This window comes from Streptomyces sp. CA-210063, from assembly GCF_024612015.1.
Taxonomy (GTDB): domain Bacteria; phylum Actinomycetota; class Actinomycetes; order Streptomycetales; family Streptomycetaceae; genus Streptomyces.
This window is the reverse complement of sequence record NZ_CP102512.1, coordinates 975,591-1,033,261: the sequence shown is the minus strand read 5'-3', so window position 1 is coordinate 1,033,261 and position 57,671 is coordinate 975,591. Positions and strand designations below refer to the sequence as shown.

The following is a 57,671-nucleotide window of genomic DNA, read 5'->3' as shown; positions in this document are numbered from 1 at the left end:
GCGGCGGAGTGACGGCCCCGGGGATCAATCGGACCGTGGTTGGCGCTGGGAATGATAAGGGCGGCGGCCGCTGGTCGCGCCGCCGGTCGAAGCGTTGCCGTCCACCGCGCCGCCCGCTGACGGGACGGCCGCCTCGGTCACGACCGCCCACCCGACGTGGTCGGTGTGCAGATGGGTGAGCACCACGGTGTCGACTTCAGCCGGGTCGATGCCGGCGGCGGCGAGCGACTCGGGGAGCACACCGGGCACGGGTGCCCATGAGCCGGCCGGGCTGTCCGCCGGACCGATCCCGGCGTCCACGACGGTGAGGCCCTTGTCGCCGCGGATCGCGTACGCGCGGAACTGGAGCCGCCAGCGGCCCTCGGCGTCGACCGCGCCCGGGTCGTAGCGGTCGGCCTCGGCCCACTGCGCGGCCGTGGCCTCGGGGAAGGCCTCGGCGCGCGGGGAGAAGAACGGGCCCTCGCCGTCCGCGAGGGCGATGATCTCGGTCGAGCCGATCCGGAGGCGGGGAACGCTGAGGGACATGGCCGCGATCCTTCCATGCCTTCCGCGCGGGTGATGACTCGTGTGGCGGAGTGAGGGGGCGCACCTTTCTGAGCGACGTCTCTAATTTGGGATATTATCTCGAATATGGGAAGTGCTGAAGAAGCCGTACTGGCCCCCGTGGACCTCCGTCTGGCCGCCCGCCTGGCCGAGCTTCGGGCCCAACACGGTTGGTCGCTCGGGGAGTTGGCGGACCGCAGTGGTGTGAGTCGCTCGACCCTCTCCCGGGCCGAGCGTGCGGAGACCAGCCCCACGGCCGCGCTTTTGAACCGCCTCTGCCATGTGTACGGCCGGACCATGTCCCAGCTGCTCAGCGAGGTCGAGTCCGAGCCCGTCTCCGTCGTCCGCGCGGGGGAGCAGGCCGTCTGGGAGGACAAGGCCTCCGGATTCGTACGGCGGTCCGTGTCGCCGCCGGCGGCCGGGATGCGCGGCGAACTGGTCGAGGGGCGGCTCACGGCGGGCGCGGACATCGCGTACGACGGGCCGTCCGTGCCCGGTCTCGAACAGCACATCTGGGTCCTGGAGGGCACCCTCCACGTCACCGACCGGGACGTCGAGCACCGGTTGGCCGCCGGGGACTGTCTGCGGATGCGGGTGTGGGGGGCGACGCGGTTCCGGAGCCCAGGGCCCGAGGAAGTGCGGTACGTACTGGTGGTGGTGAAGCCGTGAGTGAAGCCGTGAGTGAATCTGTGACTGATGCGGAGACTGACTCGGATGCTGTGGTCGAGTCCGCGGCTGAGCGCGCTGCCGCCGAGCAGGTCGCGTCCGGGATCGTGATCTCCCGGCTCGATGGTCCCAAACTCCTCTCCCTGGTCGCTGAGTTGGCGGATCTGCTGACCGACACCGTGAACAGCGGGGCCTCGATCGGGTTCCTCGCTCCGCTGGATCGGGCGGCGGCCGTCGCCTGGTGGAAGGAGCGCGTCGAGGCGGTGCCGGCCGGTGCGCTCGCCGTGTGGGTGGCGCGTGAGGGGGACCGGGTGGTCGGCACGGTCAGCCTCGTCTTTCCGGACAAGCCCAACAGCCGCCACCGGGCGGAACTCGTCAAGCTGATGGTCCACCAGGATGCCCGTGGACAGGGCCTCGGCCTGGCGCTCCTCGCGACGGCCGAGCGGGCGGCCGTCGGCGCGGGCGTCACCCTGCTCCACCTCGACACCGAGACCGACAGCCCCGCCGAGTACCTCTATGGCAAGGCCGGATGGACCCGGATCGGGACGATCCCCGACTACGCAGCCGACCCGTACGGCACGCTGCGGCCGACGTCGATCTACTACAAGAAGCTGGGAGACGGGACCACGCGGTGATTGTCAGTGGTCAGCGCTACGGTGCGTCTCATGCCGGATGCCGAAGACGTACGACGTGTCGCCCTCTCCCTGCCCGACACCACGGAGAAGGTCGCCTGGAACATGCCCACCTTCCGGGTGGCGGGGAAGATGTTCGCGACCCTGCCGGAGGACGAGACGTCCATGGCCGTGCGCTGCCCCAAGGAGGAGCGCGACGAACTGGTCCTCGCCGAGCCCGACAAGTTCTGGATCGCCGACCACGAGGCGGGCTTCGCGTGGGTGAGGGTGCGGCTGTCCGCCCTGGAGGACGAGCCGGAGTTGCGCGACATCCTCGCCGACTCCTGGCGCCAGGCGGCCCCGACCGGACTCCTTGACTCCTACCCGGAGTTGGGGCTCCCGGCCGCCGACTGACGCGGCTCGGCTTCCTCGGGGCCACCGCCGTCGACCACCTCGCCCTGAAACCCCCTGATCCGCTACCGGAATTCATTCGCAGTGCATCGGCCTTCAGGCCGGTGGTGAAGCGAATCTGACAGGGGCGACGCGGAGCGTCGCAGACTCAGGTCCGGCGGCGCCGGCCACTGCGGTTCTTCGCCTGCGGCGTGGAGCGTCGCGAGGGCTTCTCCCGGCAGGGCCGGGCGGTGTTCACACCGGCCGGTTCTGCTGGGTGACTGTCGATGGCGTCGAAGACCAGGTCGGCGCCCTGCTCCTCCCCGCGCTTTTTGCGGCGCGCGGAGAAGAGGCTGAAGAAGGCCCAAAAGGAACTGTCCCGCAAGCAGAAGGGATCAAAGAACCGGGCCAAGGCCCGCCTCACGGTCGCCCGCGCCCACGCCGAAGTCGCTGACGCACGCCGTGAGTTCCACCACCAGCTCTCCACGAAGCTGATCTCCGAGAACCAAGGGATCGCCGTGGAGGACCTGTCGGTGGCGGGACTGGCCCGCACGAAGCTGGCCAAGTCCGTGCACGACGCCGGATGGTCATCGTTCCTCAGCATGCTGGCGTACAAAGCGGAACGGTACGGCCGCACCCTGGTCAAGATCGACCGGTTCACACCGACCACCCAGACCTGCTCCACCTGCGGCGCCGTGGACGGACCCAAACCCCTGAACGTGCGGGAATGGACCTGTACCGCCTGCGGCGCCGTCCACGACCGGGACACCAATGCCGCGATCAACGTGAAGGCGGCTGCCGGACTGGCGGTATCGGCCTGCGGAGCGCCGGTAAGACCAGGAGCAATCCCGGCACAGCGCGAAGAAACAGGAAGGCACGGATTCCCCACCGAACCTCGTGCCGCGTAGCGGTACAGCAACGATCGAGAAGGCCAGAATCCTCGGGCTTCAGCCCGAGGTGCGAGTCAACACAGGAACTCCGCGATCCGCTCCCGCAACGAGGCCGCGTCCAACCCGTGCGCGGCCACGTGCTCCTCGACCCGCCCGTACCGCCGCAACTCCCGCCGGCCCACCCCCAGCCCGAGCACCCGGTGCGGCACATCGGCGAGCGCGTCGTTCGCGGCGGCCGTCGAGGTGCCCGCCAGATACGGCTCGACGAGGACGACATCCGCGCCCGCCGACTCGGTGGCCCGGCGCAGTGCTGCCGCGTCGAAAGGGCGCACGGTGGTCGCGTACAGCACGGTCACATCGAGCCCCTCCGTCGCCGCGAGGACGGAGTCGAGCATCGGTCCGACGGCGACGACGACCCCGCGGTGCCCCTCGCGCACGGTGAGGAACCGCTGAGCGTCCACCGCGAGCGCCCGCCCGTTGGACTGCACGGACAGCCGTACGTACACCCTGTCGTCCTTGCCCCGGCCCGCGCCGACCGCGTGCCGGAGCAGGGTCTCGGCCTCGTCGGGATGGCCCGGTACATGCACGGTCCAGCCGTCGAGCGTGTCGAGCAGGGCCACGTCGCCGGGTGCCATGTGGGTGTAGCCGCCGGCGGGCCAGTCGAAGGAGGCGGCGGCGCTGACCAGCACCGCGCCCACGTCCTGGTGCCCGAGATCCAGCTTCACCTGTTCGAAGGGCCGCTCCACCAGGAAGCTCGCGAAGGTGTGTACCACGGGCCGTATCCCGGCCAGGGCCAGGCCCGCACCCGCGCCGATCAGCAGTTGCTCGCGGATGCCGACGTTGATCACCCGGTCCGGATGCCTGCGCGACGCCTCCGTGAAGCCGTCTGCGCCGATCTCGGCGAGGACCACCGCGACCCGGGGATCGTCGTCGAGCAGTCGGGAGACGACGGGGGCGAAACGGTCACGCATGGTGTCCATGAGGTCGATTTCCTTTCGGGGGAGGCGGGACAGGGTCCGAGGAGGCGAGCGGCTGTGGGAGCTCAGGCGTTCTTCGGCTCGACGCGGGCCACCACGACCCGTGGCCGCCCCGGATGCGGCGCGGTGAAGGCGGTGTGCAGCGCCTCGTGGTCCCGTCCGTCCACGGTCTCGGCGGACCAGCCCGCCGCCTCGAACCGTGCGGCGATCCCGCCCGGCAGGGCATGGCTGGCGGAGGAGTTGTCGATCACGACCGTATGCAGCCGGTCGAGCCCGGCCGGTCCGGCGTACGCGATCGCCTCGTGATTGCTGCCCTCGTCCAGCTCCGCGTCCCCGATCAGCACCCACACCGCCGGGCCGACCCGCCCCTGGGCCCGCAGCCCGAGCGCCGTCCCGACCGCGATCGGCAGCCCGTGCCCGAGCGACCCGCTGCCGATCTCGGCGCCCGGCACCAGCACCCGGTCCGGATGGTGGCCGAGCGGCGAGTCGTACGAGCCGAAGCCCGGCAGCCAGCCGACCGGCAGGAAGCCCTTGGCCGCCAGCACCGCGTAGTACGCCATCGGCCCGTGCCCCTTGGACAACAGGAACCGGTCCCGCTCCGGGTCCGCCATCCGCCCCGGCCCCATCCGCAGCACCCGGTCGTAGAGCACCCACAGCACGTCCAGCGTGGAAGTGGCCGCCGGCCCGTGCTTCTCGTCGCCCGTCAGCAGCCCCATCAGCAGGGGCAGATCCGCGAACCCGTACGTACGCTCCGCTGTCGTCGTCATACCGACGACGTTGCAACCTCAACCGAACTTCAGGTCAAGCGGCGGCGGAGGATGCCCGGCGCCCCCGCCGATAACGGGTGCGCGACCACCGGCCCGAGTGCGGTATTGTTTCCGTGCGCGTTCAACCAGGGGAAACCCCAGGTCAGACGGGCAACGGGACGTGGCGCAGCTTGGTAGCGCACTTGACTGGGGGTCAAGGGGTCGCAGGTTCAAATCCTGTCGTCCCGACTCGAAGGAGTCGCAGCTCAGGGGCTGTTTCGGAGCAATCCGAGACAGCCCTTTGGTCATTCTTGGGGAATCTCAGCGCACCCGCAGGACGTCGAGCGCTGTGAGGGCCACGTGCAGTTCGGTGCGTTGCTCGCCGGATTCGAGGTCGCAGTCGAGGATCCGCTCGATGGTGCGCAGGCGTTGGTAGACGGTCTCGCGGGACAGGCCGCCGGAGCGGGCGGCCACGGTCTTGTTGCCTGCCGCGTCCAGGTAGTGGCGCAAGGTGGTCAGCAGGTCCGTGCCGTGGCGGGCATCGTGGTCGGCGAGTCGGCCGAGCCGGCGTTCGGCGTAGTCCTGGATCCGGGTGTCTTCGCGGAGTGCGAAGAGGAGACGGCGCAGGCCGATGTCGGATCGTTCGTGGTAGGAGCGTCCCGTCGGGAGCGGCCGGCCGGGCTCGGTCGCCTCGGCGACGCGGGTCGCGTCGCGGAAGGAGCGAGCGACGCCGGTGAGGTCGGTCGCCTCACTGCCCGCACTCACCGTCGTCCCCGGCACCAGGTCGAGTGCGGTGCGGCTCAGATCTTCGACGACGGGTCGCCACGGCTGGTCCGGGCGCAGGGACAGGAGGATGCCGAGGCGGGGCGGTCCGAGGAGGCCGAGGAGGGCCTGTGTTCCCTTCTTCCTCAGCTCCTCGGAGAGGAGTTCCTCCGCCTTCGCCGTCTCGTCCTCGTGAGGGACGTCCACGAGCACGGCGACGAAGCGGGAGTCCTGCGTGGGCAGTCCCAGCGCGGCGACCCGGGCGTCGGCGTCCGCGGGCGAGCCGTGGCGCTGTTCGACGAGGTCGCGCAGGACGCCGCGGTGTGCGGCGCGTTCCCACGGGGTGGGGTGGGTGAGGCGGGCGATGGTGAGGGCCATCGCGGTTCTCTCCAGGACCGTCACGTCTTCGGAGCCGAACGGTCCGAACCGGCCGAACGGGCCGAAGGGCGAGGGAGCGGCCGGCCCGGGTGACGCGGGGAGCATGGCCACCCTGCCCCAGCGTTCACCCTGGTACTCCACGGGGGCCACGAGCCAGCCCTCGGGACCGGAGACGGAGGTGTGGTGGACGGGCCGCGTCGCCCGGGACCGCTGTTCCCAGTCGGTGAGCGCCGCCCCGACCGTGTCGCCGGAGGGCTCGCAGATGAGTGCCTGGTGGACCAGGTTCTCCAGTACGACGGTGTGGCCGCTCATCTCGGCGGCGGCACGTACGACGTCCTGGGGTCCGGCGCCGCGCAGGGTGAGGGCGCTGAATGCCTCGTGGACGCGCTGGGTCCGCCGCATCACCTCGGCCTGGTTGCCGAGGATGAGGGCGTGGACGACCTGGGTGACCTCCAGGAAGTTGACGTCCTTGGCCAGGGTGACGAGGGGGAGGCCGCGGGCCTGGCAGGCGTGGACCAGAGCCTCGGGCGGGCGGTGGTAGCGGCGGACCAGTTCGATGACCAGGGCCGCCGCGCCGACGTCGGCGAGTTCGTCGACGTAACGACGGACGCCGGCGGGGCTTTCGGGCAGGGGCATGCCGGTGGTCAGGACGAGTTCGCCGCCCTTGAGGAAGGAGGCGGGATCGGTCAGCTCGGTGATGTGGACCCAGCGGACGGGGCGGTCGAGCCGGGCCGTGCCGGTGACGACCTGGGGCTGCCCCGCGGCCAGGACGGGGAGGGTCAGGGCGTCGCCCACGGTGAGCGGACGGCCGACGGCATCCAGGTCCGCTCCCGGAACGGAGGTGTCAGGGCCGTCGGCGTCGGGCCCTGGAGCCGTGTGGTGGTTCTCGCTCACGGTGCCTCCCTGGGGGTCCCTGCTCGCTGACCCCGAGCGTTCGGGGAGTGCCCCGTCACTGTGACAAGCCTCGCTGACCTGCGCAAGAGCCCTGAGAGCGCGCCTGCGAGGAAGACGGGAGGGGAAGCGGGCCCGGCGCGCCTGACACAACGTCCGGATACCGCGTCGCGGCCGGACAGATCGCGCGTTGGCGCCGCCCCGGCCCGCGGACATGCTCAGGGAGACCGGAGCAGACCGCCGAACCCGCCGGGAGACGAACATGACCGCACTGTCGCCGCACCTTCGCCAGGCCACGCCCGTGGTGGCGGTCCGGGGCGAGGGCGTCCACCTCTACGGCGAGGACGGCCGCCGCTACCTCGACTTCACCGCCGGCATCGGCGTCACCAGCACCGGGCACTGCCACCCCAAGGTCGTGGCGGCCGCCCAGGAGCAGGTGGGCACGCTCGTCCACGGCCAGTACACGACCGTCATGCACCAGCCGCTGCGGCGCCTCGTCGAGAAGCTCGGCGAGGTGCTGCCGACCGGCCTGGACAGCCTGTTCTTCACCAACTCCGGCAGCGAGGCCGTCGAGGCCGCGCTGCGGCTGGCCCGCCAGGCCACCGGCCGCCCGAACGTCATCGTCTGCCACGGCGGCTTCCACGGCCGCACGGTCGCCGCCGCCTCCATGACGACGTCCGGCACCCGCTTCCGGTCCGGCTTCTCCCCGCTGATGAGCGGCGTCGTCGTCACCCCCTTCCCGACGGCCTACCGCTACGGCTGGGACGAGGAGACCGCGACCCGCTTCGCCCTGAAGGAGCTGGACTACACCCTCCAGACGATCTCCTCGCCCGCCGACACGGCCGCGATCATCGTCGAGCCGGTGCTGGGGGAGGGCGGCTACGTGCCCGCCACCCGCGCGTTCATGGAGGGGCTGCGGGAGCGGGCCGACCGCCACGGCTTCCTGCTGATCCTGGACGAGGTGCAGACCGGCGTCGGCCGCACCGGCCGCTTCTGGGGCCACGACCACTTCGGCGTCACCCCGGACATCCTCGTCACCGCCAAGGGCCTGGCCAGCGGCTTCCCGCTGTCCGGCATCGCCGCCTCCGAGGAGCTGATGACCAAGGCATGGCCCGGCTCGCAGGGCGGTACGTACGGCGCCAACGCCGTCGCCTGCGCGGCTGCCTGCGCCACCCTCGACGTCGTACGCGACGAGAAGCTCGTGGAGAACGCCGAGGCCATGGGCGAGCGGCTGCGCCAGGGTCTGGAGGCGGTGGCCGACCGCACGCAGGGCATCGGCGACGTGCGGGGCCTCGGGCTGATGCTGGCCACCGAGTTCGTCACCGAGGACGGCAGCCCCGACCCCGAGACCGCCGCCCGCGTGCAGCGCGCCGCCGTCGACGAGGGCCTGCTCCTGCTGCTGTGCGGGGCCTGGAACCAGGTCGTACGCATGATCCCGGCGCTCGTCATCGACGAGACCGCGGTGGACGAGGGCCTCCAGGCGTGGGCGACCGCGGTGGAGGCCGGCACATCGGGAGCGGCACGGCGATGACGGACACCACCACGGCCCTGGAGCCGCTGGTCGCGCGGCTCCACGAGAGCGCTCCCGGCCTGCGGGTGGAGACCGGCCCGGGCTCCACCGGTCCCTACGCCTACGACGCCTCCAACTACCGGGTCCCGCCGCGGGCCGTGGTGTTCCCCCGCAGCGCCGACGACGTGGTCGCGGTGGTGCGGGCCTGCCGGGAGGCGGGCGTCCCCATCACCGCGCGCGGCGGCGGCACCAGCATGGCGGGCAACGCCGTCGGACCGGGCGTCGTCCTGGACTTCTCCCGGTACATGAACCGGATCCTGGACATCGACCCGGTCGCGAGCACCGCACGTGTCGAGGCCGGCGTGATCCTGGACGCGCTGCGCGGCGCGACCGCCCCGCACGGGCTCACCTTCGGCCCCGACCCCTCCTCGCACAGCCGCTGCACCCTCGGCGGCATGATCGGCAACGACGCGTGCGGCAACCGGTCGGTGCGGCACGGGCGTACCAGCGGCCACATCGAGGCGCTGGAGATCGTGACGGCCGACGGGGTGCGGGCCGTCGCCGACCGCAGCGGCCTGCGCGCCGCCGACCCGGCCGACGAGGACGCCGCCCAGCGTGTCGCCCGCCTGGAAGCGGACGTACGCCGCCTGATCGACGCCAACCTGGCGCCGATCCGCACCGAACTGGGCCGCATCCCGCGCCAGGTCTCCGGCTACCAGCTGCACCGTCTGCTGCCCGAGCACGGCTTCGACATGGCCCGCGCCCTGGTCGGCACCGAGGGCTCCTGTGCGGTCGTCACCGCCGCGACGGTCCGCCTGGTGGCGACCGCACCGGCTTCCACGCTGCTGACGCTCGGCTACGACGATGTCGTGGACGCCGCCGAGGACGTCCCCGAGATCCTGCGCTGGAACCCCACCGCCGTGGAGGGCATGGACGAGGCGATCGTCGCCACCATGCGCGCCCGGCGCGGCCCGGACTCCGTGACCGGACTGCCCGAGGGGCGGGCCTGGCTCTACGTCGAACTCGACGGCGACGACCGGACGGCGGTCGACGCCCGCGCCGCCGAACTGCTGGACGTGCTCAAGGCACAGGGCCGGACGACCGGCGGACGGGTCGTGCGGACCCCGGCCGAGCGGCGCTCCCTGTGGCGGGTCCGCGAGGACGGGGCCGGGCTCGCCGCCCGCTTGGTGGACGGGGGAGAGTCCTGGCCCGGCTGGGAGGACGCGGCGGTCGCGCCCGAGAACCTGGCCGCCTACCTGCGGGACTTCCGCAAGCTGCTCGCCTCCCACGGCCTGACCGGTGTGCTGTACGGGCACTTCGGCGCGGGCTGTGTCCATGTGCGCATCGACTTCGACCTCGCCACGGACACCGGCCGGGCTGCGACCCGCCGCTTCCTGGCCGAAGCCGCGGCCCTGGTCGTCGAGCACGGCGGCTCGCTGTCGGGCGAGCACGGTGACGGGCGGGCGCGCGGTGAGCTGCTGGCGGTCATGTACAGCCACCGGATGATCCGGGCGTTCGCCGCCTTCAAGGAGATCTTCGACCCCGAGGGGCTGCTCAACCCCGGCGTCATCGTGGCCCCGGCCCCGCTCGATGCCGACCTGGCACTGCGTGAACTCCCGCTCCTCGAAACGACGTTCACCTTCCCGCACGACGAGGAGGGCTTCGCCGGCGCCGTACGCCGCTGCGTCGGAGTCGGCCGCTGTCGCAGTGACACGGGCGGTGTGATGTGTCCCAGCTACCGGGCCACGGGCGAGGAGAACGACTCCACCCGGGGCCGGGCCCGCCTGCTCCAGGAGATGGTGCGGGGCGGCACGGTCCAGGACGGCTGGCGCTCGACGGAGGTGCGCGACGCCGTCGACCTGTGCCTGTCCTGCAAGGCGTGCTCCAGCGACTGCCCGGTCGGCGTCGACATGGCCACGTACAAGGCGGAGTTCCTGCACCAGCACTACAAGGGCAGGCTCCGGCCCCGTTCCCACTACTCACTGGGCTGGCTGCCGCTGACCTCCGCCCTCGCAGGATTCGCCGCCCGACCTCTCAACGCCCTGCTACGCGGACCGGTCGGCAAGCTGCTCGCCCGCCTCGGCGGCGTGACCACCGAGCGCCGGATCCCGGCTTTCGCCTCCCGTCGCGCCCGGCGCGAGGTCCTGCGGGCGGCGAAGACGGACGCACCGGCGAAGGCCCTGCTCTTCGTCGACAGCTTCACCCGCGCCTTCCGCCCCGAGGTGGCGGGTGCCGCGAGTCGCGTGCTCGCCGACGCCGGCATTCCCTGCACGGCGGAGGACGGTCTGTGCTGCGGCCTGACCTGGGTCAGCACCGGGCAGTTGTCCACCGCGCGCCGCGTCATGGCCCGTACGGTCGCCCACCTGGACAACGGCGACGACCGGCCCATCGTCGTGGCCGAACCCAGCTGCGCCGCCGCCCTCAAACGCGATGTGCCCGAACTGCTCGGCACCGACGCCGCCCAGCGCGTCGCGGCCCGCGTCCACACCCTCACCGGCGCCCTGACCGACCTGGCCGCGCCGGACTGGACCCCGCCGGAGCTGCCGGACAACGTCGTCCTGCAGACCCACTGCCACGAGTACGCCACCTTCAAGGGCCGTCACCCCCGCGATCTGCTCGGCCGCCTCGGCGTACGGAAGGTCGACGAGGCGGAGGGCTGCTGCGGACTCGCCGGGAACTTCGGCTTCGAGGAGCAGCACTACGACACCTCGATGGCCGTCGCCGACCTGGCCCTGAAGCCACGCCTCGACGCCGTCGACCAGGCCGCGGCGACGGTCGTGGTGGCCGACGGCTTCAGCTGCGCCACCCAGATCGACCATCTCGCCGGTGACCGGGGCATCCGCGCCCTGCACCTGGCGGAACTCCTCGACCCCGCTGCCGATCAAGCCGCTCAACCAGGAGGAACCCCATGACCGACACACCCACGCAGTTGTTCATCGGCGGGGCCTGGGTGGACGCCGCGGACGGCGCCACCATGCCCGTCGACGACCCCGCGACCGGTGAGATCCTCTGCCATGTCGCCGACGCCGGCGCCAAGGACGCCCAGCGCGCGGAGGAGGCGGCCGTCCAGGCGCAGGAGGAGTGGGCCCGTACGGCGCCCCGCGCCCGGAGTGAGATCCTGCGCCGGGCATACGAGATCATCCTCGACCGTACCGACGAACTCGCCCACTTGATGACGTCCGAGATGGGCAAGCCGCTGGCCGAGGCCAGGGGAGAGGTGGCGTACGCGGCCGAGTTCTTCCGCTGGTTCTCCGAGGAGGCCGTCCGTATCGAGGGCGGCAACGGCGTCCTGCCCGACGGCCGCAACCGCATGCTGCTCTCCCGCCGCCCGGTCGGCCCCTGTCTGCTGATCACCCCGTGGAACTTCCCGCTGGCCATGGGCACCCGCAAGATCGGCCCGGCGATCGCCGCGGGCTGCACGATGGTGCTCAAGCCGGCCCCGCAGACCCCGCTGTCCAGCCTGGCTCTCGCCGCGATCCTCAAGGAGGCCGGGCTGCCGGACGGCGTGCTGAACGTCGTCACCACCTCCCGTGCGGGGGAGGTGTGTGAACCGCTCCTGCGCGGCGGGCGGATTCGCAAGCTCTCCTTCACCGGCTCCACGCAGGTCGGGCGGCTGCTGCTCGCCCAGAGCGCGGAGGCGGTGGTCCGGACCTCGATGGAGCTGGGCGGGAACGCGCCGTTCATCGTCTTCGAGGACGCCGACCTGGACAAGGCGGTCGACGGCGCGATGGTCGCCAAGATGCGCAACATGGGCGAGGCGTGCACGGCGGCCAACCGGTTCTTTGTCCACACCTCCGTGGTGGAGGAGTTCGGGCGGCGTCTGGCCGAGCGCATGGGCGCGCTGGTCGTGGGCCCCGGCACCCGGGACGGCGTCGACGTCGGCCCGCTGATCGACAGGGTCGGACGGGCCAAGGTCGAGGAACTCGTGGCCGACGCGGTGGAGCGCGGCGCGCGGGTGCTCGTCGGCGGCCGTACACCCGAGGGGCCGGGCTGCTTCTACCCGCCGACCGTGCTCACGGACGTCGCCTCCGACAGCCGCCTGATGGACACGGAGATCTTCGGCCCCGTCGCGGCGATCCTCACCTTCGACGACGCGGACGAGGTCGTGCGCCGGGCCAACGACACCCCCTGGGGCCTCGTCGGCTACGTCTTCACCGAGGGCCTGGACCGTGCCCTGAGCGTCAGCGAACGCCTGGAGGTCGGCATGGTCGGCCTCAACACCGGTCTCGTCTCCAACCCGGCCGCCCCGTTCGGCGGCGTCAAGCAGTCCGGACTGGGCCGCGAGGGCGGCCGGGTCGGGATCGACGAGTTCCTGGAGTACCAGTACCTCGTGGTGCCCGTGCGATGACGGCGGCGGTCCTGCCCTGACATACGCCCCATCGCGCACCGCGCGGGCCACCCCGTGTCCGGCCGAACCGTCCTCCCGGGCAGGCACGGGGAGTGCCGCACGCAGGCGGTCCGGGCGGGCACGGGGAGTGCCGCACGCATGCGGTCCGGGTGGCCGGAGCCGCCGCCCTCAGCGCAGGTGGCGCGCGGTGATCTCCGCCGCCGTCTCGCTCACCAGCTGTCCCAGCTCGGCGAGCCGGCCGGGCTCGAAGCGGGAGTCCGGCAGCGAGACGGCCACCGCGGCCAGCGGGACGCCGTCACCGTCCAGGACGGGGGCCGCGATGGCGCAGACACCCTGGAGGTACTGGTTGTGGTTCACGGCGTATCCACGTTCTTTGACCCGGTCGAGCTCCGTGCGCAGCTCGACCGGGTCGGTGATGGTCTCCTCGCCGTAACCCTCGAACGTGCCCGTCGCGAACTCGTCGACCTCGCGACTCGGGAGATGGGCGAGGATCGCGTGCCCGGTGGCCGTGGCGTGCAGGGGTGAGGTGTCGCCGATGGTGTGGAAGGTCCGTACGGGGTGGTCGCAGTCGACGCGGTCGACGACGACCATGCTGTGCAGTGCGTCGGGCACCGACAGGTGGATGGTCTCGTTCACGGTGTCCCGGAGTCGGATCATGGGTTCGCGGGCGGCGGCGAACAGGCTGGAGCCCTGGAGGGCGGCGGGTCGTACGGCCAGGACGCGGGCGCCGATCTCCCAGCGGGTGGTGTCCTTGCGGTTCGCGCGCAGCCAGCCCGCCTCGTTGAGTGTGACCAGGGTGCGCTGCACGGTCGACTTCGGCATGCCGAAGAGCTTCGTCAGCTCACCCACGGTGACCGGCTGATGTTGGGCGACCGCTTCCAGGATGCGCAGTGACCTGGTGACACTCTTCATTTCCATCCGGTGCCCCCGTCAGGCGCGTGGCTTCGTCGTGCTCACCTCTTGACTCCCTTTTCGGAGCCGCGTGGTGCAAGATCCGTGCCGGATTCTAGCATGGTGTTCCACAATATGGCACGGCTGGCCAACGGGCTGGGAGCCCCTTGCGGGCCACTGCCTTCCCCTCAGGCGCCCAGCAGGCGCCCGGTGATCTCCGCGGCCGTGCCGGCGGCGAGGTCGCCCCACTCGGGCACCCGGTCCTCGTCGTACCGGGAGTCGGGCATCGAGATGGCCACGGCGGCCAGCGGTGTCCCGCTCTCGTCGAGCACGGGTGCGGCGAGGGCGCACACGCCCGGCCGGTACTGGTTCCGGTTGATCGCGTAGCCGTCGGCGCGGATCCGGTCCAGGTCGGCGCGCAGTTCGTCGGGGTCGGCGGGGGTCGTGTCGCTGAAGCGCTCCAGTCCCCGCGTGATGAGTTCCTCGACGTCCCGCTTCGGAAGGTGGGCGAGGATCGCACGTCCGGCGGCGGTGGCGTGCAGGGGTGAGGTGTCGCCGATGGTGTGGAAGGTCCGTACGGGGTGGTCGCAGTCGACGCGGTCCACCACGACCACACACTGCAGTGCGTCGGGCACCGACAGGTGGATGGTCTCGTTCACGGTGTCCCGGAGTCGGATCATGGGTTCGCGGGCGGCGGCGAACAGGCTGGAGCCCTGGAGGGCGGCGGGTCGAACGGCCAGGACGCGGGCGCCGATCTCCCAGCGGGTGGTGTCCTTGCGGTTCGCGCGCAGCCAGCCCGCCTCGGCCAGTGTGACCAGGGTGCGCTGCACGGTCGACTTCGGGAGACCGAAGAGCTTCGTCAACTCCCCGACGGTGACCGGCTGATGCTGGGCGACCGCCTCCAGGATCCGCAGAGACCTGGTGACGCTCTTCATTTCCATCCGGTTTCCCCCTGTTAATCCTCGGAATTTCCGATGAACACCCTCTTGACTCGCCTCCGAGCCACTGTCATTCTCTGTGCCAGATTCTAGCACAGCGTTCCACAATGTGGCACGGCCCAGCGGGAAGATCCCGGAGACGCGGGCCGGCACCGCGATACACGGTGGCTGTGAGCCGTGGGCCCGCAGGAGGGCCCGGCCCCCGTTCAAACCACCTCGAATCGACCAGCCTCGCGTCGGGCGCCCAGCATGCGCCTCGGCGATACGAAAGGAAAGTCCTGTGTCAGCTGCCAGGAAGCGCGTCGCCGTCGTCGGCGTCGGAACGATGGGCAGCCAGGCCGCCTGGCGGCTGGCGGCCCGGGGCGCCGAGGTCGTCGGGTACGACCGGTTCGCCCCCGGCCACGACCGCGGTGCCGCCGGCGGCGAGACCCGGATCTTCCGCAGTGCGCACTTCGAGGACTCCCGGTACGTCCCGCTGCTCCAGCACGCCGACGGCCTGTGGGAGCGGCTTCAGCAGGAGACCGGCCGTGAGCTGCGCCGACTGACCGGGTGTCTGCTGATGGGGCCGACCGGGCACCAGCAGATGGCCACCGTCCTGGAGTCCATCGCGGAGCACGGCCTCGACCACGAGGTGCTTGACGCCGAGCTTCTGGCGAAACGATTCTCCCACTATCGGATCGAGGACGGCGACGTGGCCGTGCTCGACCGCCGCGCCGGTTTCATCCGCCCGGAGCTGACCATCCAGACCGCCGCCCGCCGCGCCGAGCAGCTGGGTGCCGTCATCCACCGCTACAGCACGGTCCGCGAGATCGTCCCCGTCGCGGGCGGCGTCGAGATCCGCACCGACTCCGGCAGCGAGCGCTTCGACACCGTCGTCGTCACTCCCGGCCCCTGGGTCAACGACTTGCTTCCCGACCTGCCGTGGGAGGTGGACGTCCGCCGCCTCGTCAGTGCCTGGTACGTGCCCACCACCCCCGACGCCTGGTTCGGCGAGGAGCGCCCTGCGTTCATCCGTACCGCGCCCACCCACTGCTACGGCCTGCCCTCCCCGGACGGCGTCTCCGTCAAGCTCGGCCTGTCCCGCGCCCTGCACCGGCCCGCGGGCGACCCCAACCAGCTGGATCGGACCGTACAGCCCGAAGAGCTGGACATCTTCTCCGAGTTGATCGCGCGTTACCTGCCGGACCTGCACCCGGACCCGACCCGGCTCTCCGTCTATATGGAGGGCTACACCGAAAGCAGCCGCCCCCTGGTCGGCCCCCTGCCCGGCGCCGAGAACGTCATCCTGCTCGCCGGCTTCTCCGGCCACGGCTTCAAGCTCTCGCCCGCCTTCGGCGACATCGCCGCCGACCTCGCGCTGGACGGCACCTCGCCCCAGCCCATCGACTTCCTCTCCACCGTCGGCCGTACGGAGGCATGACCATGAACGACGCCACCCTCTTGGTCGGTTCCCTGCACGCGCAGTCCGGCACCAAGGCCCGCGGCACCGTCAGGGCCGACCTCGGCACCCTCACCGTCGACATTCCGCTGACCCTGGTCAACGGCTCCCGCCCCGGACCCCGGGTCGTCATCACCGCCGGTGTGCACGGCGGCGAGTTCACGCCCATCGACGCGGTCGTACGACTGGCGGACAGGCTGGACCCCGCCGAGGTGCACGGCCAGGTGATCATCTGCCCCGTCGCCAACCCTCCCGCCGTGTACCAGGGCCGCCTCAACGTCTCCCCGGTCGACGGCGTGAACCTCAACCGCGTCTTCCCCGGCGATCCGGCCGGCGGCCCCACCGAACGGCTGGCCGCCTGGCTCTTCACCCACCTGGTCGACGCCGCCGACGTCTACGTCGACCTGCACTGCGGCGGCATCGACCAGGTCCTGCGGGACTTCGTCGGCTACCGCCTCACCGGTGACCCGGACCTCGACAAGGCCACGGCCGAACTGGCAGGCTCCTTCGGTATCGAGGACGTCGTCCTCGGACCGAAGGCCGACGGCGGCAACAGCCACGCGGCCGCCGCCCGCCGGGGCATCTCGGCGGTCCTCGTCGAGGTGGGCTCACTCGGGCAGCGGGACGAGCCCACGGCCCTGCGCCGCGTCGACGGACTCCTCACGGCACTGCGCCACCTGGGCGTCCTCGACCAGGACGGCTCCGCCCCGGCGCCGATCCGCGAGTGGGTCTGGTCCGCCGGTGTCACCGCCGAGGCCACCGGCCTGTGGTACCCGGAGTTCTCCTTCGACGCCGACGTCATCGGCGAAGTGGCTCAGGGCGACATCCTCGGCCGCATCGTCGACCCGGCCGACGGCACGGAGCACACGGTCCACGCCCCGGCCGGCGGACGGATCTTCTACGGCATGCACGGCCTCACCGTCGCCCCCGGCGCCGAGCTCGCCGCCCTCGCCGTGCCGTGGGACCCCGACACGGCCGCGCGCCCCGACACCCTCCGGACCCCTGGCGCGGGCCACGGATCCGACGAGGCGGCCCCCCGCCCGTAGCACCCCGACCCCTGCTCGTAGCGCGCCCCACCCCCCTGCTCGTAGCGCGCCCCACCCCCCCTGCTCGCAGCGCGCCCCACACCCCCCTGCTCGTAGCGCCCCACCCCCTGCCCCCCTTCCCAGCAGCACCACCCAGGAGGCACACCATGAGAGACGCCCGGATCGACCGTCGGCTCTTCCTGCGCGGAGTCGGCGGAGCCACGGCGGGTCTCGCCGCCGCGTCCGCCCTCAGCGCCTGCGGCACCGGCACCAGCCGGTCCGTCGCCGACGGCAGTGGCAAGAACTCCAAGACGCTCGTCGTCCGCAACAGCGGTGGCACCTACGGAGACGCCAACCAGAAGGCGGTCTACGACGCGTTCACCAAGGAGACCGGCGTCCAGATCAAGGTGGTGAACATCGCGTACGCCCAGCTGCTCGCCCAGATCAAGCAGGGCCGCCCGCAGTTCGACCTGATCGACACCTCCATGGCCGACATCGTGCGCTTCAAGGACGAGGACGCCACCGAGGAACTCGACTACGACCGGCTGAAGAGCACCAAGAACACGGGCATCGCCGACTCCCTGATGACGACCCACGGCGTCGGCAAGAACTACTGGGCCAGCGTCATGGCGTACCGCACCGACGCCTTCGACGGGAAGAAGCCCGAGAGCTGGGCGGACTTCTGGGACACCAAGGCGTTCTCCGGCAGCCGCGCCCTCCAGGCCCGCGACGCCGACCTGCCCGAGCTGGAGTTCGCCCTCCTCGCCGACGGTGTGCCCCTGGACAAGCTGTATCCCCTCGACGTGGACCGGGCCTTCAGGTCCCTCGACAGCATCAAGGGATCCGTCCGTAAGTACTGGGACACCGGTGCCCTCCCCGGCCTGCTGCTGGGCCGCGAGGAGGTCGTCGCCACCAGTGTCTGGCACGGCCGTCTCGACGCCCTGATCAAGGGCGGCTCACCGATGGCGTACCAGTGGAACGGCGCCCGCCGGCAGAGCAACGGCTTCTGCGTCCCCAAGGGCGCGGCGAACCCCGACGCCGCCTACCAGCTGATCGACTTCGCGCTGCGGCCCGACATCCAGGCCGCCTACGCCGAGGTGTACCCGATGGCGCCGGTCGTGCCCGCCGCCTACAAGAAGCTGTCCTCGGCCGCCGCCGGCAACCTGGCCAGCTCGCCCGAGCACCTGAAGTCCGGGTTCGACCTGGACGTCGAGTGGTGGATCAAGAACGAGGAAGCCGTGTCCAAGCGCTGGCAGGAGTGGGTCAATGCCTGAGCTGCACCTGAAGTCCCAGCCCCAGTCCTCCCCGGCGGTCTCCCCGCCGCCGGGGACCGGCACCGGAAAACCCCTCTCCGTCACGGACCTGCGCAAGACGTACAGCGGCGTCACCGCCGTCGACTCGGTCTCCATGGAGATCGCGGGCGGCGAGTTCGTCACCTTCCTGGGGTCCTCCGGCTCCGGCAAGACCACCACCCTGATGATGATCGCCGGGTTCTGCGAACCCGACTCCGGCAGCATCGTCGTCGGTGGCCGTGACGTGACCCGGCTCGCCCCGCAGAAGCGCGGCCTCGGCTTCGTCTTCCAGCAGTATCTGCTGTTCCCGCACATGACGGTGTGGGAGAACGTCGCCTTCCCGCTGCAACTGCGCGACATCCCCAAGGCGGAGCTGCGTCGCCGCGTCGGCGAGACGCTGGAGATGGCCGGACTGTCCGCCCTGGCCCGGCGCCGGCCGCGCGAGCTGTCCGGTGGCCAGCAGCAGCGCGTCGCGCTGTGCCGGGCCCTGGTCTACCGGCCCCCGGTGATCCTCATGGACGAGCCGCTGGGCGCCCTCGACAAGAAGCTGCGCGACCAGCTCCAGACCGAGATCAAGCGCATCCAGCAGGAACTCGGGCTGACCGTCATCTATGTGACGCACGATCAGGAGGAGGCGCTGGTCCTGTCCGACCGGATCGCGGTGATGCGGGACGGGCGGATCGATCAGTTCGACACCCCGCGCGAGCTCTTCGAGCGCCCGCGCACCCCGTTCGTCGCCGACTTCCTCGGCGCGGCCAACTTCCTGTCCGGCACCGTGCAGCAGCAGACGTCCGAGCAGACCCTCGTGCGGCTCGACACGGGAGGGCTGCTCAAGGCCCGCCCGCAGTCGGGAGCGGAGGGAGCACGGGTACGGGCCGCGGTGCAGCCCGGCCGGCTCGGGCTGTGCGCACCCGGCGACGGGTTCTGTACCGGGACCGTGGAGACGGTCACCTACGTCGGCACCCTCGTCCGTGTCACCGTCCGCCCGGCGGGCGACGCCGACACGGGCCTCGTACGGCTGGAACTCCCGGCCGGACGCGCCCCCGTCCTCGGCGAGCAGGTCAGCCTGACGGCCCACCCCGACGACGTCAGCCTCTTCGCGGTGGAAGGAGGCGGGTGAGCATGGCCGGATCCCTCCTCGCCCCCGCGCCCCCGGCCCCGGGCCCCGCGACCCCCGCCGCCCGCAAGGGCCGGCTGCACCGGCTGCGCCGCGCGCTGTCCGAGCGTCGCACCCGCTTCGGGCTGCTCAACGCCGCCCCCGTCGTCATCTATCTGCTGGTGCTGTTCGTCTACCCGATCTTCAGCACCCTGCTCCTCAGCTTCAAAGGCGAGGACGGCGGCTGGACGCTGTACTGGTACGCGAACGCCCTCCAGGGCTCCAACCTGGACGTCCTCCTCACCACCCTGCGGATCTCCGCCGAGACCTCGCTGCTGAGCCTGGTCATCGGGTTCCTGCTGGCCGCCGCCGTCTCCCGGCTCAAGCCACTGTGGGCGGGCCTGGTGATGATCATCGTCATCGTGCCGCACTTCATCAGCGCGCTGGTGCGCACCTACGGCTGGATCATCCTGCTCGGTGAACACGGCGTGGTGAACAACGCCCTGACGGACCTCAAGTTCCCCGGCGCACCCTTCCAGTTGCTCTACAACGAGATCGGTGTCGTCATCGGCACCACCTCCGTGATGCTGCCGTACACCGTGCTGCTGCTGTACGCGGTCATGAAGGGCATCGACCGCAGGCTGCCGGCCGCCGCGGCCAGCATGGGCGCGGGACGGCTGACGATCTTCCGCCGGGTCTACCTGCCGATGGTCGCTCCCGGCCTGGTCAACGCGGGCATCCTGTGCTTCATCCTCTGCCTCGGCTACTACCTCACCCCCGCCCTCATGGGCGGCCCGAAGCAGACCATGGTGGCCTCGCTCATCAGTGAGCAGGTGATGAAGCAGAGCCAGTGGAACGGCGCCGCCGCGCTCGGCATCATCCTGCTGGTCCTCACCTTCGCGGGTCTGCTCCTGCTGCGGCTGATCAAGGCCCTGAGCGAGGCCGCGAAGAATCGAGGTATCTCATGATCGCGCTGCGCTCGACCCTGGCCGGGCGGATCTTCCTGACCGCCGCCTCCACGCTGATCCTGCTGTTCCTCGCCCTGCCGATCGTCCTCATCGTCGTCACCTCCTTCGGCAGCGACGCGTTCGGCTCCTTCCCGCCGGACTCCTGGACGCTCAGCTGGTACACGTCGCTGTTCGCCGACGGCAGCAAGTGGCCGGCCGCGCTCTCGCTGAGCGCCCTGGTCGCCTCACTGACCACCGTGTTCTCCCTCGGCCTGGGCATCACGGCGGCGACCGCGCTGGTCCGCAGCAACCTGCCACTGCGCTCGGCGGTCTACGGACTCGTCCTGGCACCCCTGGTGATCCCCCAGGTGGTCGTCGCGCTCGGGCTGTTCCTGCTCTTCGAGCCCGCCGCGATGCTCGGCAGCCCGATCGCCATCGCCCTCGGCCACACCGTGCTCGCCTCACCGATCGCGGTGATGATCCTCATGGCCACGCTGAAGGGCATCGACGAACGGCTGGAGGACGCGGCGGCCAGCATGGGCGCCGGCCGCCTGACCGTCGCCCGGCGCATCACACTCCCGCTGGCCATGCCCGGCCTGATCGCCGCCGCGATCTTCTCGTTCATCACCAGCTTCGACGAGTTCTTCATCTCCATGTTCCTGTCCTCGGTGGACACCGTGACCCTGCCGGTCCAGGTGTTCAACGTCCTCCAGTTCGATGTCGACCCGTCGGTGACGGCCGTCAGCGCGGTGCTCATCGCGGTCGCCGTCCAGGCCCTCGCCCTGGTCGCCGCGGTACGCAGGCTCGGCGGCGCCGGCAAGCAGGACGGTCTGCTGCCGACGGAGCCCGCCATGGGCCTGTCCACCGGGAGTGACCCCGAATGACCACCAGCACCCGCACCCCGGCCGGTGAACTGTCCGCCACCGCGGCCAGACACCTGCTCCTCAACATGACCCCCAACGGCTCGCTCGGCCCCGAGGGCGAGAACCTCCTCGTCGTCCGGCGGGGGGAGGGCCCGTACGTCGACGACGCCGACGGCAGGCGCTACATCGACGGTCTGTCAGGGCTGTACTGCTGCCAGCTCGGTTACTCCTACGGCCCCGAGTTCGCCGAAGCCGCCGAACGGCAGCTGCGCGAGCTGTGCTACAGCCCGCTGTGGACCTCCTCCGCACACCCGACGGCGATCGAACTCGCCGAACGGCTGGCCCGGATCGCCCCCGTCGACATCGAGCACACCTTCTTCTCCAGTGGCGGCGCCGAAGCCGTCGAGACCGCCTGGAAGATCGCCCGCCGCTACCACGCCCTGCGCGGGGAGCCGGGCCGGGTGAAGGCGATCGCCCGGCGCGGCGCCTACCACGGTCTGACCATCGGCACCCTGTCGCTCACCGACGACCCCGGGCTGACGGAGCCGTACGGCCCGCCGGCGATCGAGACCCGGTTCGTGTCCCACACCAACCGGTTCGGTCTCGCTCCCGAGTACGTCGACGACGAGACGTTCAGCTCCCGCCTGCTCGCCGAGCTGGAGGCCGCGATCCTGGCCGAGGGCCCGGAGACGGTCGCGATGCTGATCGCCGAGCCGGTGCAGAACCGGGGCGGCTGCATCACCCCGCCCCACGGTTACTGGCAGGGCCTGCGGGCGCTGGCCGACCGGTACGGCTTCCTGCTCGTCGCCGACGAGGTGATCACCGCCTTCGGCCGGCTGGGGGAGTGGTTCGGCGGGGACCGCTACGGCGCCCGCCCGGACCTCGTCACCGTCGCCAAGGGCATCACCGCCGGATACGCCCCGATGGGCGCGACTCTGGTCAGTACCGAGGTCGTCGATGTCATCAACCGGCCCGGCGCGGTCCTCAACCACGGCTACACCTTCGCCGGGCATCCGCTGAGCGCGGCCATCGCTCTGCGCAACCTGGAGATCATGGAGCGGGACCGGATCCTGGAGAACGTCCGCGGTCTCCAGGACCACCTGGCGGGCCGGATGGCGTCCCTCGCGGACCTGCCGATCGTCGGCGACGTCCGAGGTGCCGGGTTCTTCTACTCCTGCGAGCTCGTCGGCGACCTCGACGGCGGCGGCTTCAGCGACACCGCCCGCGCCGAGCTGGTCGGCGACCTGATCCCGCGCCGGATGCGCGAGGCGGGCCTGCTGGCCCGCGTCTACAACCGGTCCGCGCCGCTGGTCCAGATCGCGCCCCCGCTGATCAGCGACCGCGCCCTGCTCGACACGATCGCCGACATCCTCGCGCAGACCCTCGCCGAGGCGTCCGCCCGCCTGTGACACCTGCTGTGGAAAGGAACCACATGTACTCCATCGGTCCACTGACCGTCGCCCCCGGCGAACGCGCCCAGGGCCTCATCCCGGTCGGCACCAGCAGCTACGGAGTGGAGCTCGGCATACCTCTGATCGTCGTCAACGGCGTCCAGGACGGCCCGGTCCTGTGCGTGGACGCCGGCGTGCACGGCGACGAGTACGACGGCCAGGAAGCCGTCCGCCGGGTCCTCGCCGAGATCGACCCGGCCACCCTGCGCGGCACCGTCGTCGGCATCCCCTGCCTGAACACCCCGGCCTTCGAGGCGGCGGCCCGCACCAGCGGCCTCGACCACCTCAACCTCAACCGGATCTTCCCGGGCGACGCGGAGGGCTCGTACTCCCAGCGCCTGGCCGCCACCTTCGTCGAGAAGGTCGTCCCCGCCATCGACGCCCTGGTCGACCTGCACACCGGCGGCGCCTACGGCGAGATCGCCCCGCTCGTCATCCTCCAGGGCGGCTACGAGGACCTGGCGACGGACCTCGCCCTCGCCGCCGGGCACGAGCTGGTCTGGAAGGGCGGCAAGTGGGGCGGCACGGTCCGCCACCCCACGCTCGCGGCCGGCAAGCCCGCCATCACCATCGAGGTCGGCGGCGGCACCTACCGCGAGGCCAACGTCGAGACGCACATGAACTCGATCCGCAACGTCCTGCGCCAACTCGGCCTGATCGACGGTGAGGCGGAGCTGCGCGACACCTACACGACCGTCTCCGGCACCTTCGCCCGCTCCGCCTCCGGAGGCTTCTTCGTCGCTCGCGCCGAGCCGGGCGAGACCTGCAAGGAAGGCGACCTGATCGCCACCATCACCGACCACTACGGCAACACCCTGGAGGAGGTCGTCGCCCCGCAGGAGGGCATCGTGCTCTGGGTGCGCCGGATCCGTACGGTCCGTCCGGGCGACGAGGTCGTCATCTTCGGTGAGGTCCAGGGGGAGATCCGGCCATGAGCGGTGAACTGCGGCTGACCGAGCTGCTGATCGACGGCAAGCAGGTGCCCGCCGCCGACGGACGCTCCTTCACGGTCCTCGACCCGTCGGACGGCACGGCCATCGCCCAGGTGGCGCTGGCGGGCAAGGCGGACGTGGACCAGGCGGTGGCGGCGGCCCGCTCGGCCCTCACCTCTCCCGCGTGGGCCCGTATGCGGGCGGCCGACCGGGGCCGGGTCCTGTACCGGATCGCGGAGGCCATCCGCTACCAGGGCGAACGGCTGGCCCGCCTGGAGAGCCAGGACGTCGGCAAGCCGCTCCGCCAGGCCAAGGCCGATGTCGAGGCGGCGGCCCGCTACTTCGAGTTCTACGCGGGCGTCGCCGACAAGCTCGGCGGCACGACGATCCCCCTCGGGCCCGGCCTGATCGACTACACGGTCCGTGAGCCGATCGGGGTCTCCGGCCAGATCATCCCGTTCAACTACCCGCTCCAGAACACCGCTCGCGGGTCCGCCCCGGCACTGGCGGCGGGCTGCACGGTGGTGCTCAAGCCGTCGCCGGAGGCACCGCTGACCCCGCTGGAGATCGGCAGGATCGCCCTGGAGTGCGGTCTTCCGCCGGGCGTCCTGAACGTCGTCCCCGGCGACGGCGAGACCGGCGCGGCCCTCGCCGGGCACCCGGACATCGACCAGGTCACCTTCACCGGTTCGGTGCCGACCGGCATCAAGGTCGCCCAGGCCGCCGCGGCCAACGTGGTGCCCTCCGTCACCGAGTTGGGCGGCAAGTCCCCGGTCGTGGTCTTCGCCGACGCCGACTTCGACCTGGCGCTGACCGCCGTCGCGGCCTCGGCCTTCGGCAACGCCGGCCAGACCTGCTCGGCCGGCACCCGGCTGCTGCTCCAGCGCGGCGCCGAGGAGTTCCTCGACAAGCTGGTCGCACACGCGGCCTCACTGCGCCTGGGCCCCGGACTCGCGGACCCGGACATCGGTCCGCTGGTCGCCGCCCGGCAGCGCGACCGGGTGCTGGGGTACCTCGAAGTGGCCCGGCAGGAGGGCGCCGTGGCACGGGCCGGTGGCGGTGCGCCGTCCGACCCGGCCCTGGCCGACGGCTACTACGTCGAGCCGACCGTCCTCACCGGTCTGACCAACGACGCCCGGTGCGCCCGCGAGGAGATCTTCGGCCCCGTCATCACCGTCATCGAGTTCGACGACACCGACGAGGCCCTGGACATCGCCAACGACAGCCCGTACGGCCTGGCTTCGTACGTCTGGACGCGCGACATCGACAAGGCGATGCGCCTCGCCGAGGGCATCCGGGCCGGCCAGGTCTACGTCAACGCCACCGGCGTCGGCACCGGCGTCGAACTCCCCTTCGGCGGCTACAAGCACAGCGGCTGGGGCCGGGAGAAGGGCCTCGCGGCACTCGACAGCTACACGCAGACCAAGAACGTCTGCATCGGCTTCGGGAGCCGGTCATGAACGCCTTCAGAGGAGCCCGGTCATGAGGTACCGCGCGCTCGGTGAGCGCGGCCCGACCGTCTCCGTCGTGGGGGTGGGCGGCAACAACTTCGGCTCCCGCCTCGACGAGGACGGCACGAAGGCGGTCGTCCACGCGGCCCTCGACGCCGGGATCACCCTGTTCGACACGGCCGACATGTACGGCGGGTTCGGTGAGAGCGGCACCGGACGCGGTGACGGCGAACGGCTCCTCGGCGCCGCCCTCAAGGGGTACCGCGACGAGGTCGTGCTGGCCACCAAGTTCGGCATGCAGATGGGTCCGGAGGCGGACCCGCACGGCCCGCGCGGCTCCCGCCCCTACATCCGGTACGCCGTCGAGGCGTCGCTGAGCCGCCTGGGCACCGACCGGATCGATCTGTACCAGTACCACGAGCCGGACGGCGTCACCCCGCTGGAGGAGACCGTCGCCGCCCTGCGGGAACTGGTCGACGAGGGCAAGATCGGCCACCTCGGCTGCTCCAACCTCCCGGCCGAGGACCTCAGCGACGCCTTCGTCTCCACCCAGGCCCGCTACCACCTGCTCGACCGCGGTGTGGAGCAGGACCTGGTCCCGGCCTGCCTGCGCCACGGCGTCGCCCTGCTGCCGTACTACCCGCTGGCCAACGGCCTGCTCAGCGGCAAGTACCGGCGCGGCGAGGAGCCCCCGCCCGGCAGCCGCCTGTCCTGGCGGCAGGGCTGGCTCACGGACGCGGCCCTCGACAAGGCCGAGGCGCTCACCGCGTACGGCGCCGAACGCGGCCTGACCCTCCTCCAGGTCGCCGTGGGCGCACTGGCCGCGCTCCCCGCCGTCGGCTCCGTCATCTGCGGCGCCATGACCCCCGAGCAGGTCACCGCCAACGCGGCGGCGGCCGACTGGATCCCCGACGCGGCCGACCTGGCCGCACTCGACGCGATCGTCACCCCCGGCGAACGCGTCGTCTGAAAGCCCCCACCCCGCCCCCTGGAAATCCGGAAACCCGCGAGACTGAGGCGAACACCATGCGAGAGATCGTCACCTTCGACGCCTATGCGACCCTGATCAACTTCGAGCTCGCCCCCACGACCCTGAAGGTCCTCGAGGACCGGCTGGACCTGGACAACCTGGACGTCGACGAGTTCCTCGACGACTTCCGCGTCATGCGCTTCCAGGCCGTCCTGGAGGCCTACCGCCCCTACCACGAGATCCTGCACTCCAGCCTGCGCAACGCCATGCGCCTGCACGGCCTGGAGTACCGCGAGTCCGACGGCGACGCCCTGGTCGAGGCCGTCCCCACCTTCGGTCCCTGGCCGGAGGTCCCGGACGCGCTGCGCGCCCTGAAGACCAAGTACGAGATCGCGATCATCTCCAACACGGACGACAACATGATCGCGCGGAACGTCGAGAACATCGGCGTCGAGTTCGACTACGTCATCACCGCCCAGCAGGCCGGCGCCTACAAGCCGGACCGCCAGACCTTCGAGTACGCCTTCAAGACCATGGGCGTCGAGCCGTCCCAGGTCATCCACACCGCCCAGGGCTGGGAGTACGACCACATCCCGACCCGCGACCTCGGCCTGAAGCGCCGGGTGTGGATCAACCGCTACGGCCGCCCGGGCAGCGCCGACTACCAGCCGTACGACGAGCTGCGGGACCTGTCGGGCCTGCCGAAGCTCCTCGGCTGCTGAACCTTCGTACGGATGTGAGGACGCACGCCATGAAGCAGATCCCCTACTGGCTGGACACAGCCCCCGCCCTGCCCGACCGTTCCGGAAAGGACCTGCCCGACGAGGCGGACGTGGTGGTGATCGGCGGCGGCCTCACCGGTCTGTCCACCGCCTACCACGCCGCCCGCAAGGGCGCCCGGGTCGTCCTCGTGGAGAAGGACAAGGTGGGCTCGGGCGCCTCCGGGCGCAACGGCAGCATGTGCACCCAGGGCATCACCATCGCCCCCGCCGAGGCCCGCAAGCGCTACGGCCAGGAGCGCGCCCGCGAGCTGTACAACGCGTTCCGCGAGGCGGTCGACGTCGTGGAGGAGCTCACCCACACCGAGAACATCGACTGCGACTTCAACCGCTCGGGACGCCTCGGCGCGGTCTGCAAGCCCCAGCACTTCGAGGGCCTGCGGGCCAAGCAGCGCGACCTGGCCGAGAACTTCGGCCACGAGACGGTCGTCCTGAGCAGGAGCGAACTGCGGGCCGAGCTCGGCACGGACTACTACCACGGCGCCCTGCTCGACCCGCTCAGCGCGGGCCTGCACGTGGGCAAGTTCGTCGGCGGCCTGGCAGAGGCCGCCGAGCGTGCCGGCGCCGAGATCCACGAGCGCAACGCCGCCACCGGCCTCACGCGCCTGCCCGGCGGCGGCTTCCTGGTGGAGACCCTGCACGGCACCATCCGTGCCCAGCAGGTCATGGCGGCGACGGACGCCTACACCGACAAGTCGATGCCGTGGTTCCGCAAGCGGCTGATCAACGTCGGCAGCTTCATCATCGTGACCGAGCCGCTGGGGGAGGCGCGCGCCAAGGAGCTCATCCCGAACGGCCGCCTGCTGGTCGCCCACAAGAATGTCGGCCACTACGTCCGCCTCACCCCGGACAACCGCCTCGCCTTCGGCGGCCGGGCCCGCTTCGCCCCCTCCAACCCGGCCTCCGACGTCAAGAGCGGTGACATCCTCAAGCGGGAGATGACCGAGATCTTCCCGCAGCTGGCGGGGGTGCGCATCGACTACGTGTGGGGCGGCATGGTCGGGTTCTCCTGGGACCGCATTCCGCACGCGGGTGACGTCAACGGCCTGTACTACTCCATGGGTTACTGCGGCCACGGCGTCCAGATGGCCACGTACATGGGCCGCGCGGTCGCCGAGATGATGGACGGCAGGCCCGAGGCCAACCCGCTGCGCGGCTTCGGCTTCCCGAAGGTGCCCGTCCCCTTCTACAACGGCACGCCCTGGTTCCTGCCGTTCGGCGGCGCCTACTACAAGGCGAAGGACAAGCTGCTCTGAGCCGCCGCCGACAGCGGTGACACCGCGAGGACTCTCCGCGCAGTGGTCGTGGGCAGTCCCCGCGGTGTCGGTTCACGCCGCCGAGGGCACATGTCGTTCCCGGGGGCGCTACGCGGCTTGCGGGGCGAAGGGGAGCAGTTCGTCCGCTCCGGGGCGTACGACGCCGTAGCTGCTCTCGGGGAGCTCGTTCCAGGCGCCGGGGAGATCGCCCAGGGGCTCGGAGACGATGAGGCGGGTCTCGTCGGAGACCTCCCGCAGGAACGCCAGGTCGGGGTGGAGGGAGCGCAGCGTCTCCACACGGGTGCTGTAGAACAGCGAGCGTGACGTCTTCTGGCTGGAGTAGCGGAAGGCCCACAGCGCCTGTCCGTCCGTCACGGCGACCGTCATCTGCAGCGGGAACTCCACACCGTGCCGGTGACCGGTGCGTTCCACCAGGCCGGCCATACGTGCGACGGCGCCCGGGGGGTCCTCCTCCAGGCCGAGGGTGAGGGCCAGGAAGAACATCAGTTCGGAGTCCGTCGATCCCTCGATGCACGAGTAGAGCGCCGGGGCGACGGCCAGCGCCAGGTCTCGGCGGATCAGGTGGAAGTCGGCGATCGCGCCGTTGTGCATCCACATCCAGCGGCCGTGGCGGAACGGGTGGCTGTTGGTCTGCTGCACCGCGGTGCCGGTCGAGGCGCGGATGTGGGCGAAGAAGAGCGGGGAGCGGACGTGGTCGGCGATCTCCCGCAGATTGCGGTTGCTCCAGGCCGGACCGGTGTCGCGGATGACCGCGGGGGTGTCCAGGTCCGGTGAGTACCAGCCGACGCCGAACCCGTCACCGTTGGTGGTCTCGACGCCCATCCGGGAGTGCAGGCTCTGGTCGATCAGTGAGTGCGCCGGTCTGTACAGGATGGTGTCGAGCAGGACGGGTGTTCCCGAGTAGGCGAGCCACCGGCACATCGGGTACCACCTTCCTGGTGCTCTGCTCTGCTCTGCGCCGCGTCGCAGGGGGGAACCGGCACTCCCATGGTCACGTGTGCGGCCGATGATCGCCACACGTCCCTAGGCGACCGGGGACGGGCCTCTTCGGTGGGAGCGGAGCAGCGCCGCGCCGGCCGGTGTGAGGGTGTGGAGGACGGTGTTGGCGTGGCGCTGGCTCTCGATGAGGCCCGCGTCGCGCAGGACGGTCGTGTGGTGGGTCGCGGTGGCGGGGGAGACGCTGACCGCGCGGGCGAGTTCCGAGTTGGTGGCGCCGTTGGCGACGACGTTCAGTACGGCGGCACGCGTGCGCCCGAGCAGCGCGGTCAGGGGCGCGTCGGTCCGGTCGGGCGCTGCCCGGGGATCCGGGCGGCTCACGGGATACACGAGGACCGGCGGCAGGCCGGGGTCGGCGAGGGAGACCGGGGTGCGCCAGCAGAAGTACGACGGGATGAACAGCAGGCCGCGGCCGTCGAGATGAAGATCGCGGGTCTCGCAGTAGTCGACCTCCAGGACGGGAGGGCGCCAGCGCATGATCGGCGGCAGGCTGCGGAGCATGCTGTCGGTTCCGCCGTCGAGGAACGCCCGGGCCAGCCGGCCGCGTTCGGCGTCGACGCAGGTCTGCATACGGTCGCGGTACGGAGCGATGACGGCGTTGTCGTAGGCCCGCAGGACGCGCACCAGCTCTTCGCGGGCGGCCTTGTCCACCAGGGCGAAGACGGCTGACGGGGCGTCGGTGACCTGCACCAGCCGTCCGACCTCGTGCCGGACCCGGGCGGGCGGAGTGCTCAAGATCGCCGCGAGTCCGTGTTCCAGTCCTGACTCCGCCTCGCACGGGGTCAGGAAGTCGGGAAAGTAGGTCGCGCGGGGGAACAGCGTCAACAGGCCCAGTACGGCCGTCCCCAGGCGGTTGTCGGACAGGGCGGCACGGGCCTCCCGGTACCAGTCGGCGTAGGACCGGCGTCCGCTCTGGGTCTGGAAGCGGTGCAGGCTGGAGGCGATCTCCCACAGGGGGTCGGGAGCCGCCGCGATCCTGGTCCGTGCAAGATCCTCGGGCCCGAAATGGATGCGCAACATCTGTTCCCCCGGTCCCCCCGGAAGCAGCGGCCTCCCTACGGCGGCTGCGTCACGGTTCGACCATGCCGGACGGTCTCGGCGGCGGACAACATGAAGACCGGCCATGTGCACGCTAAGGGGACTTTCGGGTTCGGGGGATCACCGGGCGATCAGGTCGGCGACGGCGGCCCGGATCGCGGGCAGTTGGGTGTACAGCATGCCGCCGGGGCAGTCGGTGGCCGCCCAGTCGAGGTGTCCGGAGATGGCGTGCCCGTCCCAGATGGCGCCGTTGACCGGGTTGACGTAGACCACCTTCTCCCGCTGGGGGTCGATGGAGTGCCGCACGGCGAGTTCGGCGAGCAGCTGGACGAGCGCGGTACGCGCGGCGGCCGTCGGCGGGGTGTCGACCAGCGTCCCCAGCAGGGCGATCCCGATGTTTCCGGGGTTGTACCCGCCGATGTGAGCACCGGTGACCAGCCGACCCGCCGCGTTGTGCGCGGCATCCCCGTCGGTGCCGGACCAGCGCCCCTCGTACACCCGTCCGCTCGCGTCGATCAGGTAGTTGTACCCGATGTCGCCCCACCCCTGGGTGACCGTCTGATCGCGGTAGATCGTGCGGACCCTGGCCGCGGGGTTGGCCTCACCGTTCGGGCTGCCGGTGTGGTGAACCGACAGCGTCTGCACGGGGTGGTACTCGGGCGACCAGGTCTCGGTGCCGTCGGAACCGAAGCGGAGGCTCTCGTCCGCACCCCACGCCTGTCGCGACACCAGTACGTAGTCGGCGGCGGCCTGTGACGAGGCGGCGGCAGCCGTGGTCGGACGGGAGACGGCCCCGGCCACGACGGCGGCGCCCAGGGCCCCCAGCAGCGTGCGCCGGGGTAACGCTCCGGCGGTCCGGCCTGGGCCCGCGGAGTCGGAGGGACCGGAGGGAATCGAGTGTCTGGAATTCATGTCACCCCTAACTGGAGCGGTAGTGCCTACCCCGTGAAAGGGACACGCGTCCAGCGCGGTCCGGGCCGCGATGGACACGCGTCGTCGTTGGTGGCTCGTCCGTTCAGGTCACAGGTCGAGATTGCACACGTAGTTCGGGCTGTTCGCCCAGTAGCGCAGGCTGTTCCAGGTGTTCGGGCCGACGTACCCGTCGACGGAGAGGCCGGCGCAGGACTGGAATCGCCGGGCCGCGGTGTTGGAGAGCGGTCCGAACCTGCCGTCGATCGTCAGGTTGTCGCCCGACATGGAGAGGTTCAGATAACACTGGGCGAGCATGACGGCGGAGGGGCTCGTCGTGTCGACGGATCCCTGGCTGACAGTCGGCGGGGGCCAGCTCGTGCCCCAGTAGCTGCCGCAGACACCGTCGATGGTGGGCGCGGCGCTCGCGGTCTGCATACCGCCGATGCCTCCGGTCAGCAGCATGACCCCAGCGGCGATGAGCACCGCGATCCGGTTCTTTCTCATACGCGTGTCACTCCAAGGCTTCAGTCCGCATGTGCGGAGCCGTTCTGACGTGCCCTGATGTTCTCGGGGTGCGCGGCCACTGTCACGCTCGTTCGAAGGTGGCGAAAACACGCAGGCGGGGGGCCAGTGACACAGGAGGAAAGGGACGCTCCGGTTCCGTACGGCCGCCTGGGAACCGTCCCTCGCCGCGGCGTAGCCGGCCGTGGCGACGCTGACGAAGGAGTGGACGAGGGGGATCGGTGTCGGCGCTGTTCCAGGCGACCACGAGGCGGCTGGGCGGCATGCCGGTCAGGGGGACGCAGGTGAGCCCCTCGGGCAGGGCATCGGCCAGGGGCGCCGGCCCGATCCCGGGCGCTGATGCTCGCGCGCCGTCCGGAGTGGGCCGGCCAGGAGTGGATCGAACGCGGAGTCGGCTGCCTGTGCGCCGAGCATGGCGGCCGCGACGGTTGCGAGTAGACGGTCGCGAGTAGCTGAACGCGCGGCGCACGGTGGTGATTCGGGGTGTGTCGGGGGTTGCTGGGTGGACTGGGCGGAGTGCCGGTCGCTTTGATGGGGACGGCGCGGCCATCCGTGCCCTCCCGATCGACGACCACGGGGCGACGACACTCGACACGCACCGGAGATGAGCAGCCATGGTGACCGACCGGTACGGCAACCGCCTGTACGAGTGCACCGCCGAAGGGGCGGAGCACCTGGACCGGGCCGTGGAAGGGCTGTTGTTCTTCCGGCCCGAGTTCCCGGACGCGGTCGCGGACGCCGTGGCGGCGTCCCCGGCCTCACCGCTGGCCCAGGCGTTCGCGGCCTATCTGGGGGTGCTGGGCACCGAGTCGCGGGACGCCGCCGAGGCACGCCGCCGTTTCGCGGAGTTCGACGCCGGGCTGGACCACTCGGCGCTGCCCCGGCGGGAACGCATGCACATGGCCGCGGCGGAGGCCTGGCTCGCGGGCGACATGGGGCGGGCCGGCCAGGTCCTGGAGGAACTGGTCGTGGAGTGCCCGCGTGACCCGCTGGCCCTGGCGGTCGGCCATCAGCTCGACTTCTTCACCGGCGACGCGACCCGGCTGCGCGACCGGATCGGCGGTGCCCTGCCCGCGTGGGCGGCGGACGACCCCCACCGCGGGCCCCTGATGGGCATGTACGCGTTCGGCCTGGAGGAGTCGGGGCACTACGACCGCGCCCAGGAAGTGGGCCGGGCCGCCGTCGAACAGAACCCCCACGACATCTGGGCCATCCACGCGGTCGTCCATGTCCACGAGATGCGGGGGCGGTTCGCCGAGGGGATCGACTTCCTCGAGGCACGCCTCGACGACTGGGCGAGCGGCAGCCTCCTGACCGTGCACAGCTGGTGGCACTACGCCCTGTACGCCCTGGAGGCGGGCGACACCGGGACGGCCCTGCGGATCTACGACGCCGTACTGCACCACAAGGACTCGACGGGGTTCGTCATGGAACTCCTCGACGCCGCAGCCCTGTTGTGGCGGTTCCTCCTCGACGACCTGGACCAGGACGCCCGCTGGCAGACCCTCGCCGACGCGTGGGCCGCGCGTGAGGACCCGCCGTTCTACGCCTTCAACGACGTGCACGCCGTCATGGCGTTCGCGGGAGCGGGCCGCCTGGAGAGGGCGGACGAGTTCGTCGCCGACCGGCGGCGCTGGCTGGCGGCCCAGGAGGAGGGGCGCCCGCACACCAACCGGGTGATGACCGGCGAGATCGGCCTCCCCGTGTGCGAAGCGCTGGTGGCGTACGTGCGGGGGGACTACGCGTCGGTCGTGGAACTGCTCTGGCCGATCCGCCGGCGGCTGCACACCTTCGGTGGCAGTCACGCCCAGCGGGACGCGATCCAGCGGACGCTCCTGGAGGCGGCCATCCGCGCCCGCCGGGACGACCTGGCCCGGCTGCTGCTGGGCGAACGCACCGGGCTGAGCCCGCACAGCCCCTACAACTGGCTCGGCCAGGCCCGCCTCGCCGACGCCCTGGGCGAAGCGGGCCGCGCCGCCGTCGCCCGCGCCACGGCGAGCGAACTGGCGGCGCCCGCCGCGGCCAGGCTGAGCCGGAACCCGCACCACACGTGACGCGAGCGGTTCACCTCAGGCCGATGTGCGCTCCCGGCCCGAGCGGCAGGTCGAACCCGTAGCAGACGCCCAGGAGGAGACCAGCCCGTGCCGGCCGGCGCTCGGTGATGCTGCGCACGGTCAAGCACATGGGGCGCCTCCTGGGCCATGCGGGCCGCAGCGTCGACGTCGTACCGCTGACCCACCCCCCGAGGCGCCGACGCCCCCGCCGTAGCCGGTCAGCGCGCCGGATCCACCCAGGTGAGCCCGTCCTCCGAGGGCACCAACCCGCCGGGCCGCAGCGGCGCCTCCTCCTCCAACGGCCCACCGTGGATGCCCCGTTCCTGCAGCACCGAGCCCTCGTGGAAGGTCCGGCGGAAGGCGGGGGACTCGTAGAGCGGGTTGCGCCGGCCGTCCGAGTCCGGGAGCCGGCCCACGGCCCCGTCGAGGTCCGAGGAGGCCGCCGCCAGACGCGCGCCCCGCTGCCCGGGATCGGCGAGCGACGCGTCGCCGGACGCCAGCCCGCCCACCAGCTCCACGAACGCCTCCAACTCCGTCGCACCGACGTTGGTCACCTTCCGGGCCGACCAGTAGTACGACCGCTCGTCCCGGTGCATGTCGTAGAACGACACCAGGAACTCGTAGAACAGGCCGTACTCGTGCCGGTAGCGCGCCTCGAACTCCGCGAAACAACGGGCCTCTTCGAGGGTCCCGTCGAGCGAACTGTTGATCGCCCGAGCCGCGAGCAGCGACCCGTACGTCGCGAGGTGCACGCCGGAGGACAGCACCGGGTCGACGAAGCAGGCCGCGTCGCCGACCAGCACCATGCCCGGCCGCCACAGGCCGGTCTTCCAGTACGACCAGTCCTTGCGGACCCGGACCTGGTCGTACGGCGTCTCGGTGGCTTGCGGCACCCCGTCGAGGAGGTCCCGCACGTCGGGGCACGAGTCGATCAGCCGCCGCCAGGCCGTGGCCGGGTCCCCCTGGACCGCGGCGGCGTTCTCCCGGCTGACCACCGCGCCGACGCTCGTCAGGTCGTCCCGGAGCGGGATGTACCAGATCCAGCCCTCGTCGAAGGCCGCGCAGAAGATGTTGCCGTCGTTCGGCCTGGGCAGCCGCTCGCCGCCGGCGAAGTACCCGAACACCGCGATGTTCCGGAAGAAGTCGGAGTACGTCCGCTTCCCGCCGACATGGCCGTGGATCCGGCTGGTGTTGCCGGACGCGTCCACGACGTACAGGGCCCTGGCCTCATGGATCCCGCCGCCGGGACCGGTCCAGCGCACGCCCCGCACCCGCTCCTCGTCGGCGACCACGTCCGAGACCCGGCAGCCCTCCCGTACGTCCACACCGATCCGGCGGGCGTTGTCCAGGAGGATCGCGTCGAACCTGGCCCGCTCGACCTGGTAGGCGAAGGAGGTCGGGTCGGACAGCCGCGGCGACAGCGCGAAGGAGAACTGCCACGGCTCCCGGTTCCGGCCCCAGCGGAAGGTGCCGCCGCGCTTGACCTTGAAGCCCGCCCGGGCGACCTCGTCCTCGACACCCAGGATGCGGCAGAGCCCGTGCACGGTGGAGGGCAGCAGCGACTCGCCGATCTGGTACCGGGGGAACGTCTGCTGGTCCAGGAGCAGCACACGGTGGCCGCGCAGGGCCACGGCCGACGCGACGGTCGACCCGGCCGGACCGCCGCCCACGACGATCACGTCGAACTCCTCGCCCAGGGGATCGCTCGCAGTCACTGGTCTCCTTGTGTGGTCGGTGCCGAGGGGCTGTCCGCGGCCGGTGCCCCCGAGCCGGCCGCTGGGCGGACCTCCGCGTGGTCGAGGGAGGCGAGCCAGGCGCGGATCGCCGCCACGGTGGTCGGAGCGTGTTCCCGTCCGAGCGAGAAGTGGTCGCCGGGGACGTCGACGACGTCGTGCGGCAGCGGCCAGGACGTCCGCCAGCCGTCCCCGTCCGCGCCCGCCGCCATCTGCGGAGTCGGCCGCGAGGCCCGGACCAGCAGGGTCGGGGTGTCGACCGGCTCCGGCTCCCAGTCGAGGAACATCCGGGTGTACGCGCCCATCGCCGCGATCGCGCTGTCGTCGTCACCGGTCGACGGGCCCCCGGTCAGCTGCGGGACCAGGGCCGCAGGCAGAGCCGACAGCCAGTCCGTTCCGATGTGGTCCCGGTCGACGAGATAGGTGTCGAGCAGCACCTGGCCCACGGGGGCGGACCCCATGGCCTCCAGCCGCCGGGTCACGAGATGCGCGACCGCGCCGCCCGTGGAGGAACCGACGAGCACGAAAGGCCGGCCGCCCACATGCCGGACCACCGTCTCGGCATGGACACGCGCCAGCGTCTCCAGGTCCTGCGGCACCGCCGCCCCCGCGCCGACACCGGGGTGCCGCAACTCCAGGACGTCCCCCTCGCCGTCGAAGCAGGCGTGGAAGCGGGCCGCTCCTCCGCCCGGCCCGGGGAACGCGGGGTGATACCCGTCGAGGAAGACCACGACCGGGCCCTCGCCCGAACCCTCCGCCCGCCGCAGCGGCGGCAGGGCGTGCCGTGCGCTGCCGGACGCGTCGAACGTCGGTACGGCCCAGGAGGCGGTGACCACCATGTGCATCGCGGCGACCACCTGGCCGGCCTCGCAGACCCGCCGATAGAGCGAGGAGAGGGACTGCACGGGCCGTTCCTCGGGCACCTGCTCGGGCTCGCGGTCCTGCGGCAGGTCGTCTAGGAGACCCAGTACGTGCCGGGCCAGGCCGTCCGCCGTGGGGTGCTCGAAGACCACGGCGGCGGAGAGCCGGAGCCGTAGCGCCAGGCTCAGCCGGTTGCGGACCTGGACCGCCATCAACGAGTCGAAGCCCAGCTCGTCGAAGGACTTGCCGACCGGCAGCGCGTCGGCACTCGGATAACCGAGCACGACGGCCACATCGGCGCGCATCAACTCCGCGAGCGCGCCCGCCCGTTGGGCGGCGGGCAGCCCGGCCAGCAGCTTCCGCCAGGCGCCGGGCTGCAGGAGCTCCGATGAGCCGTGGTGGTCGGCTGCTTCCGCTCCGGCCCCCGCGGCCGGTCGTCGGGTAGGTGGCGGTTCCTGCCCTCGCAGGAGCGGCGGCAGCGGCCCTCGCGGGGAGCGCAGAGCGGTCCGGTCCAGCAGGATCGGCGCCAGTACGGGCCCGCCGTCGCGTATCGCCCCGTCGAACAGCGCGAGTCCCTGCTCCACGGTGAGGGGCCGGAGTACGTCACCACCGTTCTCCGGATGCCGTGCCGGCTCCCGGAGCCGATGGTCCGCCGCCATGCCGTCGCCGTGCTCCCAGGGGCCCCAGGCCAAGGACAGGGCGGGCAGCCCCAGCGCGGTGCGGTGGAGGGCGAGGGCGTCCAGGAAGGAGTTCGCCGCCGCGTAGTTGCCCTGGCCGGCCCGGCCGAGCAGACCCGACACCGAGGAGAACAGCACGAACGCCGACAGCTCCAAGTCCCGCGTCAACTCGTGCAGATGCCAGGCCGCGTCCGCCTTCGGCCGCAGCACCGCCGCCATCCGCTCGGGCGTCAGCGCGGCCAGTACGCCGTCGTCGAGCACCCCGGCCGCATGGACGACCGCGCTCAGCGCGGGCTCACATCCCTTGACCACCTCGGCCAAGGCCGCCCGGTCGCCCACGTCGCACGCGACGATCCCGACCTCGGCTCCCAACTCCCCCAGCCGGGCGCGCAGTTCCTCGGCACCAGGTGCGTCGTGGCCCCGGCGTGAGATGAGCAGGAGGTGTCGTACGCCGTGTGCTGTGACCAGATGCCGGGCGAGTGCCGCGCCGAGTGCGCCGGTACCGCCGGTGATCAGGACGGTGCCGGTCGGGCCGAAGGCGTTGGAGGTGTTGGAGGTGTTGGAGGTGTTTTTGGAGGCGGGTCGGTGGAGGCGGGGTGCGCTTGCGGGCGGCGTTTCGAGGGCCTTGGTCAGCCGTGGCACCCTCAATCGGCCTGCGGAGACGGCGATTTGGGCCTCATCGGTGGCCATGGCCGCCGGGATCAGCCGCAGGGACTCGGGCCGTCCGTCCACGTCGACCAGGACGACACGGCCGGGCAGTTCGGACTGGGCCGTACGCACCAGTCCCCACACCGCCGCACCGGCGAGATCCGGCTTCGGGGTGGTGGCGTTCCGCGTCACGATCAGCAGACGGGATCCGGCCGTGCGCGGATCGTCCTGCCACTCCTGGAGGGTTCGCAGCACCCGGTCGGTCAACTGCCGTACGGCGGTGGGCGCGTCCTCGGCCGTCGGCGGACCGACGGCGGTGAGCACGACGGCGTCCGGGGCGGCGGCGACGACCGCGTCCGGCCCAAGGTCGGTTGTTCCGACGACATCGGGAATCGCCTCGCGGAGGTTCAACTCATCCGGCCCCACGAGTTCCCAGCGCAGCTGTCCCGAGGCGTGCTTCCGTGTCTCGCCGGGCGGCGATCCGAAGGCGGTCCACTCGGGGCGCAACAGAGCCCGTCGTGCCGGATCACCGGCCGATTGGGCCGATTCGACCGTCTCGGAGGGGAGTTCGCGGGTGCTCAGCGAATCCACGCGTGCCACCGGCCGGCCCGCCGGATCGGCGAGCGTCACCGTGACGGTATCCGGCCCGGCCGGGGTCACCCGCACCCTTAACTCTGAGGCGCCCGACGCGTGGAGCCGCACACCGTTCCAGGCGAACGGCACCCGGACCGCGCCGGACCCGGCACCCGGCCCCACCCCCGTGAGCAGCGGGGCGTGTAATGCCGCGTCCAGCAGCGCCGGATGGATCCCGAACCGGTCGGCGCCCGCCGACTCGCCCTCGGGCAGCCGTACGTCGGCGAGCACCTCGTCGCCGAGCCGCCATACCGCCCGTACGCCCCGGAAGGCCGGGCCGTAGGCGAGACCGCCCTCCGCGAGGGTGTCGTAGACATCCGTCAGGTCGACCTCGGTCGCGCCCGGCGGCGGCCACTGCGTCGGTCCTGCCTCCGACCCGGATGCCCGGGGTGACGACGCCCCCAACGCCTCCGGTGTCTCGGGTTGAGCCCTGCTGACCATCCCAGTCGCATGCCGGGTCCAACCGGGTTCCCTGTCGGCGTCGGTCGGCTCCTCGGACCGGGAGTAGATGTCGACCGGCCGACGGCCGGAGTCGTCGGGCCCGCCCACCACGACCTGCACGCGTACACCGGCGGTGGGCAGGACCAGCGGCGCCAGCAGCACGAGTTCGTCGAGGGTGTCGCAGCCGACCGTGTCGCCCGCCAGGACGGCCGTCTCCACGAAGACCGTCGCGGGGACGAGTACGGTCCCGGCGATCACATGGTCGGTGAGCCAGGGGTGGGTCGTGGGGGAGAGGCGGCCGGACAGCACGGTCCGGTCGGTGTCCGGGACCGGGAAAGCCGGGCCCAGCAGGGGGTGACCATGGGGAGTCGGCGTGGACACGGGGGCGGGGGAGGGGGTCAACCAGTACCGTCGGCGCTGGAAGGCGTAGGTCGGCAGCTCCACCCGCCGGGCCTCGGTACCCGCGAAGACGGCGGGCCAGTCGACCCGCGCGCCGCGCACATGGAGCCGGGCCACGGCCGACAGCAAGGTCTCCGGTTCGCGCTCGCCGGCTCGCGTGGCGGCGGCGAAGAGAGGGCCCGTGCCGCCGTCGTCCGGGCCGGGCAGACAGTCCTCGGCCATGGCGGTGAGCGCCGGACGGGGGCCGAGTTCCAGGAACGCCGTCACCCCGTCGTCGCCGAGCCGGCGCACGGTGTCGGCGAACCGCACCGGCAGCCGCGCGTGCCGCACCCAGTACTCCGGGGAGCACAACTCCTCGGCGCCGGCCGGGCGACCCGTGACCGCGGAGACCACCGGGATACGCGGCGGCCGGAAGGTCAGCCCCTCGGCGACCCGGCGGAACTCGTCGAGCATCGGCTCCACCAGCGGCGAGTGGAAGGCATGCCCGACCCGCAGCCGTACGGCCCTTCGCCCCCGTGCCTCGAACCCGGCGGCCACGGCGAGCACCGCGTCCCGTACGCCGGAGATCACCACGGAGCGGGGCCCGTTCACGGAGGCGATCGCCGCGTCGGCGCCGTCACCGGCCTCGGCGAGTGCGGTGCGTACTTCCTCCTCCGTCGCGTGCACCGCCACCATCGCCCCGCCCTCGGGCAGCGCCTGCATCAGCCGGCCACGCGCCGCGACGAGCGTCGCCGCGTCGGTCAGGTCCAGTACGCCGGCGATGTGGGCCGCCGCCAGTTCGCCGACGGAGTGCCCGGCCAGGAAGTCGGCGCGTACCCCCCAGGACTCCAGCAGCCGGAACAGTGCCAGCTCGAAGGCGAACAGGCCCGCCTGGGTGAAGTCCGTACGGTCGAGAAGGGCGGCCTCCGGCGAACCGGGCTCGGCGGAGAGCACCACGTCCAGCGGCCGTTCGAGCCGGCCGTCCAGGGCCCGGCACACCTCGGCGAAGGCTGTCGCGAAGACGGGGAACGAAGCGCTCAACTCGGCGCCCATGCGGGGGCGTTGGGCTCCCTGACCGGTGAACAGGAAAGCCGCACGGACACCCGGGTCTGCGATCGCCCGTTCCACGCCGGTGGGATGCGCGCCCTCGGCGAGCGCCTCCAGCGCGGCGAGCATCCGCGCCCGGTCCCCGGGCGGCACCATCGCCCGGTGGGTCAGCGCCGACCGCGACACGGCCAGGGAGAAACCGATGTCGGCCGACGCCAACTCGGGCCCCGACGCCGCCAGTCGGGCCGCGAGCCGACGGGCCTGCTCACGCAGGGCACCCTCGTCGGCCCCCGAGAGCAGCCAGGGGGCGGGCAGGGGCGAGGTCGCGTGGGTGGTGTCGGGGAGGGGCGAGGTCGCGCGGGTGGTGTGGGGCGGCGCCGAGACCGCGTGGGCGGGCGGGGGATGAGGCGCCTCCTCCAGGATCACATGCGCGTTGGTCCCGCCGATGCCGAACGCCGACACCCCGGCCCGGCGCGGCCTGCCCTCGGTCGGCGGCCACGGACGGGCGGAGGCCAGCGGTTCCACTCGGCCGGCGGACCAGTCGACGTGCGGCGAGGGGGTCTCGGCGTACAGGGATCGCGGCAGTTCCCCGTGCCGCATCGCCTGCACCATCTTGATGACGCCCGCGACCCCCGCGGCCGCCTGGGTGTGCCCGAGGTTGGACTTGACCGAGCCCAGCCACACCGGGGGCCGGTCCTCGCCGCGCCCCTGCCCGTACGTGGCGAGCAGGGCACGGGCCTCCACGGGGTCGCCCAGTGTCGTGCCCGTGCCATGGGCCTCGACCGCGTCCACGTCGTCCGCGTGGAGCCCGGAGTCGGCCAACACCCTTTTGATCAGGCGCTGTTGGGCCTGGCCGTTCGGGGCGGCGAGACCGTTGGACGCGCCGTCGGAGTTGACGGCGGAGCCACGCAGCACGGCCAGGACGGGGTGACCGTTGCGGCGGGCGTCGGAGAGGCGTTCCAGGAGCACCAGGCCGACGCCCTCGGCCCAGGCGGTGCCGTCGGCGGAGGCGGAGAAGGACTTGCAACGGCCGTCGGGGGAGAGCCCGCGCTGCCGGCTGAACACCGTGAAGGCCTTCGGAGTCGACATCACCGTGACCCCGCCGGCCAGGGCCAGGGAGCACTCGCCGGAACGCAGTGCCGCGGCCGCCCAGTGCAGGGCCACCAGGGACGAGGAACAGGCGGTGTCGACCGTGATCGACGGTCCGCGCAGCCCGTACACGTACGAGATCCGGCCGGCCGCCACACTGCCGGAGGTGCCCAGTCCGAGATGGGCCTCCAGTTCGTGGTGGGGCAGCCCGACGGAGTAGTCGGCGTGCATCATGCCGACGAAGACCCCGGTCTCGCTGTCGCGCAGCGCGGCCGGGGCGATGCCGGCCCGCTCCCAGACCTCCCACGAGGTCTCCAGCAGCAGCCGCTGCTGGGGGTCCGTCGCCAGTGCCTCGCGCGGCGATATCCCGAAGAGCCCGGCGTCGAACTCCCCGGCCCGGTGCAGGAATCCGCCGCGCCGGGTGTACGACGTGCCGATCCGGTCCGGGTCGGGATCGTAGAGGGCGGCCAGGTCCCAGCCCCGGTCGGCGGGGAAGTCCGAGGTGGCGTCCCGGCCCTCCGACACCAGCCGCCACAGGTCCTCGGGCGAGTACACGTCCCCGGGATAACGGCACCCCATGGCGACGATCACCACCGGATCGTCCGCCGCCCCGCCCTGTGCCACCGTCGCGCCGGACCGCGGTACGGCCGCGTCCATCGGACCGAAGAGCGTGGTGTGGATCGACCGGGCGAGGTCCGCCGGAGTGGGATGGTCGAACACCAGCGTCGAGGGCAGCCGCAGTCCGGTCACCTCGCCCAGCCGCTCGATCAGCGTGACGGCACCCGCCGACGTCAGCCCGAGATCGGTGAACGGGCCCTCGGCGTCGAGCCGTTCGTACGGTCCGCCGCCGCACACCTCAGCCGTCGCGGCGAGCACCGCCTCACGCAGCGCCCGCTCCCGCCCCTCCGGCGGCAGGGCCAGCACCCGTCGGCGCAGCGACCCGTCGGCCGGCGCCGCGGTGGCGGCCGACGGCCCGGGCGCCGACCGGGCGTCCGGTTCCGGAACGACCGACCGCCGGACCGGTTCGGATACGGTCGACCCCCGGACCGGTTCCGGAACGACCGACCCCCGGACCGGTTCCGGAACGACCGACCCCCGGACCGGTTCCGGAACGACCGACCCCCGGACCGGTTCCGGGACGGTCGACCGCCCGGCCGGTTCCGGGAGGACGACCGCGTGACGGGCGATCTTCCCGGACGCCGTACGCGGCACAGCCGCGATCTCGTGGATCTCGGCCGGCAGCTTGTACTCGGCCAGCCGGGTCCGGCACGCGGCCAGTACACGCTGCGGGTCGAACCCGTCCGGCGCCGGTACGACGAAGGCCACCGGGACCTCGCCGAGGACGTCGTGCGGCACGCCCACGACCACCGCGTCCGTGACGCCGGGACTGTGCAGCAGAGCCTGTTCGATCTCGGTGGGGTGGATGTTCTCGCCGCCGCGGTTGATCAGTTCGCCGACCCGGCCGCTGAGGACGAGATGGCCGTGCTCGGCGCGGCGGCCGAGGTCGCCGGTGCGGTACCAGCCGTCCGTGAGCGCCGCCGCGGTCGCCTCGGGCCGGTCGTGATAGCCGGTCATGAGGCCCGGGCCGCGTACCCAGACCTCGCCCTCGGCGCCGTCCGCGACATCGTTGCCAGTACCCGGATCGACGACCCGCACGTCCACGCCCGGTACCGGAGGCCCGCACGAACCGTCGACCCTCGGCCCGTCCGGCCGGTTCACCGCGATCATCCCGCAGGTCTCGGTGCTGCCGTACGCGTCGAGCAGGGGCGCGCCCAGCGCCCGCTCCACGGCCCGGCGCAGGGCGGGGGAACTCGGTGCGCCCGCCACGACACAGGTCCGCGGGCCCGTCGGCAAGGGGGTGTCCTCGGCCGACTCCACCAGCCGGTGGTAGATCGCGGGCACGCCGGCCAGGACCGTGTAGGGGCCGTCGAGGGCCTCGTGCGGGGTGCGCAATTCCCGCCACAGGCCGTCCGGCGGGAGAAGTTCGGCGGTGATGCGGGCGCTCGCGCCGACAGCGGTGACGCCCAGGATCGCGAGGGAGTGCCCGAAGCTGTGGAACAGGGGCAGGGGCCACAGCAGCCGGTCCTGCGGTGAGAGGCCGAAGATCGGGGCGTAGCAGGCGGCCACCGACCACAGGGCGGCACGCTGGGTGGACAGCACGCCCTTGGGGCGGTGGGTGGTGCCCGAGGTGTAAAGCATCCAGGCCGGCTCGTCGAGCCCGAGGTCGTCCCGGGGGGCCGGGGAGTCAGGCGCTGTCCCGTCCGCCACCGCCGTCTCGAAGAGCACCGTGCCGTCGGGGGCGTCCGCCGGAACCGGTCCCGGGCCGGTCAGCAGGACGCCTGGACGGGGCTGCCCGGTGGCGGGGCGGAGGCGGCGCAGGCGGGGGAGCCGCGCGGGGTCGGTGATGACGACCGAGGCGCCGCTGTCCTGGAGGAAGTGGGCCAGTTCGGCGTCGGAGGAGCGGGCGTTGAGGGGCACCCCGACGCCGCCGGCCCGGACGGTGGCGAGGACGCTCTCCACCATCTCCACGCGGTTGCCGAGGCAGATCGCGACCCGGTCGCCGCGCGCCAGGCCCGTCCGGGCGAGATACGCGGCGAGCCCGCCGGTGCGCCGCGCCAACCCGGCATAGGTGACGGCACGCAGGTCGTCGGCGAAGGCCACCCGCGTCGGTGCCCTCTCGGCGTGCTCCTTCAGCAGCTCCGGCAGCGGTCGTATCAGCTCGTTCCGGTCCATGTGCCGCCTCCCCGGCCCGTGAGGGCCCGCGTCCACGCCGTCGATCTCCTTGCGGAGCAACGGCGTTGACCCTATGGGGCGACCAACCACATGGCCGAACATCTCGGCGACCGGCGTTTCGGACGAGCGACCGGCGTTTCGGACGACGGGCGTTTCGAGCCGACCCGCGCTCCGGCCGGGCCGACGCCACGCGTGCGCGCCGCGCCGCCCGGAACCCGTACCGGTGGTACCGGTGTCTAGGACAGACAGCCCACGTGCCCCAGAGCCTGCTTCAGCAGGACCCCTTGGCCGCCCGGCATCTCGTTCTGGACCGACGCCGACGCCGCCTCCTGCGGGCTGAACCACACCAGGTCGAGCGCGTCCTGCCGAGGACGGCAGTCGCCGGACACCGGGACGATGTAGGCGAGGGACACCGCGTGCTGACGCGGGTCGTGGAACGGCGTGATGCCCTGCGTCGGGAAGTACTCGGCGACGGTGAAGGGCTGGAGGGAGGCCGGGACACGGGGGAGAGCCACCGGGCCGAGGTCCTTCTCCAGATGGCGCAGAAGGGCGTCGCGCACCCGCTCGTGGTGCATCACGCGGCCGGAGACCAGGTTGCGGCTGACCGCTCCGTCCGAGCCGATCCGCAGCAGCAGGCCGATGCTGGTGACTTCGCCGCTGTCGTCGACGCGCACGGGCACGGCCTCGACGTACAGGATCGGCATCCTGGCGCGCGCCGATTCGAGTTCGTCGGACGGCAGCCAGCCGGGCGTGGTATCGGTCATGTCAGACATTGGCCGATCATACTTTCTAGGTCACGTGGAGCGCGCGTCGCTCCGATCACACTCTGCCCCGTCACGCCGGTCACATGCGCACCGACAGTGATCAGTCCTGAGCGGCCCAGAGACCGCGGACATGACCGAGGTGGCGGGTCATCACCGCGCGTACGGCGGCCTCGTCACGGTCGAGAAGGGCGTCCAGGAGTTCCAGGTGCTCCTGGGCGGAGGACAGCAGCCGGCCGGACTCGGCGAGCGCGGTCAGGCCGTAGAGGCGGGCGCGTTTGCGCAGGTCGCCGACCACCTCGACGAGGTGCGCGTTGCCCGCGAGGGCGAGCAGACCGAGATGGAAGCGGGTGTCGGCCTCGACATACGCGATGAGGTCGCCGGCGGCCGCGGCGGCGACGATCTCCCGGGCGGCGGGCCGCAGCGCCTCCAGGGAGACCGGGTCGGCGGTCCGGGCCAGGTCGACGGTGGTCGGGATCTCGATGAGCGAGCGGACGTGGGTGTACTCGTCGAGCTGTCTCTCGGTGACGGCGGTGACCCGGAACCCCTTGTTGGGCACGGTGTCGACCAGGCCCTCCTTGACCAGGTCCAGCATGGCCTCGCGCACCGGCGTCGCCGAGACGCCGAAGCGGGCGGCGAGCGCGGGCGCGGAGTACACCTCGCCCGGCCGCAGCTCACCGGCGATCAGCGCGGCCCGCAACGCGTCGGCGACCCGCTCCCGGTAGCTGCTCTTCTTGCCGCCCAGCACCGGCAGGGCGGGGCCGGCAGCAGGGGCTGACGGGACCATCGGGTCTCTCCTAGAGGACGAATCCGGACGGGAACGGGTCGGACGGGTCGAGTAGATACTGGGCCGTGCCGGTGATCCAGGCGCGGCCGGTGAAACTGGGCAGCACGGCCGGGACACCGGCCACCTCGGTCTCGCCGAGCAGCCGCCCCGTGAAGCGGGTGCCGATGAAGGACTCGTTCACGAACTCGGTGTGCAACGGCAGTTCACCCCGCGCGTGCAGTTGCGCCATACGCGCGCTGGTGCCCGTACCGCAGGGCGAGCGGTCGAACCAGCCGGGGTGGATGGCCATCGCGTGCCGGGAATGCCGGGCGGTGGCGCCGGGGGCGTACAGGTGGACGTGGTGGACGCCGTGGATCGACGGGTCCTCCGGGTGCACGGGCTCCTCCTCGGCGTTGACGGCCTCCATCAGCGCGAGGCCGGCCTTGAGGATGTCGTCCTTGCGGTCGCGGTCGAAGGGCAGCCCGAACTCCTCCAGCGGCAGGATGGCGTAGAAGTTGCCGCCGTACGCGAGGTCGTAGGTCACCGTCCGCCCGTCGGCGAGCGTGGCCTTGCGGTCGAGGCCGACGGAGAAGGACGGCACGTTCCGCAACGTGACCGCCTTCGCCGCGCCGTCCTCCACCGCGACCTCGGCCACGACAAGGCCCGCCGGGGTGTCGAGGCGGATGGTGGTGACCGGCTCGACGACCTCGACCATGCCGGTCTCGACGAGCACGGTCGCGACCCCGATCGTGCCGTGGCCGCACATGGGCAGATAGCCGGAGACCTCGATGTAGACGACGCCGTAGTCGCAGTCGGGGCGGGTGGGCGGCTGCAGGATCGCGCCGCTCATCGCCGCGTGGCCGCGCGGCTCGTTCATCAGCAACTGCTTGACGTCGTCGCGGTGTTCACGGAACCACAGCCGGCGTTCGTTCATGGTCGCGCCGGGGATCGTGCCGATTCCGCCGGTGATCACCCGGGTGGGCATGCCCTCGGTGTGCGAGTCGACGGCGTGCAGGACGAGTGTGCTGCGCATGTACCGACCTCCCTAGGCGAGTCCCGCGGCGACGGCCTTCTCGGTGGCCGCACGGATCACGGCCTCCTGCTCCGGCAACAGTTCCACCCGCGGCGGACGGCAGCGTCCCCCGTGCCGGCCCACGATGTCCATCGACACCTTGATGGCCTGCACGAACTCGACCTTGGAGTCCCAGCGCAGCAGCGGGTGCAGCTGCTCGTAGAGCGCCTTGGCGGTCGCGAGGTCGCCGTCCACCGCCGCGTGGTACAGCTCCACCGTCGCGGCGGGCAGCGCGTTCGGATAGCCGGCCACCCAGCCCTTGGCGCCCGCCAGCGCCAGCTCCAGCAGCACGTCGTCCGCGCCGATCAACAGGTCCAGTTCCGGGGCGAGTTCGGCGAGCTGATACGCCCTGCGGACATCGCCGGAGAACTCCTTGACGGCCCGGATGTACCCCTCGCCGTGCAGCTTGGCGAGCAGTTCGGGGACGAGGTCGACCTTGGTGTCGATCGGGTTGTTGTACGCCACGACCGGGAGGCCCGCCTTCGCGACCTCCGCGTAGTGCGCGAGCACGGACCGCTCGTCGGCGCGGTACGCGTTCGGCGGCAGCAGCATCACCGACGCACAGCCCGCGTCCCGCGCCTGCTCGGCCCAGCGACGGGACTCGGCGGATCCGTACGCCGCGACCCCGGGCATCACGCGCGCGCCACCGATCGCGGCGACGGCCGTCTCGACGACCTTGGCGCGCTCCTCGGGCGTCAGCACCTGGTACTCGCCGAGCGAGCCGTTCGGTACGACACCGTCACAGCCGTTCTCGACCAGCCAGGCGCAGTGTTCGGCGTACTTCTCGTAGTCGACGGAGAGATCGTCGCGGAGGGGGAGCGCGGTGGCGACGAGGACGCCGCGCCAGGGGCGGTTGTCGGTGGTGGTCATGTGGGTCATGTGCGGTTCCCTCTCCATGGGGTGTGACATATTACTGGCGGTTTTCGGGCGGCTCGCTGGAGTGTGGGGGTGGGATCACCCTGGAGGCGCGCCTTTCGGGCCCTCGGGATCCGCTGGGTCTTCGGGCTCCACGGGTCCCTCGGGCTTCCCGGCGTCTTCGGGATCCGCCGGGTCCTCGACCGACCCGGCCCGGGCCAGCACGCCCAGCGGCACCGGGCGCGCGAACGGCCGCCGGGCCACGGTCTCCGCGCACCCGGCGAGCCCCGCGACCGCCGGCCCGCACATCCGGCCCTGGCACCAGCCCATCCCGGCGCGGGTGAGCAGCTTCACCGTCCGGACGTCCCCGGCGCCCAACTCCCCGACGGACCTGCGGACCGCCCCGGCGGTGACCTCCTCGCACCGGCAGACGACCGTGTCGTCGCCGACCTGCTCGGTCCAGTGCGCCGGCGGTACGTACACGGTGTCGAGCACGGCGATGAACTCCCGGAGTTTTCCCCGGGACCTGTCGGCCGCCGCCCACGCGCCCGCATCCGGTTCCCGGCCCTGGAGCCGGGCCGCGGCCGACCGTCCCGCGATGTGCCCCTCGGCGAGGGAGAGCGCCGCGCCGCCGATCCCGGTGGTCTCGCCCGCCGCCCAGACGCCCGGCACATCGGTGCGCTGCTCGTCGTCGACCCATACGCCCGTCCCGGCGTCGATACGGCAGCCGAGGGCGCCGGCGAGGTCGGTGTGCGGGAGCATGCCGTGCCCGACGGCGAGGGTGTCGCAGGGGACGCGCCGCCCGGTGCCGGGCCGGACCCGCCCCTCGGCATCGACCGCGGCGACGGTCACGGCCTCCAACCGGTCGGTGCCGTGCGCCTCGACGACGGTGTGGCGCAGCAGGGTCCGCACCCGGCGGCGCAGCAACTCCACCGCGTACCCGGCCCCTTCGGCGAGCTTGTCCGCCCGGCCCACCAGCGCCCCGGCCCGCCGCACCAGGGCCTTCGGGTCCGCTGCCTCCACCAGCGCGGCCACCGTCACACCCGCCGCCGCGAGCCCGGTCGCGACCGGCAGCAGCAGCGGACCCGTCCCGGCGACCACCGCCCTACGGCCGGACACCACGAGCCCGCCCTTCAGCATGGCCTGCGCGCCCCCGGCGGTGACCACGCCCGGCAGGGTCCAGCCGGGGAAGGGGAGGACCTTCTCGTAGCCGCCGGTCGCGAGCAGGACGGCGTCCGCGCGCACCTCGACCGGGTCCTCCTGCCCGGGGCCCAGCAGCGCGTGCACCGTGAAGGGTCGGGCGCCCTCGGCCCGCCGCTCCACACACCACACATGGTGGTCCGGGAGGTGGGTGACGCGCCCGGCGGCCACCTGCCGTTCGAGGCCGTCGCGCAGCCGCACCCAGGTCCGCCACTGGTGGTGGAGGGCCTGCGGGCGACGCGCGCCGAGTCCGGCCGAGGGCTGCCGGTAGAACTGGCCGCCGGGCACCTCCGCGGAGTCGACCACCGTGACCCGTACGCCCTGTTCGGCCGCCGCCAGCGCCGCGGCGAGCCCGGCCGGGCCCGCGCCCACGACAGCGAGGTGGGGTCGGTCAGTCCTCATGACCCGTTCCCTCCTGCGTACGGATCGCGTCCCCCGGGCGGAGCTGAACCAGACAAGCCCGTTGATTCGGGCGGTCGTTGACCGTCACCAGACAGTCGAAGCAGACGCCGATGCCGCAGAAGATCCCGCGGGGACGCCCCTCGCCCCGGGTGGTGCGCCAGGACGTCACCCCGGCGGCCCAGAGCGCGGCGGCGACCGTCTGACCGGGCAGCGCGTCGATCTCACCGCCGTCCAGGGTGACGGTGAAGGCGGGCCCCGGTTCCGCCTCCGCGAGTTCCAGCGGGTTCATGCCGCGTCCCCCTCGTGCTCCTCGAACCGGTCCGGGCGGAACGGCGTCAGATCCAGATCGGGTGTCCTGCCGCTGAGCACCTGGGCGATCAACTGCCCGGTGCCGGTGGAGAGTCCGATGCCGGCGCCCTCGTGACCGCAGGCGTGGAACAGCCCCGGGACCCGGGGATCCGGGCCGATCGCCGGCAGATGGTCGGGCAGGTACGGCCGGAAACCGACGTACGTCCGCATCGCGCGCACCCGCTCCAGGAAGGGGAACAGCCGGGTCGCGCCCGCCGCGAGCGCCCGTACGACGGGCAGGGAGAACGACCGGTCGAAGCTGACCCGTTCCCGGCTCGCGCCGATCAGCACCGGCCCGGCGGCCGTGCCCTCGACGACGGGCGAGGTCTGGAGCGCCGCCGAGTCGCTGGCCACGTCGGCCACGTAGTCGGCGGCGTACACCTTGTGCCGCACCAGGGGTGGCAGTGGTTCGGTGACGAGGACGAAGCCGCGCCGGGGGAGGACGGGGAGGGCGATGCCGGCGAGTGCGGCCAGGTCGCCGCCCCAGGTGCCGGCGGCGTTCACGACGGCAGGCGCGTGGATGTCGCCCCGGTCGGTCCGTACGCCGCGTACGGCGCCGTCCGGCGTGCGCAGCACCTCGGTCACGGTCCGGCCGGTGAGCAGACGGGCGCCGGAGGCCCGTACGAGATGGGCGGCGGCCAGGGTGGGCATCACCTGGGCGTCCTGCGGGTAGTGCACACCGCCGGCCAGGCCGGGCGCCAAGTGCGGCTCGAAATCCGCGAGTCGATGCGCGGCGACGCTCACGGCCTCGACCCCGGCGGCGCGCTGTCCGGCCGCGAACCGCTCCAGCGCGGCGAGTCCTTCCGGTGCGGAGGCGACGACGACCCCGCCCTTGCGCTCGTACTCGAACGCCGTGCCCAGGCCGGGTTCCGCGGCCAGGTCCGCCCACAAGCGGTTGGACAGCAGGGCGAGTTCGAGCTCGGGGCCCGGTTCCTTGTCGGAGACCAGGACATTGCCCTCACCGGCACCGGTCGTGCCGCCGGCCACCGGACCACGGTCCACCACGGCGACGCCCAGACCCGCCCGGGCCGCGTACAGGGCGCAGGCCGCGCCCACCATTCCCGCTCCGACAACCACGACGTCGCAGGTCAGTCGCTCGGTCACGGCAGTACTATGTCACATGGCGCCGCGCGGGTGAATAGACTGGAGTTCGCCGCCTCTCACTCCTGCCCCACCTCACCGAAGGACCGCGCGATGTCACACGACAGGCCCTGCTGCGCCCCGGGCCGGGAGCCGGTGGCCGTGCCACCGGTCGTGCCGACGGATCCGGTGCCGGACGCGGCCGTCGACGCACCGACCGCCCGGACCCTGCTCGAACTGCCAGGCGGGCGTTTCCTCATGGGCACCGAGGACGAGGTCGGTTACGCGGCGGACGGTGAGGGCCCGGTCCGTGAGGTCGCGTTGAGTCCGTTCCGTATCGCCGCGACGACCGTCACCAACGAACAGTTCGCGACCTTCGTGGACGCGACCGGATACGTGACCGAGTCGGAGCACTTCGACTTCTCCTTCGTCTTCGAGGGGTTCCTCCCGGCCGAACTGCGCGCCGCTTCCCCGCGTGTCCCCGGCACCCCCTGGTGGCGCGGCGTCCGGGGCGCCACCTGGCGGCAGCCTGAGGGCTCCGGCTCCTGCGTCGACGCGATCCCCGACCATCCGGTGGTGCACGTCTCCTGGAACGACGCGCAGGCCTACTGCGCCTGGTCGGGCACCCGGCTGCCCACCGAGGCCGAGTGGGAGTACGCGGCCCGCGGCGGCCTGGAGCGGAAGCGGTACCCGTGGGGCGACGACCTCGCCCCCGACGGCCGCCCCACCTGCAACATCTGGCGCGGCACCTTCCCGACCGACAACACCGCCGCCGACGGGCATCGTTCGACGGCACCGGTCGACGCCTTCGAACCCAACGGGTTCGGCCTGTACAACACCGTCGGCAATGTGTGGGAGTGGTGCGCCGACCGGTTCAGCCCCGACTTCCACGTCACCGGCCCGCGCACGGACCCCTCGGGCCCGCCGGACGGCCCCTCCCGCGTGATGCGCGGCGGCTCCCACCTGTGCCACGCCTCCTACTGCAACCGCTACCGCGTGGCCGCCCGCTCCTCCAACACCCCCGACAGCTCGGCCGGAAACATCGGCTTCCGGGTCGCGGCGCCGGCCTGACCACCGGTTCTCCTCGGCCGCAGTCTCACGGCAGGGAGCCCGGCGATCGTCATCACATGAGACGAGGGCTTCAGCCCGGCAGGTCAGAGCCCTAGCCCCTGGACCATCTCGTCGACGACCACCCGGCACCGTGGCAAGGGTCGGCGGGCCGCTCGCGAAGGTGCCGTGTCGCCGGCCGCCCGCGCCGGCCGGTCCGTCGGCGCGGCCACCGGGATGTCCCGCAGCCACTGCTGGACGACCCGCACCGGGACGCCGTTGCGGAGCGCGGCGTCCCCGGCCGTGAGCCTGCCGGAGAGGATGTCCGCGAGGATGCGGATCCGCTCGGTGGGGGAAATCTCCGAGGCTTTCAAGAGCGGTCCTTTCCGTGGGCGTTCACCGGTGGATGACCGTGCGCCCTCAGCAGCTTCGGACCGTGTGAGAGAGCGGTCCTTACCGTTTCGTGGCCCGCGACCGTCAGGAAGATGAAGAACCGCGAACTCCGCCGCTCCCCGAACCGCCCGGTCACCCTCCCGGCCGAGTACCGGGGTGGCCCCCGGGCAGTCCTCCCGTGCCGCACCTGTCGAACGATCCTCGGCCGATCCCGCCGTACGAGGTGGGTCGGGTCCCTCGATGACAAAGGCCCACAGGAGCGCCCCTCCAGCGGCGCGGGGAACCGCGCGACCAGCCACGAACCGGCCCGCACGCGACCACCTGCCGAAGCGCCCACCGCCCTCGATCCCCACCCACCGCCCGACAACTCGAACGCCCCGCCCCACATGCCCCCACCCCCGAACCCCCCGAAACTGACCCCATGCCGGGACAGCCCAGCCGCATCGAGGACTACGCCCTCATCGGCGACCTCCTCACTGCCGCCCTCGTCGGCAGGGACGGCAGCGTCGACTGGCTCTGCCTCCCCCGCTTCGACTCACCCGCCTGCTTCGCCGCACTCCTCGGCGACGAGGACAACGGCCGCTGGCGCATCGCCCCGGCGGACGAGAGCGGCCCGTACGCCCGCCGCCGCTACCGGGACGACACGCTGATCCTGGAGACCGAGTGGGAGACGGTCGACGGCCAGGTCCTGGTCACCGACTTCATGCCGTGCCGGAAGACCGGCGCCCCCTGCGTCGTACGCATCGTCGAGGGCCTCTCCGGCACCGTCGACATGCGCATGGAACTGCGACTCCGCTTCGACTACGGCCGGGTCCTGCCCTGGATGCGACGGCGCGACGGGCACCTGACGGGCATCGCCGGACCCGAGTCGGTGTGGCTGCGCACCCCCGTCCGGCCGACCGCACACGGCACCGCCCACACCGCCGTCTTCCGGGTCACGGCCGGCGAACGCGTCCCGTTCGTGCTCACCTGGCACCCCTCCCACCTGCCCGCACCGGAAGCGGCGGACGCGTTCGAGGCGCTGCGCACCACGGAGGCGTACTGGCGGCGCTGGCTGCGGAGACTGTCGTACGACGGGCCGTACCGCGACGCCGTCGCCCGCTCCCTGATCACCCTCAAGGCCCTCACCTACGAGCCGACCGGCGGCATCGTCGCCGCCCCGACCACGTCCCTCCCGGAGGAGATCGGCGGGATCCGGAACTGGGACTATCGCTTCTGCTGGCTGCGGGACGCCGGTATGACCCTGGAGGCGTTGCTGCGCAGCGGCTTCACCGCCGAGGCGGACGCCTGGCGGGGCTGGCTGGAGCGGGCGGTGGCCGGACGGCCCGAGGACGTGCAGATCATGTACGGCATCGCGGGGGAGCGCCGGCTCACCGAATGGGAGGCCGACTGGCTGCCGGGCTACGAGGGTTCGCGCCCGGTGCGCATCGGCAACGCGGCCGCCGGACAGCGACAGCTCGACGTACCCGGCGAGGTGATGGACGCCATCCATCTGGCGATCGGCTGCGGACTGCGCCCGCGCCGGCACCTGATCGAACTCCAGGCGGTCCTCCTCGACCACCTGGAGCAGGTGTGGTCCGAGCCCGACCAGGGCCTGTGGGAGATGCGCGGCGCCCCACGCCACTACACGCACTCCAAGGTGATGTGCTGGGTCGCCTTCGACCGGGCGGTCCGGCTGGCCGAGGAACACGCCCGCCCCGGCCCCGTGGAGAAGTGGCGCGCGGTCCGCGAGCGCATCCACCGCGAGGTCTGCGAGAAGGCCTTCGACCCGGCACGGGGCACCTTCACCCAGTCGTACGGCTCCCGTGAACTCGACGCCGCGCTGCTGCAGATCCCGCAGACCGGGTTCCTGCCGCCGGACGACCCGCGCGTGATCGGCACCATCGAGGCCGTGCGGCGCGAACTCGTCGGAGACGGGCTCGTGGCCCGCTACTCGGCCGGCACCGCCGACTCCCCGGACGGCCTCACCGGCGGCGAGGGTGCCTTCCTCGCCTGCTCCTTCTGGCTCGCGGACGCCCTGCGACTGACCGGCCGCGAGGACGAGGCCCGCGCCCTCTACGAACGGCTGCTGGCACTGCGCAACGACGTCGGGCTGCTCGCCGAGGAGTACGACCCCCGCGCCCGCCGCCACCTCGGCAACTTCCCCCAGGCGTTCACGCACGTCCCGCTCATCCGGGTCGCCTACGAGCTCGACCGCCACGCCGTCCACGCCCGCCGCGGCACCCCGAAGGCGCCACCGCCGGACTAGGGCCCTGCTGATGCTCGGCGACCGGCCGCCCAGGCTCTGGGAGTGTCCACCCCTCGGACACCCCTCCTCATTCCTCGGACACCTTCTTGACGCGGGGCGTGGGCGGCTCGACACTCCAGGTGGGGTATTCCTAGTGAATGGGTAGGGAATGATGGGGCGCCTGGAGCCGGTGGTCACTCGTGTGCCTTGCGCACGCCGGCAGTCCCTTCTGCTGACCTCCCGCCGTCACATCGATCTGCTGCGCGTCTGCAGCGCGACACACCCCGTGAGAGTCGCCGGCCCTCTGGGCTGAGCCGCCGACGTGGCGCGCCGCCGCGCCCGTACCTCCGTTCACTCCCGCAACCGCTGTGCCGCGCACCAGAACCCCCGGGGAGACACATGTCCGTCATGCCCGTCCACGCCCTGAACGCCGTCCCGTCGCCGCGGCCCCTGCCCGCCTTCCGTGGCAGGATCGGCTGCGACGCGCGCAGCGGCCACTACGCCGTGCCGCGCCGCTACCGCCTCCATCTTTCTCTGTCGTGTCCGGGCGACCTGCGCATCGCCGTGATACACAGCCTCCTCGGGCTGGCGGACGTCTGTCCCGTGACCCTCCTGCCCGCCGTGCCCGACGGACCCGGCGACGAGCACGCCGCGCTGCGCCCGCTGTACGAGGCGAGCGCGCACCGCTACACCGGAGCGGCCGTGGCGCCGGTCCTCAGCGACGACTGGTCCGGACGCATCGTCAGCACCCACGCCCCCGACATCATGCGCGACCTCGCCCGGCGCTTCGGCGGCGGCCGCCCCGAGCTGTACCCCGAGGGCGCCGAGGCCGAGATCGAGGGCGTCGCCCGCCTCTGCGAGCAGGGTGTCGACGGCCCCGCGCAACGTGCCGGAGGCGCCGACGCCGACGACGCGGAACGCCGCGACGCGCTCGGCTCCCTGCTGCGCACCCTGCGCTCACTGGACGCCCGGCTCGCCGTGCAGGAGTACGTCCTCGGCGGCGAACTCACCGCGGCCGACGCCGAGTTGTGGGTCACCCTGGTACGGCTCGACACCGTGCACCGCCGGCACCTGGACGCCTCCGCCGTGCACCGTGTCGCCGACCACCCGCACCTGTGGGCGTACGCCCGCCGCCTGACCGCCCACCCCGCCTTCGGCCCCCACCTCGACCTCGACGGCATCGCCCGCCGCCACCACGCGCGGTGCCAGGGCCTGGAGGCGGCCGGCGCGGCCATGCGGATCGTGGACTGGGCCTCCCACGTCCCGGAGCGGTCCCTCGCGGCAGGCGGACGGACGTCCCAGGTGCTGGACTGACGCGGACAGCGGCGCGCCGACCCCGCGTGACGTACGGCCACCCGAAAAGCGCGCCCCGTCGAGGCTGCCGGTCGGTCGTCCCCACCGTCGGCCGCGTCATGGCGACGGTCCCCGACCTCCCCGCATACTGACTGTCCGTCAGCATTCACGCGGAAGACCTCTGGGAGGAACGGCGATGACCCATCGGATGCTCCTGCGCTCGGGCCATGTCGTCTCGATGGATCCGGCCATCGGTGACCTGGCCCGGGGAGACATCCTCGTCGAGGACGGGAAGATCGCCGCCGTCGAGCCCGAGATCGGCGCCGACGTCGACGCCGAGGTGCTCGACATGACCGGCCGTATCGTCATCCCCGGCTTCGTCGACACCCATCGCCACACCTGGGAGGCGTCGATCCGAGGCTGCGCCCCCGACGCCACCCTCGACGACTACTTCGTCGACGTCCTCGACACCTTCGCGCCCGTCTACACCCCCGAGGACGTGTACGCCGGCAACCTGGCCGGCACCCTGGAGTGCCTCAACGCGGGCATCACCACCCTCGTCGACTGGTCGCACATCAACAACACGCCCGAGCACCCGGACGCCGCGATCCGGGCGCTGACGGAGACCGGCATCCGCGCCCAGTACGCGTACGGCAGCGCCAACACCTCACTCGCCGACTACTGGTTCGACAGCAAGATCGCGGTACCCGGCGACGACGTACGCCGCGTCCGCGCCGAGCACTTCGCCTCCGACGACGGCCTTCTCACCATGGCCCTGGCCACCCGCGGCCCCGGCTTCTGCGCCAACGACGTCGTCACCCGGGAATGGGGCCTCGCCCGCGAGCTGGGCATCCCCCTCACCGTGCACGTCGCCATGGGCCGCCTGGCCGGACGCTTCGGCATGGTCAAGCAGCTGCACGAGCTGGGCCTGCTCGGCTCCGACACGACCTACGTCCACTGCTGTCACCTCAGCGAGGAGGAGTGGCGGATGGTGGCCGACAGCGGCGGCACGGTGTCCATCGCCGCCCAGGTGGAGACCCAGATGGGGCACGGCTGGCCGCCCGTGATGCAGGCGATCGAACACGGACTGCGGCCGTCCCTGAGCATCGACGTCGTCACCACCGTGCCCGGCGACATGTTCACCCAGATCCGGGCGGCCTTCGCTGCCGAACGAGCCCGGGTCAACGCCGACTGCTGGCAGGCCAACCTTCCCGTGCCGGACACGATGTTGACGGCACGTCAGATGCTGGGGATCGCCACCCTCAACGGAGCCCATGTGGCCGGAGTGGAGGACCGTACCGGCTCCCTCACCCCCGGCAAGCGGGCCGACATCGTCGCCCTCGACGCCACCGCCCTCAACATGGCGCCCGTGTACGACGCGGCCGCCGCCGTGACGCTGAGCGCGGACGTCTCCAACGTGGACACGGTCATCGTCGACGGTGTGGTCCGCAAGCGCGACGGCCGACTCCTCGCCGACACCGGCCGGGCCCGCCGCCTGGTGGAGGAGTCCCGGGACCGGCTGGTCGCGGCCGCGGAGGCCAGGAAGCGGAACGCGTGACGCACCAAGGCCGGACCCCGTGAAGACTTTTCCTACGACGGTTTCAGCGGGTCGTGGCCCAGCGTCATCAACTGGTGGCGGCGGTGCGTGCTGTCGGCCTCCGGCTCGTTCTCCGGGTCCCGCCGCGCGGTGACCGTGTCCACGACCTTGTACATGATCCGCACGTCGTCGTCCGTGAGGTCCGTGCGTCGTTTCTGCAGGATCGCCAGGACGTGCTGCCCGGTCGGCGAGCCTGGATGCTCCGGCAGCGGCTCCGTCTCCTCACCGGCGTACCGAGTCTTCAACCAGGCCGCCAGCTCCTGCGAGGTCATGTTCACCACGCGGTGGAACTCCTCCCAGAGCGCGTCGAGTTCAAGGGTGTCGGTCATGGGGGTGCCTCTTCCCGGACGGGGTCTTCGTGCGGCCGCTCGGACGGTGCGTCAGTCCTCGCGCGGCCAGTTCTCCGCGTCGAACATCCAGCGCTGCTTCTCCAGCTCGTAGGTGAGGGAGATGAGCAGGTCCTGCGTGACCTTGTCGGCGCCCTCGGTGGCGTCGATACGTTCGCGCAGCCGCCCGATCGCCGTCTCCAGCGCCTCCACCAGCATCCGTACGACCTCGGTGTCCCGCAGCCAGCCGTCCTTCGGCCCCTGGAGGTCGAACCGCGCCGCCACGGTCTCGGGCCGGCCGTCCGGGGCGACCCCGAGCGCCGCGGCGCGTTCGGCGACCTGGTCGGCGAACGCCCGTGCCGTGGACACCACCTCGTCGAGCTGGAGGTGGATCGAACGGAACCTGGGGCCCACGATGTTCCAGTGGGCCTGCTTCCCGATCAGCGAGAGCCCCAGCAGATCCACCAGGCTCTCCTGCAG

Annotated in this window: 45 protein-coding genes, 1 tRNA gene and 2 pseudogenes (2 of these 48 cut by a window edge); 26 read left to right on the top strand and 22 right to left on the bottom strand. The window is 72.1% G+C overall.

Annotated elements, in window-relative coordinates:
- Positions 1 to 12, top strand: partial view of a LysR family transcriptional regulator gene (locus JIX56_RS04510; protein WP_257537456.1) — the final stretch only. Its footprint begins 897 nt before the window's first position; the window shows 12 of its 909 coding nt (coding positions 898-909); its start codon lies beyond the left edge, outside the window; it ends in the stop codon at positions 10 to 12.
- A 126-nt stretch (positions 13 to 138) separates the two neighbouring features.
- Here JIX56_RS04510 and JIX56_RS04505 read toward each other — a convergent pair.
- A pseudogene (locus tag JIX56_RS04505) lies at positions 139 to 525 on the bottom strand (MBL fold metallo-hydrolase); the annotation flags it as partial.
- 105 nt (positions 526 to 630) lie between these two features.
- Between JIX56_RS04505 and JIX56_RS04500 the strand changes: the two are divergent.
- The 4 genes and pseudogenes from JIX56_RS04500 to JIX56_RS04485 all read left to right on the top strand — a co-directional run.
- Positions 631 to 1,212, top strand: coding sequence for a helix-turn-helix domain-containing protein (locus JIX56_RS04500; protein ID WP_257537455.1), 582 nt, complete (start codon positions 631 to 633; stop codon positions 1,210 to 1,212).
- A gap of 101 nt (positions 1,213 to 1,313) precedes the next feature.
- Positions 1,314 to 1,844, top strand: a complete 531-nt coding sequence (locus JIX56_RS04495; RefSeq protein ID WP_257550729.1) for a GNAT family N-acetyltransferase — start codon at positions 1,314 to 1,316, stop codon at positions 1,842 to 1,844.
- A gap of 30 nt (positions 1,845 to 1,874) precedes the next feature.
- A complete protein-coding gene (locus JIX56_RS04490; RefSeq protein WP_257537454.1) occupies positions 1,875 to 2,234 on the top strand; it encodes an MmcQ/YjbR family DNA-binding protein in 360 nt (119 codons plus the stop codon).
- 296 nt (positions 2,235 to 2,530) lie between these two features.
- A pseudogene (locus tag JIX56_RS04485) lies at positions 2,531 to 3,118 on the top strand (RNA-guided endonuclease TnpB family protein); the annotation flags it as partial.
- Between the two features lie 56 nt (positions 3,119 to 3,174).
- Here the strand turns inward: JIX56_RS04485 and JIX56_RS04480 are convergent.
- Together JIX56_RS04480 and JIX56_RS04475 are read right to left on the bottom strand one after the other, a co-directional pair.
- Positions 3,175 to 4,080 carry a transketolase family protein gene (locus JIX56_RS04480; RefSeq protein WP_257537453.1) on the bottom strand — a complete coding sequence of 302 codons (906 nt, stop codon included), beginning with the start codon at positions 4,078 to 4,080 and terminating at the stop codon, positions 3,175 to 3,177.
- A gap of 62 nt (positions 4,081 to 4,142) precedes the next feature.
- Positions 4,143 to 4,844: a transketolase gene (locus JIX56_RS04475; RefSeq protein ID WP_257537452.1), complete on the bottom strand. Its 702-nt coding sequence runs from the start codon at positions 4,842 to 4,844 to the stop codon at positions 4,143 to 4,145.
- A 154-nt stretch (positions 4,845 to 4,998) separates the two neighbouring features.
- Here JIX56_RS04475 and JIX56_RS04470 point away from each other — a divergent pair.
- Positions 4,999 to 5,072, top strand: a tRNA-Pro gene (locus JIX56_RS04470).
- Between the two features lie 72 nt (positions 5,073 to 5,144).
- On the opposite strand, the gene JIX56_RS04465 is transcribed toward JIX56_RS04470, so the two are convergent.
- Positions 5,145 to 6,857 carry a PucR family transcriptional regulator gene (locus JIX56_RS04465; protein WP_257537451.1) on the bottom strand — a complete coding sequence of 571 codons (1,713 nt, stop codon included), beginning with the start codon at positions 6,855 to 6,857 and terminating at the stop codon, positions 5,145 to 5,147.
- Between the two features lie 259 nt (positions 6,858 to 7,116).
- Between JIX56_RS04465 and JIX56_RS04460 the strand changes: the two genes are divergently transcribed.
- The 3 genes from JIX56_RS04460 to JIX56_RS04450 are packed head-to-tail and all read left to right on the top strand — an operon-like array spanning position 7,117 to position 12,712.
- Entirely contained in the window at positions 7,117 to 8,385 is a 1,269-nt protein-coding gene (locus tag JIX56_RS04460) for an aspartate aminotransferase family protein (RefSeq protein ID WP_257537450.1), read from the top strand.
- Positions 8,382 to 11,276 carry an FAD-binding and (Fe-S)-binding domain-containing protein gene (locus tag JIX56_RS04455; protein WP_257537449.1) on the top strand — a complete coding sequence of 965 codons (2,895 nt, stop codon included), beginning with the start codon at positions 8,382 to 8,384 and terminating at the stop codon, positions 11,274 to 11,276. The genes JIX56_RS04460 and JIX56_RS04455 overlap by 4 nt, the downstream gene beginning before the upstream one ends.
- Complete coding sequence (locus JIX56_RS04450; RefSeq protein ID WP_257537448.1) at positions 11,273 to 12,712, top strand: NAD-dependent succinate-semialdehyde dehydrogenase; 1,440 nt, start codon at positions 11,273 to 11,275, stop codon at positions 12,710 to 12,712. The genes JIX56_RS04455 and JIX56_RS04450 overlap by 4 nt, the downstream gene beginning before the upstream one ends.
- Positions 12,713 to 12,880: 168 nt before the next feature.
- Here JIX56_RS04450 and JIX56_RS04445 read toward each other — a convergent pair whose 3' ends face one another.
- Together JIX56_RS04445 and JIX56_RS04440 are read right to left on the bottom strand one after the other, a co-directional pair.
- Complete coding sequence (locus JIX56_RS04445) at positions 12,881 to 13,624, bottom strand: IclR family transcriptional regulator (RefSeq protein WP_257550727.1); 744 nt, start codon at positions 13,622 to 13,624, stop codon at positions 12,881 to 12,883.
- A gap of 167 nt (positions 13,625 to 13,791) precedes the next feature.
- On the bottom strand, positions 13,792 to 14,538 hold the full coding sequence (locus JIX56_RS04440) for an IclR family transcriptional regulator (RefSeq protein WP_257550725.1): 747 nt from the start codon (positions 14,536 to 14,538) through the stop codon (positions 13,792 to 13,794).
- Positions 14,539 to 14,821: 283 nt separating this feature from the next.
- Here JIX56_RS04440 and solA point away from each other — a divergent pair, with 283 nt between their 5' ends.
- The 12 genes from solA to JIX56_RS04380 all read left to right on the top strand — a co-directional run bounded on the left by solA (position 14,822) and on the right by JIX56_RS04380 (position 28,041).
- Positions 14,822 to 15,961, top strand: coding sequence for an N-methyl-L-tryptophan oxidase (gene solA, locus JIX56_RS04435; protein ID WP_257537447.1), 1,140 nt, complete (start codon positions 14,822 to 14,824; stop codon positions 15,959 to 15,961).
- A gap of 2 nt (positions 15,962 to 15,963) precedes the next feature.
- Positions 15,964 to 17,025, top strand: coding sequence for a succinylglutamate desuccinylase/aspartoacylase domain-containing protein (locus tag JIX56_RS04430; RefSeq protein ID WP_257537446.1), 1,062 nt, complete (start codon positions 15,964 to 15,966; stop codon positions 17,023 to 17,025).
- A 146-nt stretch (positions 17,026 to 17,171) separates the two neighbouring features.
- Positions 17,172 to 18,278, top strand: coding sequence for an ABC transporter substrate-binding protein (locus tag JIX56_RS04425; RefSeq protein ID WP_257537445.1), 1,107 nt, complete (start codon positions 17,172 to 17,174; stop codon positions 18,276 to 18,278).
- Positions 18,271 to 19,416, top strand: coding sequence for an ABC transporter ATP-binding protein (locus tag JIX56_RS04420; RefSeq protein WP_257537444.1), 1,146 nt, complete (start codon positions 18,271 to 18,273; stop codon positions 19,414 to 19,416). Before JIX56_RS04425 ends, JIX56_RS04420 begins: the two co-directional genes overlap by 8 nt.
- 2 nt (positions 19,417 to 19,418) lie before the next feature.
- Entirely contained in the window at positions 19,419 to 20,360 is a 942-nt protein-coding gene (locus JIX56_RS04415; protein WP_257537443.1) for an ABC transporter permease, read from the top strand.
- Positions 20,357 to 21,223, top strand: a complete 867-nt coding sequence (locus JIX56_RS04410) for an ABC transporter permease (RefSeq protein ID WP_257537442.1) — start codon at positions 20,357 to 20,359, stop codon at positions 21,221 to 21,223. Before JIX56_RS04415 ends, JIX56_RS04410 begins: the two co-directional genes overlap by 4 nt.
- Positions 21,220 to 22,611 carry an aminotransferase class III-fold pyridoxal phosphate-dependent enzyme gene (locus JIX56_RS04405; protein ID WP_257537441.1) on the top strand — a complete coding sequence of 464 codons (1,392 nt, stop codon included), beginning with the start codon at positions 21,220 to 21,222 and terminating at the stop codon, positions 22,609 to 22,611. Before JIX56_RS04410 ends, JIX56_RS04405 begins: the two co-directional genes overlap by 4 nt.
- Positions 22,612 to 22,634: 23 nt before the next feature.
- Positions 22,635 to 23,588 (top strand): succinylglutamate desuccinylase/aspartoacylase family protein, encoded by a 954-nt coding sequence (locus tag JIX56_RS04400; RefSeq protein WP_257537440.1) that lies wholly within the window; start codon positions 22,635 to 22,637, stop codon positions 23,586 to 23,588.
- A complete protein-coding gene (locus tag JIX56_RS04395) occupies positions 23,585 to 25,045 on the top strand; it encodes an aldehyde dehydrogenase family protein (protein ID WP_257537439.1) in 1,461 nt (486 codons plus the stop codon). Before JIX56_RS04400 ends, JIX56_RS04395 begins: the two co-directional genes overlap by 4 nt.
- A 22-nt stretch (positions 25,046 to 25,067) precedes the next feature.
- A complete protein-coding gene (locus JIX56_RS04390; protein ID WP_257537438.1) occupies positions 25,068 to 26,006 on the top strand; it encodes an aldo/keto reductase in 939 nt (312 codons plus the stop codon).
- 56 nt (positions 26,007 to 26,062) lie between these two features.
- Complete coding sequence (locus tag JIX56_RS04385; RefSeq protein ID WP_257537437.1) at positions 26,063 to 26,728, top strand: haloacid dehalogenase type II; 666 nt, start codon at positions 26,063 to 26,065, stop codon at positions 26,726 to 26,728.
- Between the two features lie 29 nt (positions 26,729 to 26,757).
- Positions 26,758 to 28,041, top strand: coding sequence for an NAD(P)/FAD-dependent oxidoreductase (locus JIX56_RS04380; protein ID WP_257537436.1), 1,284 nt, complete (start codon positions 26,758 to 26,760; stop codon positions 28,039 to 28,041).
- A gap of 108 nt (positions 28,042 to 28,149) precedes the next feature.
- Here JIX56_RS04380 and JIX56_RS04375 read toward each other — a convergent pair whose 3' ends face one another.
- The 4 genes from JIX56_RS04375 to JIX56_RS04360 all read right to left on the bottom strand — a co-directional run bounded on the left by JIX56_RS04375 (position 28,150) and on the right by JIX56_RS04360 (position 31,512).
- Entirely contained in the window at positions 28,150 to 28,983 is an 834-nt protein-coding gene (locus JIX56_RS04375) for a class II glutamine amidotransferase (protein ID WP_257537435.1), read from the bottom strand.
- A 102-nt stretch (positions 28,984 to 29,085) separates the two neighbouring features.
- On the bottom strand, positions 29,086 to 30,078 hold the full coding sequence (locus tag JIX56_RS04370) for an ArsR/SmtB family transcription factor (protein ID WP_257537434.1): 993 nt from the start codon (positions 30,076 to 30,078) through the stop codon (positions 29,086 to 29,088).
- Positions 30,079 to 30,216: 138 nt separating this feature from the next.
- On the bottom strand, positions 30,217 to 31,008 hold the full coding sequence (locus tag JIX56_RS04365; protein ID WP_257537433.1) for an N-acetylmuramoyl-L-alanine amidase: 792 nt from the start codon (positions 31,006 to 31,008) through the stop codon (positions 30,217 to 30,219).
- Between the two features lie 108 nt (positions 31,009 to 31,116).
- Positions 31,117 to 31,512, bottom strand: coding sequence for a peptidoglycan-binding domain-containing protein (locus JIX56_RS04360; protein ID WP_257550723.1), 396 nt, complete (start codon positions 31,510 to 31,512; stop codon positions 31,117 to 31,119).
- Positions 31,513 to 32,144: 632 nt separating this feature from the next.
- Here JIX56_RS04360 and JIX56_RS04350 point away from each other — a divergent pair.
- Positions 32,145 to 33,584 (top strand): tetratricopeptide repeat protein, encoded by a 1,440-nt coding sequence (locus tag JIX56_RS04350; RefSeq protein ID WP_257537432.1) that lies wholly within the window; start codon positions 32,145 to 32,147, stop codon positions 33,582 to 33,584.
- 218 nt (positions 33,585 to 33,802) lie between these two features.
- Here the strand turns inward: JIX56_RS04350 and JIX56_RS04345 are convergent, their stop codons facing one another.
- From JIX56_RS04345 to JIX56_RS04305, 9 genes are all read right to left on the bottom strand, one after another.
- Complete coding sequence (locus JIX56_RS04345; protein ID WP_257537431.1) at positions 33,803 to 35,299, bottom strand: tryptophan 7-halogenase; 1,497 nt, start codon at positions 35,297 to 35,299, stop codon at positions 33,803 to 33,805.
- Positions 35,296 to 43,824 carry a type I polyketide synthase gene (locus tag JIX56_RS04340; RefSeq protein ID WP_257537430.1) on the bottom strand — a complete coding sequence of 2,843 codons (8,529 nt, stop codon included), beginning with the start codon at positions 43,822 to 43,824 and terminating at the stop codon, positions 35,296 to 35,298. Before JIX56_RS04340 ends, JIX56_RS04345 begins: the two co-directional genes overlap by 4 nt.
- Before the next feature lie 236 nt (positions 43,825 to 44,060).
- Positions 44,061 to 44,588 (bottom strand): NUDIX hydrolase family protein, encoded by a 528-nt coding sequence (locus JIX56_RS04335; protein WP_257537429.1) that lies wholly within the window; start codon positions 44,586 to 44,588, stop codon positions 44,061 to 44,063.
- Between the two features lie 100 nt (positions 44,589 to 44,688).
- Positions 44,689 to 45,372, bottom strand: coding sequence for a GntR family transcriptional regulator (locus JIX56_RS04330; RefSeq protein WP_257537428.1), 684 nt, complete (start codon positions 45,370 to 45,372; stop codon positions 44,689 to 44,691).
- A 10-nt stretch (positions 45,373 to 45,382) separates the two neighbouring features.
- Positions 45,383 to 46,384, bottom strand: coding sequence for a proline racemase family protein (locus tag JIX56_RS04325; protein ID WP_257537427.1), 1,002 nt, complete (start codon positions 46,382 to 46,384; stop codon positions 45,383 to 45,385).
- Between the two features lie 12 nt (positions 46,385 to 46,396).
- Entirely contained in the window at positions 46,397 to 47,293 is an 897-nt protein-coding gene (locus JIX56_RS04320) for a dihydrodipicolinate synthase family protein (protein ID WP_257550721.1), read from the bottom strand.
- 84 nt (positions 47,294 to 47,377) lie between these two features.
- Complete coding sequence (locus tag JIX56_RS04315; protein WP_257537426.1) at positions 47,378 to 48,880, bottom strand: FAD/NAD(P)-dependent oxidoreductase; 1,503 nt, start codon at positions 48,878 to 48,880, stop codon at positions 47,378 to 47,380.
- Complete coding sequence (locus tag JIX56_RS04310; RefSeq protein ID WP_257537425.1) at positions 48,870 to 49,169, bottom strand: (2Fe-2S)-binding protein; 300 nt, start codon at positions 49,167 to 49,169, stop codon at positions 48,870 to 48,872. The genes JIX56_RS04315 and JIX56_RS04310 overlap by 11 nt, the downstream gene beginning before the upstream one ends.
- Positions 49,166 to 50,332, bottom strand: a complete 1,167-nt coding sequence (locus tag JIX56_RS04305; protein ID WP_257537424.1) for an NAD(P)/FAD-dependent oxidoreductase — start codon at positions 50,330 to 50,332, stop codon at positions 49,166 to 49,168. Before JIX56_RS04305 ends, JIX56_RS04310 begins: the two co-directional genes overlap by 4 nt.
- A gap of 90 nt (positions 50,333 to 50,422) precedes the next feature.
- Between JIX56_RS04305 and JIX56_RS04300 the strand changes: the two genes are divergently transcribed.
- Positions 50,423 to 51,379, top strand: coding sequence for a formylglycine-generating enzyme family protein (locus JIX56_RS04300; RefSeq protein WP_257537423.1), 957 nt, complete (start codon positions 50,423 to 50,425; stop codon positions 51,377 to 51,379).
- 83 nt (positions 51,380 to 51,462) lie between these two features.
- On the opposite strand, the gene JIX56_RS04295 is transcribed toward JIX56_RS04300, so the two are convergent.
- Positions 51,463 to 51,729, bottom strand: a complete 267-nt coding sequence (locus tag JIX56_RS04295; protein WP_257537422.1) for a hypothetical protein — start codon at positions 51,727 to 51,729, stop codon at positions 51,463 to 51,465.
- 440 nt (positions 51,730 to 52,169) lie between these two features.
- Here JIX56_RS04295 and JIX56_RS04290 point away from each other — a divergent pair, with 440 nt between their 5' ends.
- From JIX56_RS04290 to JIX56_RS04280, 3 genes are all read left to right on the top strand, one after another.
- Positions 52,170 to 53,996: a glycoside hydrolase family 15 protein gene (locus JIX56_RS04290; RefSeq protein WP_257537421.1), complete on the top strand. Its 1,827-nt coding sequence runs from the start codon at positions 52,170 to 52,172 to the stop codon at positions 53,994 to 53,996.
- Positions 53,997 to 54,374: 378 nt separating this feature from the next.
- Positions 54,375 to 55,289: a glutathione S-transferase C-terminal domain-containing protein gene (locus tag JIX56_RS04285; protein WP_257537420.1), complete on the top strand. Its 915-nt coding sequence runs from the start codon at positions 54,375 to 54,377 to the stop codon at positions 55,287 to 55,289.
- Positions 55,290 to 55,464: 175 nt separating this feature from the next.
- Positions 55,465 to 56,826 carry an amidohydrolase family protein gene (locus JIX56_RS04280; protein ID WP_257537419.1) on the top strand — a complete coding sequence of 454 codons (1,362 nt, stop codon included), beginning with the start codon at positions 55,465 to 55,467 and terminating at the stop codon, positions 56,824 to 56,826.
- A 32-nt stretch (positions 56,827 to 56,858) separates the two neighbouring features.
- Here JIX56_RS04280 and JIX56_RS04275 read toward each other — a convergent pair whose 3' ends face one another.
- Complete coding sequence (locus JIX56_RS04275; protein ID WP_257537418.1) at positions 56,859 to 57,194, bottom strand: DUF3140 domain-containing protein; 336 nt, start codon at positions 57,192 to 57,194, stop codon at positions 56,859 to 56,861.
- A 51-nt stretch (positions 57,195 to 57,245) separates the two neighbouring features.
- On the bottom strand, positions 57,246 to 57,671 hold the 3' portion of the coding sequence (locus JIX56_RS04270) for a Dps family protein (protein WP_257537417.1). Its footprint extends 57 nt past the window's final position; the window shows 426 of its 483 coding nt (coding positions 58-483); its start codon lies off the right edge, out of view; it ends in the stop codon at positions 57,246 to 57,248.

Coding starts and splice junctions, on each gene's coding strand:
- JIX56_RS04365 (WP_257537433.1), bottom strand. CDS start 31,008: ATGAATTCCAGACACTCGATTCCCTCCGGTCCCTCCGACTCCGCGGGC.
- JIX56_RS04370 (WP_257537434.1), bottom strand. CDS start 30,078: ATGTTGCGCATCCATTTCGGGCCCGAGGATCTTGCACGGACCAGGATC.
- JIX56_RS04310 (WP_257537425.1), bottom strand. CDS start 49,169: ATGAACCCGCTGGAACTCGCGGAGGCGGAACCGGGGCCCGCCTTCACC.
- JIX56_RS04300 (WP_257537423.1), top strand. CDS start 50,423: ATGTCACACGACAGGCCCTGCTGCGCCCCGGGCCGGGAGCCGGTGGCC.
- JIX56_RS04500 (WP_257537455.1), top strand. CDS start 631: ATGGGAAGTGCTGAAGAAGCCGTACTGGCCCCCGTGGACCTCCGTCTG.
- JIX56_RS04360 (WP_257550723.1), bottom strand. CDS start 31,512: ATGAGAAAGAACCGGATCGCGGTGCTCATCGCCGCTGGGGTCATGCTG.
- JIX56_RS04450 (WP_257537448.1), top strand. CDS start 11,273: ATGACCGACACACCCACGCAGTTGTTCATCGGCGGGGCCTGGGTGGAC.
- JIX56_RS04475 (WP_257537452.1), bottom strand. CDS start 4,844: ATGACGACGACAGCGGAGCGTACGTACGGGTTCGCGGATCTGCCCCTG.
- JIX56_RS04425 (WP_257537445.1), top strand. CDS start 17,172: ATGAGAGACGCCCGGATCGACCGTCGGCTCTTCCTGCGCGGAGTCGGC.
- JIX56_RS04400 (WP_257537440.1), top strand. CDS start 22,635: ATGTACTCCATCGGTCCACTGACCGTCGCCCCCGGCGAACGCGCCCAG.
- JIX56_RS04430 (WP_257537446.1), top strand. CDS start 15,964: ATGAACGACGCCACCCTCTTGGTCGGTTCCCTGCACGCGCAGTCCGGC.
- JIX56_RS04335 (WP_257537429.1), bottom strand. CDS start 44,588: ATGACCGATACCACGCCCGGCTGGCTGCCGTCCGACGAACTCGAATCG.
- JIX56_RS04440 (WP_257550725.1), bottom strand. CDS start 14,538: ATGAAGAGCGTCACCAGGTCTCTGCGGATCCTGGAGGCGGTCGCCCAG.
- JIX56_RS04445 (WP_257550727.1), bottom strand. CDS start 13,624: ATGAAGAGTGTCACCAGGTCACTGCGCATCCTGGAAGCGGTCGCCCAA.
- JIX56_RS04275 (WP_257537418.1), bottom strand. CDS start 57,194: ATGACCGACACCCTTGAACTCGACGCGCTCTGGGAGGAGTTCCACCGC.
- JIX56_RS04480 (WP_257537453.1), bottom strand. CDS start 4,080: ATGGACACCATGCGTGACCGTTTCGCCCCCGTCGTCTCCCGACTGCTC.
- JIX56_RS04285 (WP_257537420.1), top strand. CDS start 54,375: ATGTCCGTCATGCCCGTCCACGCCCTGAACGCCGTCCCGTCGCCGCGG.
- JIX56_RS04330 (WP_257537428.1), bottom strand. CDS start 45,372: ATGGTCCCGTCAGCCCCTGCTGCCGGCCCCGCCCTGCCGGTGCTGGGC.
- JIX56_RS04380 (WP_257537436.1), top strand. CDS start 26,758: ATGAAGCAGATCCCCTACTGGCTGGACACAGCCCCCGCCCTGCCCGAC.
- JIX56_RS04455 (WP_257537449.1), top strand. CDS start 8,382: ATGACGGACACCACCACGGCCCTGGAGCCGCTGGTCGCGCGGCTCCAC.
- JIX56_RS04340 (WP_257537430.1), bottom strand. CDS start 43,824: ATGGACCGGAACGAGCTGATACGACCGCTGCCGGAGCTGCTGAAGGAG.
- JIX56_RS04320 (WP_257550721.1), bottom strand. CDS start 47,293: ATGACCACCACCGACAACCGCCCCTGGCGCGGCGTCCTCGTCGCCACC.
- JIX56_RS04420 (WP_257537444.1), top strand. CDS start 18,271: ATGCCTGAGCTGCACCTGAAGTCCCAGCCCCAGTCCTCCCCGGCGGTC.
- JIX56_RS04405 (WP_257537441.1), top strand. CDS start 21,220: ATGACCACCAGCACCCGCACCCCGGCCGGTGAACTGTCCGCCACCGCG.
- JIX56_RS04460 (WP_257537450.1), top strand. CDS start 7,117: ATGACCGCACTGTCGCCGCACCTTCGCCAGGCCACGCCCGTGGTGGCG.
- JIX56_RS04375 (WP_257537435.1), bottom strand. CDS start 28,983: ATGTGCCGGTGGCTCGCCTACTCGGGAACACCCGTCCTGCTCGACACC.
- JIX56_RS04315 (WP_257537426.1), bottom strand. CDS start 48,880: ATGAGGACTGACCGACCCCACCTCGCTGTCGTGGGCGCGGGCCCGGCC.
- JIX56_RS04395 (WP_257537439.1), top strand. CDS start 23,585: ATGAGCGGTGAACTGCGGCTGACCGAGCTGCTGATCGACGGCAAGCAG.
- JIX56_RS04280 (WP_257537419.1), top strand. CDS start 55,465: ATGACCCATCGGATGCTCCTGCGCTCGGGCCATGTCGTCTCGATGGAT.
- JIX56_RS04290 (WP_257537421.1), top strand. CDS start 52,170: ATGCCGGGACAGCCCAGCCGCATCGAGGACTACGCCCTCATCGGCGAC.
- JIX56_RS04390 (WP_257537438.1), top strand. CDS start 25,068: ATGAGGTACCGCGCGCTCGGTGAGCGCGGCCCGACCGTCTCCGTCGTG.
- JIX56_RS04385 (WP_257537437.1), top strand. CDS start 26,063: ATGCGAGAGATCGTCACCTTCGACGCCTATGCGACCCTGATCAACTTC.
- JIX56_RS04415 (WP_257537443.1), top strand. CDS start 19,419: ATGGCCGGATCCCTCCTCGCCCCCGCGCCCCCGGCCCCGGGCCCCGCG.
- JIX56_RS04410 (WP_257537442.1), top strand. CDS start 20,357: ATGATCGCGCTGCGCTCGACCCTGGCCGGGCGGATCTTCCTGACCGCC.
- JIX56_RS04325 (WP_257537427.1), bottom strand. CDS start 46,384: ATGCGCAGCACACTCGTCCTGCACGCCGTCGACTCGCACACCGAGGGC.
- JIX56_RS04490 (WP_257537454.1), top strand. CDS start 1,875: ATGCCGGATGCCGAAGACGTACGACGTGTCGCCCTCTCCCTGCCCGAC.
- JIX56_RS04350 (WP_257537432.1), top strand. CDS start 32,145: ATGGTGACCGACCGGTACGGCAACCGCCTGTACGAGTGCACCGCCGAA.